We start from the raw sequence: 56,654 nt of genomic DNA, 5'->3' as shown, positions 1-56,654 counted from the left end.
ATGGCGCAGATCCGGTGCTGGTCGGCGAAGGCGAACTGTCCCGGCGCGCCCGGCCGGCGGGCGGGAAGGTTCGGCAAAAGCGGTGCCGCGGCGCGCTCGGCCGTCGTCATGAACGGATTCTCCGCGGCGCYCCGCCAGGCGACGAACCGCAGCCCGGCGTCGTCCCGCGCGGCTCGCCGCAGGTTGGCAAAGGCCCGGACCGCGTCATCGAAGAACATGACGCCGAAGCGCGAAATGATCATGTCGAAGCTTGCCGGCTCGAAGGCGTGGACCTGCGCGTTGGCGCAGATGAAGCTTGCCGGCATGCCTTCCCGTGCGGCGCGGGCCCGCGCGGCGGCGATCATCGGCTGCGAAATGTCGATGCCGGTGCAGCGGGCCGTTGCGCCGCGCAGCCGCGCAACGGCGAGCGTCGTGCTGCCCGTGCCGCAGCCCACGTCGAGCACCCGGCCTGCGGTTCCGGCCGAGGCGGCTTCTTCGACGAGCAGGTCTTCGAACGGCCTGAACATAGCGTCCAGCGATGCCTGCGCCTCGACCCAGGCGCGCCCGGCGTGACCGTTCCAGAGCCTTCCCTGCTCATCATCAGCCTGCTGCATGACTTCCATGATCATCCCCCCTTTGCTTGCCTTCAAGTAGCGGAGGTTGCACTATACAAATTCAAGTCGACTTGAGGTCAAGAGGGTGAAAGATCCGGACATGAACCTGGACATAGCCGAGGTGGCGCAGCGATCCGGCGTGCCGGCCTCGACGCTGCGGTTCTATGAGGAGAAGGGGCTGATCGCCTCGATCGGCAGGCGCGGCCTGCGCCGCCTGTTCGGTCCCGGCGTGCTGGAGCGGCTGGCGCTGATCGCGCTGGGGCGCGCCGCCGGCTTTTCGCTGGACGAGATCGCGCTCATGTTCGCGCCGGACGGGCGCCCGCGCATCGACCGGCAGATGCTCGCGGCCAAGGCGGAGGAACTGGACAAGACGATCCGCAACCTGAGCGCCCTGCGCGACGGCCTGCGGCACGCCGCCGCCTGCCCCGAGCCGAGTCACCTGGAATGCCCTACCTTCCGCCGCATCCTGCGGGCTGCCGCGTCCGGCGCCATCGGAGCCCGGAGAAAGACGACCCCGCGGGCCGGTTCACCGGGCGGTCCGGTACGCCAGGCTAAGCGGCTTGGGCCAGCCTGACCGGCAGCGCCTCGCGCACCGCCTCGGCGACGATGCCCGCCAGCCGTGCGGCCGGCGCATCCAGTTCGTCATCCTTGCGGTAGAGCGCCAGCGCCAGCGCAGGCAGCCGCGGCAGCCCGCCCTCGCCCGCATCCCAGGCCCGGACCGATGACGGCAGGCCCATCGCCGTGCGGATCGTCAGGCCCAGCCCCGCGGCCGTGCCGGCCCACAGGCCGCCCAGGCCCGGGCTGGTGAAGGCCACGCGCCAGGCAATGCCGGCGCGATCGAGCGCGGCGGTGCCGGCCGAGCGAAAACGGCATGGCGGCTCGAACGCGACCAGCGGCAGCGGTTCGCCCTCGTGCCACGGCACGTGCGCGGCGGCGGGGCCAATCCAGCACATCGGCAACTCCGCCACGCGCTCCATATGCGGCATGCGCACGCCATCGTCCCACGCCAGCGCCATGTCCAGCCGGCCGGCGGCAACGCCGTCCAGCAGCTCGGCATTGCGCGCCACGCGCGCTTCGATGCGCACCTTCGGATGCGCGCGTGCAAAGCGGCCCAGCACCTCCGGCAGCAGCATCTCGCCGAAATCCTGCTGCAAGCCGAAGCGCACCCAGCCTTCGAGCGCCACGCCATGCACCGCGGAGGCGGCTTCGTCATTGAGCTCCAGCAGCCTGCGCGCATAGGCCAGCATGGTTTCGCCGGCCTCGGTCAGGGCCAGGCCGCGCCCGGCCTTGCGGAAGATCGCCGTGCCTGCCTGCTCCTCCAGCTTCTTGAGCTGCGCACTGACCGCCGAGGTGGAGCGGCCGAGCCGGTCGGCGGCCCGCGCGAAGCTGCCAAGTTCCATCCCCGCCACGAAGCTGCGCAGCACGTCGAGGTCGAAATTCACCGAAGCCATGTAAATCGTCCTGATATTTGGGATGTTCAGTAAAAAATTATCTGATATTCGGGATTATTTTCGACTGAGAGAATCGGGGCGTCAAGGCCATTCGTGCCGCTTCTTCCCAGGGGATTCCATGTCGCGCGCTTCATCTCCAGCCACTTTGCCCGCCGCCGCCCGGCCTGCGAGCCTGCCAGGTTCCCCACGCCACCAGCCCGGCCACCGCTGGAAAGTGCTGGCCACCGGCGTGGCGGCCAATGCCAGCTTTGCCGCCGCGTTTGCCGGCATCCCGACCACGGCCGTGCTGATGCGCAGCGGCTAYCGGCTGGACGACGGCGAACTGGGCTTCTGCCTCGGCATGATGGGACTCGGCATCGCCCTGAGCGAGGTGCCTTGGGGCCTGCTGACCGACCGCTGGGGCGACCGGCGCGTGCTGCTGACCGGCCTGCTGGCCACCGCGCTGTGGCTGGGGCTGATGGCAGCGTCGATGGCGCCGGCGGCAAGCCATGTGCCGGGCCACGCGCTGCTGGCGCTGGGCTTGCTGGTGCTCGGCCTGCTGGGCGGCAGCGTCAACGGCTCCAGCGGCCGCGCGGTGATGGCATGGTTCCGCGAAGGCGAACGCGGCCTGGCCATGAGCATCCGCCAGACCGCGGTGCCGGCCGGCGGCGGCCTGGGCGCGCTGGCCTTGCCGTTGCTGGCGCAGGCCCTGGGCTTCGCCGCGGTCTACGGTGCGCTCGCCGTGCTTTGCGCGGTGACCGCGGTGTTTGCCTGGTGCTGGGTCCACGAGCCGCCGTCCGCGCAGCCGGCCAGCGGCCCGTCGCTTGTTGCCGGCCCGGGACGCGGCCCGCTGCGCGATGCGCGGGTCTGGCGGCTGGTGGGCGGCATGGGGCTGATGTGCGCGCCGCAGGTGGCCGTGCTGACGTTCGCCACGGTGTTCCTGCACGACTTCGGCCGCATCGGCGTCGCCGCCGCCGGCATGACGGTGGCCGCGGTGCAGACCGGCGCCGCCGTGATGCGTGTGTGGAGCGGCCGCTGGACCGACCGCCGCGGCAATCGGCGCGGCTATATGCGCGGTTGCAGCCTGGTGACCCTGTTCGTCTTTGCCGCGCTGGCCGCCCTGACCTGGCTCAGTGCCGCCGCGCCGGGCTGGCGCGCCCTGCTGCTGCCGGCGCTGATGGCCTGCCTGGTGCTGGGCGGCATCTGCGCCTCGGCCTGGCACGGCGTGGCCTTTACCGAGCTGGCCACCATCGCAGGCGCGGCGCGCGCCGGCACCGCGCTCGGACTGGGCAATACCTTTGCCTTTTCCGGTTTCTTCCTGGTACCGCTGGCGATCCCGGGGATGGCCGCCGGCTTTGGCTGGCCTGGTGTCTGGCTGGCGGCGAGCGCCTGCGCGCTGCTCGCCCGGCCGCTCTTCCCGCGCGCGTAACGCCGCTCAGCGCAGCGACTTGCGCATCTCCACGTGGGGAATGCCGACTTCGTCGAACGGCTCCCCGACCTGCTCGAAGCCCACGCGCGCATAGAACGGCGCCGCGTGGCTCTGGGCGCTGAGCACCAGTTCGGGATAGCCAAGCTCGACAGCCTTGGCCATCAGCGCCTCCAGCACCTTGGCGCCAACGCCGGTGCCGCGCGCCGCCTTGAGCACGGCCATGCGCCCGATATGGCCATCGGGCAGCAGCCGGCCGGTGGCCAGGGCACTGCCGTCCCCGGCCAGCGCCAGCGCATGCCAGCTCACGTCGTCCCATTCATCCCACTCGAGTTCCACCGGCACGCCCTGCTCTTCGACGAACACGGCGTAACGGATGGCGCGCGCGGTTTCGCGCACTTCGGACCAGGGAGCGAGGCGGATGGAAGTGGTCATGGTGTATCTGCTGCAGCAAAGGTGAGAGGCCGGCGGCAGGCAGGCCTGCCCGGGCGGCCGTCATGATACTACCCACGCGCGCAGACGGCTGGCGCGGCCGCCGCGCGGCCATTTCGGCGCACCCGGCGCGCCCGTCACGCAGCCGCGCTAGGGGTAATTCCCGATCGGCATTTCCGCGTCTAAATTTGTATGATGACCATATTACCTAATCACTTGAGACCGCCGTGTTCCAGAAAGTCCCGGCCCGCGCCCTGACCGATACCGTTGCCGAGCAGTTGCTCGAGAAGATCAATGGCGGTGCGTTCGCGCGCGGCGACAAGCTGCCTACCGAGGCCGTGTTGTCCGAGGAATTCGGCGTCAGCCGCACCGTGATCCGCGAGGCCATTGCCCGGCTGCGCCACGAAGGCGTGGTGGAATCGCGCCAGGGCAGCGGCGTATTCGTCACCGAGCAGGCGGGCATCCAGCCCCTGCGCATCGACTACACCGACATCGACACGCTGGAATCCGTGCTGCAGATCGTCGAGCTGCGGCGCGCGATCGAGGCCGAGGTAGCGGCGCAGGCCGCGCGCGGCCGCACCGATGCCAGCATGATGTCCATCGACGCCGCGCTGGCACGCATCGATGCCGAGGAAGCCGCCGGCGGCGACGGCGTGGCTGCGGACGTGGCCTTCCACCGCGCCATTGCCGAGGCCACCGGCAACCCTTATTTCCTCAAGACGCTGGCCTTCCTCAGCCAGTACCTGGAAACCGCCACGCGCGTGACCCGGACCAACGAAGCACGCCGCGCGGACTTCTCGCGGCAGGTGCGCGAGGAGCACCAGTCCATCGTCGCGGCAATCCGCGCCGGCGACGCGCTGGCCGCCCGCAACGCGGCCCAGACCCATATGTACAACGCGGCCCGGCGCCTGTCGCAAGGCAGCCAGCCGGACACCGGGGCCGACCTCGGTGGTGCCGCCCCGCGTGGTCCGTCCAACTGACCGCCGCCCTTTTCGCAGGAGTTCCCTCATGAGTAAATCGATTGGCGTCATCGGCCTTGGCGCGATGGGCAATGGCGTGGCGCATAGCCTGCTGCGCGCCGGCTTCAAGGTGCACGCCTGCGACCTGCGGCCCGAAGTGCTGCAGCGCTTTGCCGACGCCGGTGGCACGCCCTGCGCGAGCCCGCTTGAGCTCGGCCGCCAGTGCGATGTGGTGGTGACGCTGGTGGTCAACGCCGCGCAGACCGAAGCCGTGCTGTTCGGCGAGAACGGCGCGGCGGGCGCGATGCGCCCCGGCACGCTGGTGATCGCCAGCGCCACCGTGCCGCCGAGCTTTGCCGAAGCACTGGGCAAGCGCCTGGGCGAGGCCGGCATCCTGCTGCTGGACGCGCCGGTCTCCGGCGGCGCCGCCCGTGCCGCCAGCGGCGAGATGACCATGATGACCTCCGGCCCCGCCGAAGCCTACGCGCTCGCCGAAGACGTGCTGGCCGCCATGGCCGGCAAGGTCTACCGCCTGGGCAACGCGCACGGCGCGGGGTCCAAGGTCAAGATCATCAACCAGTTGCTGGCCGGCGTGCATATCGCCGCGGCCGCCGAGGCCATGGCGCTGGGCCTGCGCGAAGGCGTGGACGCCGACGCCCTGTACGAAGTCATCACCAACAGCGCGGGCAACTCGTGGATGTTCGAGAACCGCGTGCCGCACATCCTGGCCGGCGACTACACGCCGCTGTCGGCGGTAGACATCTTCGTCAAGGATCTCGGCCTCGTGCTCGACACCGCGCGCGCCAGCAAATTCCCGCTGCCGCTGTCGGCCGCGGCGCACCAGATGTTCATGATGGCCTCCAGTGCCGGGCATGGCGGCGAAGACGATTCCGCCGTGATCAAGGTGTTCCCCGGCATCGAGCTGCCGCCGGCCAAAGCCAGCTGAGGCCAGCTGAGGCCAACTGAGGCCAGCTGAGGCCATCTAAGGCCAGGCCAGACAGGTCCGCGCGCGGCCAGACGAAAGCCCGCGCGAGACGCCATGCAAGAGCGAACGAGACAAACGAGATGACCACGCCCAATCCGCCGCGCGCCCTGCTCGGCTGCATCGCCGACGATTTCACCGGCGCCACCGACCTCGCCAACACGCTGGTGCGCAATGGCATGCGTACCGTGCAGACCATCGGCGTGCCCGCCGGCGGCGCCACGCTGCCCGGCGTGGAACAGGCCGACGCGCTGGTGGTGGCACTGAAGTCGCGCACCATTCCCGCCGCCGACGCCGTCGCGCAATCGCTGGACGCGCTGCGCTGGCTGCAGGCCCAGGGCTGCCGCCAGTTCTTCTTCAAGTACTGCTCCACCTTCGACTCCACCGACGCGGGCAATATCGGCCCGGTGGCGCAGGCGCTGCTGGCCGCGCTGGGCAGCGATTTCACCATCGCCTGCCCGGCCTTCCCGGAAAACGGCCGCACCATCTTCCGCGGCCACCTGTTCGTGGGCGACGCGCTGCTCAATGAATCCGGCATGGAAAACCACCCGCTCACGCCGATGCACGACGCCAGCCTGGTGCGCGTGCTGCAGCGCCAGAGCGAGGGCAAGGTGGGCCTGCTGCGCTACGACACCGTGGCGCGCGGCAGCGACGCCACCGGGCAAGCCATCGCCGCGCTGCGCGGCGATGGCGTGCGCATGGCCATCGCCGATGCGCTCAGCGATGCCGACCTGCATACGCTTGGCGAGGCCTGTGCCGGGCTGCCGCTGCTCACCGGCGGCTCCGGCCTGGCGCTCGGGCTGCCGGCCAACTTCCGCCGCGCCGGCCTGTTGCCCGAACGCGCCGACGCCGACCAGGTCGCGCCGGTCGACGGCCCGGCCCTGGTGCTGGCCGGCAGCGCGTCGAAGGCGACCAACGGCCAGGTGGCGCAGTGGCTGGCGCAGAACCGCCCCGCCCTGCGCCTCGATCCGCTGGCGCTGGCCGAAGGCGCGCCGCTGGTCGACGAGGCGCTGGCACTGATCGCCGCCCACCGCGAGCCGGTACTGGTCTACGCCACCACCACGCCCGAACAGGTCAAGGCCGCGCAGGCGGCGCTGGGCGTGGAACGTGCCGGACACCTGGTCGAGCAGGCCCTGGCCGCCATCGCCGCGCAGGCGAAGGCGCGCGGCACGCGCCGCTTCGTGGTGGCGGGAGGCGAGACCTCCGGCGCCGTGGTGCAGGCACTCGGCGTGCAGGCGTTGCGCATCGGCGCGCAGATCGCGCCGGGCGTGCCGGCCACCGTCACGCTCGAAGCGCAGCCGCTGGCGCTGGCGCTCAAGTCCGGCAACTTCGGCGGCGTGGATTTCTTCGACGAAGCGCTGCGCCAGCTGGGAGGCCAGGCATGAGCAAGGAAGCCGGCCTGCGCGAGGAGATCTGCCGCATCGGCGCAAGCCTCTACCAGCGCGGCTACACGGTGGGCAGCGCCGGCAATATCAGCGCCCGGCTCGACGACGGCTGGCTGATCACGCCGACCGACGCCTGCCTCGGCATGCTGGACCCGGCCGCCATCGCCAAGGTGGACAGCGCCGGGGCCTGGGTGGCGGGCGACAAGCCCTCCAAGACGCTGACCCTGCACCGTGCCATCTACGACAACAACCCGCAGGCCAACGGCGTGGTCCACACGCATTCCACCCACCTGGTGGCGCTGAGCCTGGCGGGCGCCTGGCAGCCGGACGACGTGCTGCCGCCGATCACGCCTTACTACGTGATGAAAGTCGGGCATATCCCGCTGATTCCGTATCACCGCCCGGGCGATCCGGCCGTCGCCGCGCGCGTCGCCGCGCTGGCCGCGGAAGTGCGCGGCGTGCTGCTGGCCCGGCTGGGGCCGGTGGTGTGGGAAACCACGGTTTCGCGCGCGGCTTTCGCGCTGGAGGAACTCGAAGAAACCGCCAGGCTCTGGCTGATGCTCAAGGACAAGCCCGATCCGCTCGACGAGCACGCCCTGGCCGAGCTGCGCGACACCTTCAAGGCGCGCTGGTAGCGCCAGGCCCGCACGGCGCGCGGCCAGGCCGGGCGCCGGCAGGAACCGATCACAAACCAAGCAGGACCGCTGCACCGCACGCCCGCCGCTGACGCCCGGGCCGCGGCAAGGACAGCGTTCGCCCGCGAGCCGCGCAACGGCCCGCGCAACCAGGAGACGACAATGACCACATCCACCGAGGCCTCCCGGGCAGCCATGCCCGGCGCCCCCAAGGGCGCCGCCAGCGCGCTCGACCACGACATCGAGAAGCGCGCCTACAGCAAGGTGTTCTGGCACATCATGCCCTTCCTCATGCTGTGCTACGTGATCGCGTATCTCGACCGCGTCAACGTAGGCTTCGCCAAGCTGCAGATGGCGCAGGACCTGGCCTTCTCGGAGACCGTGTTCGGCCTCGGCGCCGGCCTGTTCTTCATCGGCTATTTTCTCTTCGAGGTGCCCAGCAACCTGCTGATGCACAAGCTCGGCGCGCGCATCTGGATCGCGCGGATCATGATCACCTGGGGCCTGATCTCGGCGCTGTTCGTGTTCGTCAAGACGCCCACCACCTTCTACATCATGCGCTTCCTGCTCGGCCTGGCCGAAGCGGGCTTCTACCCGGGCGTGATCCTCTACCTGACCTACTGGTATCCCGCGCACAGGCGCGCCAAGATGATCGCGCTGTTCATGTCGGGCATTCCGGTGGCCGGCATGTTCGGCAATCCGCTGTCGGGCTTCATCATGGACGCCTTCCACGACTACGGCGGCATGCGCGGCTGGCAATGGATGTTCCTGCTGGAGGCCCTGCCCGCGCTGCTGATCGGCGTGGTCACGGTGTTCGTGCTCAAGAACGGCATCGACCAGGCGCCGTGGCTGGACGCCGACGAAAGACGCGTGCTCAAGCGCAATATCGAGGAAGACGCGCGCCAGGCCGATGCCTCGGGCACGGGCCACTCGCTGCGCGCCGTGTTCTCCGACCGCCGCGTGTGGTGGATGTGCCTGATCTACTTCTGCTTCGYCACCGGGCAATATGCACTGACCTTCTGGATGCCCACGCTGGTCAAGACCAGCGGCGTGCAGGGCAACCTCAATATCGGCCTGCTCAGCGCGATTCCGTTCCTCTGCGCCATCGTGGTGATGAACGTCCTCGGCCACAGCGCCGACGCCCGCCGCGAGCGCCGCTGGCACCTGATCGTGCCCTCGCTGATGGGCGCCGTCGGCTTTGCGATCGCGGCCTCGTTTACCCACAATACGGTGGTGGCCATCGCCGCGCTGTCCCTGGCCGCCGCCGGCGTGCTGACCTGCGCCCCGTTGTTCTGGTCGCTGCCCACCGCCTTCCTGTCCGGCGTGGCCGCCGCTTCCGGCATCGCGGTGGTCAATTCGGTGGGCAACCTGGCGGGCTTTGTGGCACCTTACATGGTGGGCTTCCTGACCGACCTCACGCACAGCACGCAGTCGAGCATGTATGTGCTGTCGGCCATGCTGGTGATCGGCGCCACGCTGGTCTGGCTGACGCCGGCGAAGCTGGTGAACCGCTGAGGCTCGCCACCAAGACAAGCACGACGAGACAACAACGCAATCTCTCCTGGAGTACCGCATGCCGCGCTTTGCCGCCAACCTCTCGATGATGTACACCGAGCACGCCTTCCTGGACCGCTTCGCCGCCGCCGCGGCGGACGGCTTCAAGGCCGTGGAGTACCTGTTCCCGTACGAGCACGCCGCCGCCGAGATCCGCGCGCGCCTGGATGCCAACGGGCTGGCGCAGGCGCTGTTCAACGCGCCGCCGGGCGACTGGAACGCCGGCGAGCGCGGCATGGCCGCCCTGCCCGGGCGCGAGGCCGAGTTCCGCGAGACCGTGGCCCGCGCGCTGCAATACGCTGCCGTGATCGGCAATGACAAGATCCACGTGATGGCCGGGCTGGTGCCCGCCGGCGCGGACCTCGCGCGCCATCGCGCCTGCTACCTGGAGAACCTGGCGTATGCCGCGCGCGCCGCCGCCGCGCAGGGCGTGACCGTGCTGATCGAGCCGATCAACGGGCGCGACATGCCTGGCTATTTCCTCAGCCGCCAGGACGACGGCCAGGCCATCTGCCGCGAAGTCGGCGCGGCCAACCTGAAGGTGCAGTTCGACTGCTATCACTGCCAGATCGTGGAAGGCGACCTCGCCGTCAAGCTCAAGCGCGACTTCGCCGGCATCGGCCATATCCAGATCGCCGGCGTGCCCGAGCGGCACGAACCGGACCTGGGCGAGCTGAACTATCCCTACCTGTTCGAGGTGATCGACAGCCTGGGCTACGACGGCTGGATCGGCTGCGAATACCGCCCGCGCGCCGGCACCTCGGCCGGGCTGGGCTGGCTCAAGCCCTACCTCAAGGGCTGAACGCTTCAAGGCGTCAAGCAAATCAAGCAAATCAAGCAACGCATGCCGCCCCCGGCGGCATAACCGGAAGACAAAGATGCACGTACTGATCACCGGCGGCGCGGGCTTTCTCGGCCTGCAGCTCGCCCGCCTGCTGCTCAAGCGCGGCTCCCTGGACATCGGCGGCAAGCCCGTCGCCATCGAAGGCCTGACGCTGCTCGACGTGGTCGCGCCGCCTCCGCTCGACGACGCGCGCGTGCGCGTGGTCACCGGCGACCTGTCGGACTCCGCCGTGCTGGCGCAGGCCATCGACGCCCGCACCGGCGCCGTGTTCCACCTCGCGGCCGTGGTCAGCGGCCAGGCCGAGGCGGATTTCGAACTCGGCATGCGCGTCAACCTGGATGCCGCCCGCGCGCTGCTGGAAACCTGCCGCGCGCTGCACCAGCAGCACGGCCACCGCCCGCGCGTGGTGTTCACCAGCTCGGTCGCGGTGTACGGCGGCACCCTGCCCGCCGTGGTACAGGACGATACCGCCCTCAACCCGCAATCGTCCTACGGCGCGCAGAAGGCCATCGGCGAACTGCTGCTGTCCGACTACAGCCGGCGCGGCTTTGTCGACGGCCGCGTGCTGCGCCTGCCCACCATCAGCGTGCGTCCGGGCAAGCCCAACGCCGCGGCCTCGTCGTTCGCCAGCGGCATCATCCGCGAGCCGCTCGCCGGCGAAGCCGCCAACTGCCCCGTCGCGCCGGATACGCCGCTGTGGCTGCTGTCCCCGCGCGGCGCCATCGCGGCGCTCGTGCGCGGCATGGAACTCGACGGCGAGGCCTTCGGCGAACGCCGTACCGTCAACCTGCCCGGACTGTCGGTCACGCCCAGGCAGATGGTGGCGGCGCTGCGGGAAGTGGCCGGCGATTTCGTCGCCGACCGCGTGACCTGGGAGCGCGATGCGCGCATCGAGAACATCGTCGGCACCTGGCCGGCGGCCTGGAATACGGCGCGGGCGCTGGCGCTTGGCTTTGTCGGCGACGACAGGTTCGAGTCGGTGATCCGCGGCTATATGGAGGATGCCGGGATCGCGGCGTGACCCCGTGAAACAGTCGGCTTCGCGGCATCAGCTTTGCGGCATCAGGTGCGCCGCGAAGCTGCCTTGCCGCCTTGCCACGGAAGCCGCGCCGGGCGCTGCTCAGCCCTCCGGCGTCACCACCTCGTAGCTCAGGATCTTCTCCCGCACCGCGCCCGGGACGGGTGTCGACTTGCGGCTCTCGGGATCGGCGCACACATAGACGATCTCGCCGGTGATCAGGTGCTCGTCGCCCCTGTACATCTCCACCCGGAACAGCATGCTCGAGCGCCCCATGCGGGCAATCCGGCCGCGGATGTCCAGCACATCGTCGAAGCGCGCCGAAGCGTGGTACTCCAGCGTCGACTTGACCACGAAGATATCCACGCCATGCGCGTGCAGCACGTCCTCGGGATAACGGATGCCCACGTCGCGCCAATACTCGGTCACGCAGATATCGCAGTAAGTCAGGTAGTGGGCATTGAAGACGATCGATTGCGGATCGACCTCGGCCCAGCGCACGCGCAGCGGCATGCTGTGGCGGAATTGTTCCTTGGCCATGCGGCTTGTCTCCTGGCGGCCGCGCAGCGGCCTGGGCCAAAGCGGGGCCTGGATGGTAAAGCGGCGCCGGCCCATGACGGGCCGGCGCCGTGAGGCTGCGGGCGCGGCAGCGCCCCAGTCGTCGATTATTGCGGCTTGTTCAGGCCCAGCTTGTCGATGATGGCCTTTTCCTTCTTCACCGTCTCGGCGGCGAAGCGGGCGTACTGCTCGCTGTTCATGTAGTACGGCTCCATGTCGAACTTGGCCAGCGACTCGCGGTAGTTCGGCATCTCCATGGCCTTCTTGAAGGCGTCATGCAGCTTCTTGACGATAGCCGGGTCGGTGCCCTTGGGCGCCACGATGCCGAACGGCGAAGTCTGCACGATGCCGATGCCCAGTTCCTTGAGCGTCGGTACGTTGGGGAAGCGCGCCGAGCGCTTCTCGCCCCAGGTCGACAGCAGGCGCAGCTTGCCGGACTCCACATACGGCGCCCAGGCCGGGGTATCGGCCACCGACATCACGTGGCCGCCCAGCAGGGCCTGCATCGATTCCGAGTTGCCCTTGTACGGGATATGCGAGAACTGCACGTTCTGCTTCATGGCGAGTTCTTCCATGGTCAGGTGCAGCGTGGTCATCGAGCCCGGCGAGCCGTAGGTGAGCTTGCCCGGATTGGCGCGCGCGTAAGCGATGTATTCCTGCATCGTCTTGATCGGCGAATCCACCGGTACCACCAGGCCGAACGAATAGCCGGCCAGGTTGATCACGTAGCTCAGGTCCTTGACCGGATCCCAGTTGATCTTGGTGGTGTACGGCAGGCGGTAGACGGGCATGGCGACCTGCGCCAGCGTGTAGCCGTCCGGCTGGGTCGATTGCATCAGCTGGGCCGGCAGCACGCCACCCGCGCCAGGCTTGTTCTCGATGATCACCGGCTGGCCGAGGATCTTGGAAGCGTTTTCCGCCAGCACGCGGAACGGCAGGTCGGTCGAGCCGCCGGCGGTATAGCCGATGATCAGGCGCACCGGCCGTTGCGGGAATTTGTCCGCCTGTGCCTGGGCGGGCGCGCTGGCCAGGCCCAGGGATGCCGCGGTGGCGGCGAGCACGCCCGCATGGGCGAGGAATTGGCGGCGTTGCATGAGTCTCTGTCTCCTATTGCTACGGTTGCTACTGTTGCTGTTGCTATTGCTATTGCTTCTTCTGCTTCTGCTTCTGCTTCTGCATCTACTTCTGATTCAAGCGATACGCCTGGGGCCCTGCGGGTGAAGCCGGGCCATCGGGTTTTGCGGCCGCGTCCTGATGGCTGCCAGCGGCAGCCCTGCTCAAGCGTGGCCGAAAGCGGTACGCAAGGCAGCGACGGCATCCGCGTGGGCGCCCGCCACCGCCGGGACGAAACGTCCCAGCTTGAAGAAATCATGGATCATGCCCGGGTAGTCGGCCAGTACCGCCGGCACGCCCGCGGCACGCAGCTTGGCCGCGTAGGCCACGCCTTCATCGTGCAGCGGGTCATAGCCGGCCACGGCGATCCAGGCCGGGCAGCAGCCTTGCACATCGGCGCCGCAGCCGCCGCCATCGAGCGGGGCGAAGCGCCAGTCGTCGCGGCTGGCCTCGTTATCGAGGTACTGCGAGAAAAACCACTGGATCATCGGACCGGTCAGCAAGTAACCCTCGGCCAGCGCACGGTGCGAAGGCGTGTCCTGACGCGCACTGGTGCCGGGGTAGACCAGCATCTGCAGCACGGGCGCCAGGCCAAGGTCGCGCGCGTGCACGGCGCAGGCCGCGGCAAGCGTGCCGCCTGCGCTGTCGCCGCCCAATGCGATGCGGGCGGGGTCGGCGCCAAGGCGGGCGGCTTCGTGGAAAACCCACTGCATGACGTCGAACGCGTCGTTGGCCGCATAGGGAAACTTCCACACCGGACCGAGCCGGTAGTCCACCGACAGCACCATGCAGTCGCCGTGCGCGCAAAGCAGGCGGCACAGCGGGTCGTGCGAATTGACGCTGCCAACCGTAAAGCCACCGCCGTGGAAGTACAGCAGCAGCGGCAGCGGCTCGGCCCAGCTGGCCGCGCGCGGCGCGTACAGGCGCGCGGGGATCTCATAGCCATCGCGCGCCGGCACCGTCAGGTTTTCCACGCTGTGCACCGGCAGCGGCGCGATATCCATGATGGGCGCGCTCTTCTCGTACGCGGTCTTGGCGTCGATCGGGTCCAGCTCATGGATGCTGGGCCGCTTGACTCGCCCGATCAGCTCCAGCAGCGCCGCCACCTGCGGATCGAGCGCAGCCGAAGGCATGCCGGGCATGGCAGGCGCAAGCTGGGCGGACCCGGTTGGCGAGGCAGGAGCAGCGGTCATAGGCGGTCAGTCCAGGGTTGGCAGACTTCCGGCGCGAGCCGGAGGTCGGAATCCGGGCGATGCGACCCGCCCGGGTTCGAATTGTGAACGATCGTTCGATTTTAGTATGATTCCAGATGTTTCGGCAGCAAAGCAATGGAAATTTCCCCGGGGCTGGTCAGCCCGGCACGTTTTGCGCGATCATCGACCATCGTCAAACAATAAGACATCCTCACCGACGGAGACAGCATAGATGGCCTTCATTTATTACCTGACCCACATCCACCTGGACTTCGGCACCATCGGCCAGCTCAAGGCAGAGTGCGAGCGCATCGGCATCCGCCGCCCGCTGCTGGTGACCGACAAGGGCGTGGTTGCCGCCGGCGTGGCGCAACAGGCCATCGATGCGCTGGGCGGCCTGCCCCATGCCGTGTTCGACGAAACGCCTTCCAACCCGACCGAAGCCATGGTCAAGAAGGCCGCGGCCCTTTACCGCGAAGGCGGCTGCGACGGCCTGGTGGCGGTGGGCGGCGGCTCGTCCATCGACCTGGCCAAGGGCATCGCCATCCTGGCCACTCACCCCGGCGAGCTGACCACCTACGCCACCATCGAAGGCGGCAGCGCGAAGATCACCGAGAAGGCCGCGCCGCTGATCGCCGTGCCCACCACCTCCGGCACCGGCAGCGAAGTGGCGCGTGGCGCCATCATCATCCTGGAAGACGGGCGCAAGCTCGGCTTCCACTCCTGGCACCTGTTGCCGAAATCCGCCATCTGCGACCCCGGCCTCACGCTGGGCCTGCCCGCGGGCCTGACCGCGGCCACCGGCATGGACGCCATCGCGCATTGCGTGGAGACCTTCCTCGCCCCCGCCTTCAACCCACCCGCCGACGGCATCGCGCTGGATGGCCTGGAACGCGGCTGGAAGCATATCGAGCGCGCCACGCGCGACGGCCAGGACCGCGACGCGCGCCTGAACATGATGAGCGCCTCGATGCAGGGCGCGATGGCCTTCCAGAAGGGACTGGGCTGCGTGCATTCGCTGTCGCATCCGCTCGGCGGCCTCAAGATCGACGGCAGGACCGGCCTGCACCACGGCACGCTCAACGCCGTGGTGATGCCCGCGGTGCTGCGCTTCAACGCCGACGCGCCCGGCGTGGTGCGCGACAATCGCTACGCCCGCCTGCGCCACGCCATGGGCCTGCCCGAGGGCGCCGACCTGGCCCGGGCCGTGCACGACATGACCGCCCGCCTCGGCCTGCCCACCGGGCTGCGCCAGATGGGCGTCACCGAGGACATGTTCGACAAGGTGATCTCCGGCGCGCTGCTGGATCATTGCCACAAGACCAACCCGAAAGAGGCCAGCGCGGCGGACTACCGGCGTATGCTGGAGGAATCCATGTAAGTAGGGCGGCGGGCCGGCCAGCCAGGCGTGCAGGACCGCCGTGAAGATCCAGTTTCATCCAGGTTCATTCAGCTTCATCCCACCAGCACGGAGAGAAGTTATGACAGGGGAACACCTGCAGGTCTTGCACGGAGACATCACCCGCATGGAGGTTGACGCCATCGTCAACGCCGCCAACAGTGGCCTGCTCGGCGGGGGAGGCGTCGATGGCGCCATCCATGGCGCCGGCGGGCCAGCCATCATGGCTGCCTGCCGCGGCATCCGGGAAACCAAGGGCGGCTGTCCCACCGGACAGGCGGTCATCACCACCGGCGGCCTGTTGCCCGCGCCCTATGTGATCCACGCGGTCGGCCCGGTCTGGGAAGGTGGCGACAACAACGAGGATGCCCTCCTCGCCAGTGCCTACCAGTCCAGCGTGGCGCTGGCCGCCCAGCACAAGCTGCGCACCATCGTCTTTCCCAATATCAGCACCGGCATCTACGGCTTCCCGCGCGAGCGCGCCGTCGACATCGCCATCGACGCGGTGCGCAAGGCGCTGGCCTCTGCGCCCAGCATCGAGCAAGTCAGTTTTGTCTGCTTCGATGATGAGAACTACAGGCTCTACCGGCAGCGCCTGAGCTGAAGCCGGCCGCCCTGCGCGCGCGGCCATGCGCGCGCAGGCGGCTATGCAGCCACCACTCCCTCCAACGCCCGGCTCACCGCCGCCTGCGCATGCAGCGCGGTGGTGTCGAACACCGGCAGCGGCACGTCGTCCTGGCCGATCAGCAGCGCGATCTCGGTACAGCCGAGGATCACGCCGCCAGCGCCCTGCGCGCGCAGGCCGTCGATGACGCGCTTGTWCGCCTCGCGCGAGGCTTCGCGCACCACGCCGTGGCAGAGCTCGTCGTAGATGATGCCGTGCACCAGCGCGCGCTCCTCCCGGCCGGGTACCACCGCCTCGATGCCGTGCTTCTCCAGCATGCGGCCGCGGTAGAAGTCCTGTTCCATGGTGAAGGCGGTGCCGAGCAGGCCCACACGCATGATGCCGGCATCGCGCAGCGCTTGCGCGGTGGGGTCGACGATGTGGAGAAAGGGAATGTCGAGGGCCGCTTCGATGGCGGGTGCAACGCGGTGCATGGTGTTGGTGCAGAGCACCACGAAATCCGCGCCGGCGGCCTGTACCTGCAGCGCAGCTTCCTGCATGCCCTCGGCAAGCTCGTCCCAGCGTTCGGCATGCTGGAGCGCCTTGACCTGCTCGAAACTGACCGTGACCATGACGCTGCGCGCGTTGTGGTGGCCGCCGAGGCGCCGTTTCATGTCCTGGTTGATCAGCCGGTAGTACTCGGCCGAGGACTCCCAGCTCATGCCGCCGATCAGTCCGATGGTTTTCATCTTGCCCTTCCCTGCGCACCCGGCGCTGTCCGAATCGGGCCACTGTAGCAGGCGGCGGCGCCCCGCCCCATGCACAGTGGCCGGCATTGCGGCCGGGCCAGCGCTGCCAGGCCGGCCCGGCCGCCCGGCGCTCAGGGCAAGGCGCTGCGGATCAGCAGGTTGATGCGCTCTGGCTGCTCGTGCACCACCCAGTGGGTGCCGTCGGGGATACGTTCGAGCCGCATGTCCGGCACGAACTGCTCGAGCCCGTCCAGCAGGCTCTTGGGCAGCGCGGTATCGCGCTCGCCCCAGATCACCATCGTGGGCACCCGCACCGTGAAGGCGGCCGGATCCAGCTTGGAGATATCGGGCGGCGTTTCGCCAGGGCCCGGCGGATGCATGGGCGAGGCGCGATAGTAGTTGACGCCGCCGGTCAGCGAGTGCGATCCGGCCGCGCCCGGCTGCGACCAGGCCGCGTGGTATTTTTCGCGGGTTTCGCCGCTGAACCAGGGCGCCGGCTGCTTGCCCTGCCCGTGCAGGAAGCTCTCCAGCCTGGCGAAGCCGTCCGCGGCCAGCGCCTCTTCCGAGCCCGGCTGGCGCAGCCAGTTCATATAGGCCGATGCGGCCTGCTGCTCCGGATTGCCGACCAGCGCCTTGGCGAACAGATAGGGATGCGGCGAATTGATGATGACCAGCCGCTCGACCAGTTGCGGGAACTGGATGGCCAGGTTCCAGCAGATCGCCCCGCCCCAGTCATGCGCCACCACCACGCAACGCGAATAGCCCAGCGCGTTGACCAGTTGCACCAGGTCCTCGACGATGTGGCGTGGCCGGTAAGCCTCCACCTCGGCCGGCTTGCTGGACAGGTTGAAGCCGCGCAGGTCCGGCGCCACCGCGAAATGGGTCTTGCCGAATTCGGCGAGCTGGGCTTCCCACTCGAACCAGAATTCCGGGAAGCCGTGCACGAACAGCACCAGCGGCTTGCCCCGCTCGCCCGCGCTGGCGTAATGCAGGCGCGTGCCGTTGGGCAGGGTGGCGAACTGCAGGTGACGAATGACTGCAGGTTTGGTCATGGATTCCTCCCTTGCCGCGATGGACGATTGTCTGTGACTGCCGCGCCGGAAGCGGATGCCCGCCGCCGGCGCTCCAAAGGATAGCCTCGCTGCGTTGCCGCCCCGGTTACCCGCGCAGCGCCGCCACCAGCCCCGCGCGCACCTCTGGCTTGTCGCTGAACGGGTCGCTGGGGTTGCGCTGGTTGATGATATCTTCGAAACGCTGCTGCACGGGAGCCAGTTGCTGCGGATGCGAGTAGATATAGAAGCCATTGTCGCGGATCGCGTCGAAGGTGATCTGCGCCACTTCCGCAGCCGTCACCTTGCCCGAGCTGACCGCCTTGTCCGACATGGCCTGCGAGACCAGCTGCGAGCGCGTGAGCGGGCCCTCGTTGGCCAGGTCCGCCGGGCGGTTGCGGCCCGACTTGGTGATGCCGGTCGGCACGAAATACGGGCACAGCACCGAGCAATGGACCTGCTCGCTGACCAGGCTCAGGTCCTGGTACAGCGATTCCGACAACGAGACGACCGCGTGCTTGGACACGTTGTACACGCCCATCGCCGGCGGGCTGAGCAGCCCGGCCATCGAGGCGGTATTGACGATATGGCCTTCGAACGAAGGATCCTTCTCTGCCGCGGCCAGCATCAGCGGCGTGAAGATGCGCACGCCGTGGATGACGCCATAGAGATTGACGCCCARCACCCACTCCCAGTCGCGCTCGGAGTTTTCCCACATCAGGCCGCCCGCGCCCACGCCCGCGTTGTTGAACAGCAGGTTGACCTGTCCGAAGGCGGTCATCGCGGCATCGGCCAGCGCCTGCACCTGTTCGGCCTTCGACACATCCACGCGCACGCCGATCACCTGCACGCCCTGGGCCTTGAACTCGGCGACCGTGGCGTCCAGCACGTCCTCCTGCACATCGGCCAGCACCAGCTTCATGCCGAGCCCGGCACCGATCCTGGCGAACTCCTTGCCGAAACCGGATGCGCCGCCAGTGATCACTGCCACTTTGCCCTGGAATTGCTTCATGTTGTCTGCCTCTCGTTGATACGTTGTCGTATTGGCATTGCTGCGATGCCTTCCCTGTGCGCCGCCGGCCTTAGCCGGCCCGCCTGACTTCGTAACCCTGCCGCGGGAAATGCACGTTGACCGCGCCGGCGCGCGGGTCCTGGCGCCGCAGCACGGCACGCTGCGCGTCCAGCGCCACCAGCACGCCCGCCACGGGATCGCGCGCGTAGTCGGTCGGTGTCACGGTGACCGCTTCGCCGGCCTCGAAGCCTGAGCCCGCGGACACGCTGCCGGGCTGCGCCACGGGATCGGCATGCTGCGCCACGTCCAGCGCCGCGCCGCTGTCGATCACGCGCACCTTGCCGTGGCCGAAGGCCTGCATGCGGGCATACCAGGCCTGCACGGCCGGATACGCGTCGAGCAGCCTGGCCAGCTCGCTGGCGCGGCGGATAAACCAGACGTTGTGGTAGAGCGAGAAGTCCGCCACCGACAGCGCCGGCCCCGCCACGTGGGCCACGCCTGCCTTGAACTGCTGCTCGAGGCGGCCGAAGGTCTCGTGCAGCAGCGCGATGGCCTCGGACAGCGGCATGCGCAGGCCGTTGCCGTCGCCGCGCATGGCCTTGCGGTCCGCCGTGAATGCCTGGATCTGCGCGGGCGTGAGATGGCCAAGCATGCTTTGCGCGCCGGCCGGCTGGAACAGGTAGGTGACGGCGACGGTAAACAGCGCCGTGTCGAGCCAGTGCGCGGCGATGCGCGCCGCGGCCGCCTGCCCGGCGGGATAGAGCGCCGGCGCCGGCGCCGGCGCCGCGGCGTCGATCACCTCGCAGATCAGCGCGGAGTCGCAATAGATGTCGGCGCCGACCTGCAGGATCGGCGTGCGGCGGTAACCGCCGGTGAGCGCCACCACATCGGGCTTGGGCAGGATCGGCGGGATTTCCACCGCCTGCCAGTCCAGGCCCTTGGCACCCATCAGCAGGCGTACTTTTTCGGAGAACGGCGAGGTTGCGTACTGGTGGAGGATGAAGTCTGCCATGTTGTCGGTGATCGCCCCGTGTTTGTCTTGCCGTGGTTGCCTGTGATTGCCTGCGCGCAAGGGCGCCGGCGGTTGCCCGTCAGCGCCCTGCCTGCTTCAGCGCCTTGAGCGCCATGTTTTCCACCAGCGCCGGCGCGAGCAGGCGCAGCCAGAGGCCGAAGCGGCCCTTGGCGGTCATCACCAGTTCGCGCTTGCGCGCGGCCATGGCGCGCAGCATCTGGTGCGCGCACTCCTGCGCGCTCATGGCGCCGTCCTCGCGCAGGCGGCTTTCGCCGAGCGCGCGCCCATCGGGGCCGAAGCCGTTGATGCGCGTGTCGGTCGCCACCACGCCGGGGAAGACCACGCATACGTCCACGCCGGTGCCGCGCAGTTCCGCGCGCAGCGCCTCGCAGAAGCCGGCCAGCGCGAACTTGCTGGCCGAATACGCGGTGCGGCCCGGCACGCCGATCTTGCCGGCGAGACTGGACACCGCCACCATCAAGCCACCGCGCGCGCGCAGGTGCGGCAGCGCCTCGCGCGTGCACCACATGGCACCGAAGTAGTTCACGCGCATGACCTGCTCGTAGTACCCGAAATCCGACACCTGCTCGAAATACCCATGGGCGGACACGCCGGCATTGTTGACCAGCACGTCCAGCCCGCCGAAATGCCCGACCACGTCGGCCACCAGGTGCCGGCGGCCGCTTCGTCCGACACATCGACGCGCCAGACCGCCGCCTCGGCGGCCGGGCACTGGCGGCGGATGCGCTCGGCCAGGGCGTCGAGCATGTCCACGCGGCGTGCCGCCAGGGCCAGCCGCGCGCCCTGCCGCGCCAGCAGCATGGCCAGCTCCGCGCCGATGCCGTCCGAGGCGCCGGTAATCAGCACCACCTTTCCCGTGAAGGATGCGAGGGCGGCCATGGTCTCAGTCCAGCAGGTCGGGCTGTTCCTTCACGATGCGGGCGTACAGCGGCTGGAACTGGAACCAGCCAGCCTGCGCCGTGCCGACGATCGAATACGCCTGGCGCGCCGCGGCGTCCGAGATCATCTTCAGCGGCGCATTGGTGCGCGCGGCGGCGGCTTCGGCCAGCAACTGCACCTGGCACGAGCGTTCCATGGTGATGAACCACCACGCGGCCTCGTCCACCGTCTTGCCCACGGTCAGCAGGCCGTGGTTCTGCAGGATGGCCGCCTTGTTGGCGCCGAGCGCATTGGCGATGCGCTGGCCTTCGTCCAGCTCCACCACCACGCCGCCGAATTCGTCGTAGACCGCGTGGTCGCCATAGAAGGCGCACACGTCCTGGGTCAGCGGATCGAGCGGGCGCCCCAGCGTGGACCAGGCGCGGCCGTGCGTGCTGTGCGAATGCGCGGCGGCCACGGCGTCCTCGCGGGTCTGGTGCACGCGCGAATGGATGGCGAAGGCCGCGGCATTGACCGGGTAGTCGCCCTCCACCACATTGCCGTGGTGATCGCAGCGGATCAGGTTGGACACCTTGACCTGGCTGAAATGCACGCCGAAGGGATTGACCCAGAAGGTGTCGGTGAACTCGGGGTCGCGCGCGGTGATATGGCCCGCGACGCCTTCGTCGAAGCCGAACTTCGAGAACAGGCGGAATGCCGCCGCCAGCCGCTGCTTGCGGTGCAGGCGTTCCTCGGCCGGGGTGTCGAACTTCGGCGGGCGCGGGAGCACACGGTACTTGGCCTTGACCTCTTCGGACAGGCCGGCGGCCATGTCGTCCGGGTTGTCTTGCGGCATGGTGTTTTCTGCCGGGGCATTCATGGGGAGTCTCCTTTTTTTGTTTGGCGGCCGGACCGGGCCATGCCCGGGACGGCCGAAGGCACCTTGCCGGCTTACACCAGCTTGACCAGCTGCTTGCCGAAATTCTTGCCCTTGAGCAGGCCCATGAAGGCCTCGGGCGCGCTGGCCAGCCCCTGCGCCACGCTTTCACGGAACTTGAGCTTGCCCTGCGCCACGGCGGCGCCCAGTTCCTGCAATGCCTGCGGCCACACGTCCATGTGCTCGGACACGATAAAGCCTTCCACGGTCAGGCGCGATACCAGGATCAGCTGCGGGTTCTTCAGCGGCATCGGCTGGCCGTCGTAGCCGGCGATCATGCCGCAGACCGCGATGCGGCCGAAGGCGTTCATGCGGGCCAGCACGGTGTCGAGGATCTCGCCGCCCACGTTCTCGAAGTAGCCGTCCACGCCATCCGGCGTGGCTTCCTTGAACATGGTGTACAGCTCCTTGCTGTCCTTGGCGGCTTTGTAGTCGATGCAGGCATCGAAGCCCAGTTCATTCACCACGTAGTCGCACTTGTCCTTGCCGCCGGCGAAGCCCACCACGCGGCAGCCCTTGAGCTTGGCGAGCTGGCCCACCACGCTGCCGACCGCGCCGGACGCGGCGCTGACCGCCACGGTCTGGCCAGCCTTGGGCGCGATGATCTTGTTCAGGCCATACCAGGCCGTCACGCCCGGCATGCCGACCGAACCCAGGTAGGCCGACAGCGGGATATGGGTGGTATCGACCTTCTGGATGCCGGTGCCGTCGCTCACGCCGAGTTCCTGCCAGCCGAGCATGCCGACCACCTTGTCGCCCACGGCGTACCTGGCGTTCTTCGACGCCACGATCTCGCCCACGGTGCCGCCGATCATGACTTCGCCCAGCGGCTGCGGCGTGGCGTAGGACTTGCTGTCGTTCATGCGCCCGCGCATATACGGATCGAGCGACAGGTAGTGGTTGCGCACCAGGACCTGGCCTTCGGCCAGTTCGGGCACCGGCGCTTCTTCCAGCCGGAAATTGTCGGGCGTGACCGCGCCGGTGGGGCGCGAGGCCAGGACGATACGCTTGAAGGTGTTCGACATTTTGGCTTCCTTACGGTGAAATGGACAAGGACACGCGTCCTTTGTCGTTCGTTGTTCTGGTGGACCGTCGCTACGCAGTTGCCGGACGGCTTACTTCATCAATGCCAGCGCCAGGGCCCGGTACGCGCGATGCGTGACAGGATCGTTGGCGCCGTTGGCGGCAATCGGGTGCGAGGCGTAGCGCACGATGGTGAGTTCCGCCCTGGGATCGACATAGATGCGCTGGCCGTGGATGCCGCGCGCCTCGAACACGCCGTGGTCGTCGTTCGAGACCCACCACATCGAGCGGTAGCTCCAGCCTGGCAAGGTGGCATAGCCGGCCTTGGCGAACTTGGCCGGGTCACCGCCGCCGCGGATATCGGCCACGACCTGCGCCGGGATGATCTGCTGGCCGTTGAAGCGGCCGTTGTTGCGCATGGTCTCGCCGAAGCGAGCCAGGTCGCGCAGCGTGGTGTTGAGCCCGCCGCCGCCGGATTCGCTGCCGACGCTGTCGACCATGAAGTAGGCATCGTTCTCGGCGCCCATCTTCTGCCACACCCGCTCGGACAGCAGCCTGGCCAGCGGCTGCCCGGACACGCGCTTGACGATCCACGCCAGGACTTCGGCATTGACGGTCTTGTAGGCGAAGGCCTGGTCGTGCTCGCCTTCCTTCTTCAGCGTGGCGAGGAACTCATAGAACGTCCCGGGGCCGCGATAGCCCGGCTCGCGCGGCATCATGCCGCCGGCGCGGCTGTAGTCCCAGATCTCGGCCTTGGGGTCGGCATAGTTCTCCGAGTACTTCACCCCCACGGTCATGTCCATCACCTCGCGCACGGTGGCGTCGCCGTAGGCGGTGCCCGCCATCTCCGGCAGGTAGCGCGTGACGGGCGCGGCGGGATCGAGCTTGCCGTCGGCCACCAGCATCGCCGCCAGCGTGCCGACGAAGGACTTGGTCACCGACATGGCGATGTGCGGCGTATGGTCGTCTAGCGCACCGAAATACTTCTCGTAGACGACGCGGCCCTTGTGCATCACCAGGATGCCGTCGGTGTAGGTCAGCCCCAGCATGTCGGCGAAGGTGCGCCGCGTGCCGTCGGCATCGGTGAAGGGCGTGCCGCCGATGTCGCGCTCGGCGCGCGGCAGGGCCGACGCGGGACCGCGCCCGTGCCAGACCGCCGCGGTCGGCACCAGCTCGCGAATATGCGAGAAGCTCCAGCGTGTGCGCGGGAAGCCATTGCTGGCGGGAGCGAAGCTGATGACCTTGTCCGGCACCGGCGGAAAGCCCTGCATCCAGCCCGCGGTGACGGGATCGGTGGCGGCGGCATCCGGGAACACCGGCACGGCCTGCGCCACCGGAGCGGCGACCGGCGCGCCGGCCGCGGGAACAGGGGCATTCTGGGCTTGGGCCGGCTGGTACATGGCAAGGGCTCCTGCGCCGCACGCGGCGAGTACGGTCAGTCTCAGGCGCCGCGCGGCGGCGATCCGTTCAAACAGCATCTTGTCTCCGTTTTTTTGGTTTTATAGCTGCTGCGTGCCGGCTTTTCCCACCGGTCTTGACATCCTCTGCTCACCCCTCCGAAGGTTCGGGCATCACAGGCAATGCGGACTCAGCCGTCAGCGCCGCTGTCCGATGCGCCGGCGGACGCGCGCTGCGGCGGCACGCGCTTGACGTACTTGAACGTGCCCGATCCGCGCGATACGGTCTTGCCGTCCTCGTCGACGATCTCCGCCTCGCAGAACGCCATGGTGCTGGTGCGGTGCACGCACACGCCGCGCGCGCGCAGCCTGCCCCGGCCCGGTGCCATGAAGCTGGTCTTCATCTCGATGGTCACCAGGCCACGGCCCTCGGTGTCGGCGCCGCGCCCGGCAATGGCCATCGCCACGTCGAGCAGCGTCATCAGCACGCCGCCGTGGGCCATGTCCCAGCTGTTCTGGTGCCGTTCTTCGAGCGCCAGCTCGATTTCGCTGCCTTCCTTGTCCATGCGGTTGCACAGCACGCCGAGCGAGGCGAGGAAGGGAATCTTGAGGGGAAAGCCGTTGGTGTCGGTCATGGTTCGTTAGTGATGCGTGAAACGATATCGGTCTGCGGGCGGCATGCAAACGCAAGCAGCATGCCCGCCGCTCCGACCGAATTAAAGCATGGCTCAGACCGCGCTCACGCCACCGTCCACGGCCAGTACCTGCCCCGTGATGTGCTTGCCGGCCGCGCTGGCGAACAGCAGCGCGGCGCCCTTCAGGTCTTCGTCGTCGCCCAGGCGGTGCAGCGGCACGCCGGCGCACATGGCGTCCACGCCCATGCGGTCCAGCGAACCCTGCGTCATCTTGGAGGGGAAGAAGCCCGGCGCCAGCGCGTTGACCGTGATGTTGTGCTCGCCCCACTCGGCGGCCAGCGTGCGCGTGAAGTTGATCACCGCGCCCTTGGAGGTGTTGTAGGCKATGGTTTCCATCGATCCCGGCGGGTTGCCCGCCAGCCCGGCGATGGAGGCCACGTTGATGATGCGGCCATAGCGGCGCGGGATCATCGAGAGCTTGCCGATGCGCTGCGAGAGCAGGAACACGCCGCGGATATTGAGGTTCATGACCTTGTCCCAGGCCTCTACCGGGTGATCTTCGGCAGGCGCGCCCCAGGTGGCGCCGGCGTTGTTGACAAGGATGTCCACATGGCCGAGCTTGGCCAGCGCCTCGTCGGCAAGGCGGGCGATATCCGCATCGCGCGCGCCGTCGGCGGCGATCCATTCGGCGTCGATGCCGCGCGCCTTGAGGTGGGCCTGGGCCGATTGCAGCTCGTCGGCCTTGCGCGCCGACAGGACCAGGCGCGCGCCCTGCTCGCCGAGCGCCTCGGCGATCTGCAGGCCGAGCCCGCGCGAGCCGCCGGTGATCAGCGCAGTCTTGCCCTYGAGGTCGAACAGTTGCTGGATGGTGTTCATGGTGTCTCCCGATCTGGAATTGCGCGCGCCCGGGCAGGCGCGCACTGGTGTTGTCGTGTGGGCCGCCGGATCCTCAGAACCAGGCGTCTTGCATATCGAGCGTAGTGCGGTCCAGCGAGGCCAGCAGGTCGAGCTGCGGCCCGATCTTGGGCAGCTCCCAGCGGAAGAAGTATGCCGCCGCTGCCAGCTTGCCGCGATAGAAGTCCTCGTCGTCGCCGGCCGGGGCGCCCTTGAGCGCAGCCTGCGCCAGCAGCGCCTGTTCCAGCCAGATCCATGCCACCACCGCGTGGCCGAAGGCTTCCAGGTAGACCGAGGCGTTGGCCAGGGTCACCTTGGCATCCCCCGCCGCCCACAGCAATTGCGTGACTTCCGCCACGCGCTTGACGGCAGCACCGAGCGCGCGGGCGTGGCTGCCGAGCGCGGCGTCGCCGCTGGCCAGCGCCCGGCCGATGGTGGCCTGGATTTCCTCGCCGAGCGCCTTGAATGCCGCGCCGTCCTTCATCACCACCTTGCGGCCCAGCAGGTCCAGCCCCTGGATACCGTGGGTGCCTTCGTGGATCGGGTTGAGACGGTTGTCGCGGTAGAACTGCTCGACGTTGTACTCGCGCGTGTAGCCATAACCACCGTGCACCTGGATCGCCAGGTTGTTGGCTTCCAGGCACCATTGCGACGGCCAGCTCTTGGCGATCGGGGTGAGGATGTCCAGCAGCAGCGCCAGTCGTTCATGCGCGGCGCCCTCGGCGGCACGCTCCTGGTCCACCAGCTGCGCGCAATACAGGTTGAGCGCCAGCCCGCCTTCCACATAGCTCTTCTGCGCCAGCAGCATGCGGCGGATGTCGGCATGCTCCACCAGCCGCACCTGCGGGCTGGCCGGATCCTTGCCGCCGGGAGCGATGGGCCGGCCCTGCGGGCGGTTGCGCGCATAGTCCACCGCGTGCAGGTAGCCGGTATAGCCCAGCATCACCGCGCCGAGGCCCACGCCGATGCGCGCCTCGTTCATCATGTGGAACATGCAGGCCAGGCCCTTGTGCGGCTCGCCCACCAGGTAGCCGATGGCGCCGGCCTTGCCGCCCGGCTGGTACTTCATGCCCTCGCCGAAGTTCAGCAGGCAGTTGGTGGTGCCGCGGTAGCCCATCTTGTGGTTCAGGCCGGCCAGCACCACGTCGTTGTGCTCGCCCAGGCTGCCGTCGGCGTTGACCAGGTACTTCGGCACGATGAACAGCGAAATGCCCTTCACGCCCGGGATCAGCTTGCCGTCCGGGCCGGGGATCTTGGCCAGCACGAGGTGCACGATATTCTCGGAGAGCTCGTGCTCGCCGGCCGAGATCCACATCTTGTTGCCGCGCAGGCGGTATTGCTGGCCCAGCGGCGATTCGCCTTCATGGTCGGCGCGCGTCGTGATGTCCGACAGCGACGAGCCGGCCTGCGGCTCGGACAGGCACATGGTGCCGAAGAAGCGCCCTTCCATCTCCGGCTTGACGAAGGTTTCCACCTGCGCCGGCGTGCCGTGCGTGAGCAGCAGGTTGGCGTTGCCGATGGTCAGGAACGGGTACGAGCTGGTGCCGACGTTGGCGCCCTTGAAGTAGGCAAAGCCCGCCTTCTCGACCACCACCGGCAGCTGCATGCCGCCGATCTCGTAGTCCTGCCCGGCAGCCATCAGCCCGGCCTCGCAGAATGCCTTCAGCGCGGTCTTGACCTCGGGGATGATGGTGACGGTCTCGCCATCGAAATGCGGCTCGTGCTGGTCGTTCTTCTTGTTGTGCGGCGCGAACAGGTCGGTGGCGATCTTCTCGCAGGTATCGAGCGCGGCGTCGAAGGTCTCGCGGGAATGGTCGGCGTAGCGCGGGATGCGGGCCAGCTCCTCGACCTTGAGCCACTCGTACAGCATGAAATTCAGGTCACGGCGGGAAAGGATCAGCGACATGGCAGGAAATGGCTCCCAGACTGAAAGGGAAAATCAGGAATGCGCGATCCGGCCACTGCGCACCGCATGTTCCGGCGGCCTGGCGGCTGGGATCGTCGCTGTCTCCACGGCGGCACGCTGCATGGCGCGCCGCGAATTCGGTTTCTGTTCTGTCTATGTTGACGGCACGGCGAATGAAAAAGGCGCTCGCGCGCCCTTTCCTGCCCGGCCCTTGCTGCTAGCTACCGTCGCCCAGGCGTGCGATGGTGCCCTGCGCGACCGCGCAGAGCTTCTCCTCGCCGTCCTTGCGCACGAACACATCGCAGCGCACCACCGCTTGCTGGCGGCCGCGGCTGACGCATTCGGCACGGGCGATCAGCAGGTCGCCGATCGCCGGACGCAGGTAGTTGATCTTGTACTCCGAGGTCACGACCGGCACCGCCATGGCCGCGCCGCCCGCATAGGTCAGGGCGTTGTCGGCCAGGTAGCTGACCACGCCGCCGTGCAGGAAGCCATGCTGTTGCTGCAGGTCCTGCCGGATCGGCAGGCGCAGCTCGGCACGCTCCGCGCTCAGCACGGCCAGCTCCGCGCCAACCAGCACCGAGAACGGCTGGCTGGCCAGCACCGCGCGGCCATGCGCGAGCAACGGATCGGCGTGATCGTTCACGGTGCCGTGCCGCCGCTCAGAGGACTTCGAACAGGCCGGCCGCGCCCTGGCCGCCGCCGATGCACATGGTCACCACCACGTACTTGACGCCGCGGCGCTTGCCTTCGATCAGCGCATGGCCGACCAGGCGCGCGCCCGACACGCCGTACGGGTGGCCGACCGCGATGGCGCCACCGTTGACGTTGAGGCGGTCCATCGGGATGCCCAGCGTATCGGCACAGTACAGCACCTGCACGGCGAAGGCTTCGTTCAGTTCCCACAGGCCGATGTCGTCGACCTTCAGGCCGGCCTTCTTGAGCAGCTTGGGCACCGCGAACACCGGGCCGATGCCCATTTCGTCAGGCTCGCAGCCGGCCACGGCGAAGCCGCGGAACACGCCCAGCGGCTGCAGGCCCCTGGCCGCCGCCACCTTCGCATTCATCACCACGGCAGCCGAGGCGCCGTCGGAGAACTGCGACGCGTTGCCTGCCGAGACCACGCCGCCGGGCATGGCGGTGCGGATCTTGGCCACGGCTTCGAGCGTGGTGTCGCCGCGGATGCCTTCGTCGGCCGAGACCGTGACTTCCTTGGTCATCAACTGGCCGGTGGCCTTGTCGGCCACGCCTGCCAGCACCGTGATCGGCACGATCTCGTCGTTGAACTTGCCGGCTTCCAGCGCGGCGAAGGCGCGTTGCTGGCTGCGCACGCCGTACTCGTCCTGGCGCTCGCGCGAGATGTTGTAGCGCTTGGCCACGTTCTCGGCGGTCTGCAGCATGTTCCAGTAGATTTCCGGCTTGTTCTTGGTCAGCCAGCTTTCCTGGATCATGTGGCGGTTCATTTCCTGCTGCACGCAGGAGATGGACTCCACGCCGCCGGCCACGAAGATGTCGCCTTCATCGGCGATCACGCGCTGCGCGGCCATGGCGATGGTCTGCAGGCCGGACGAGCAGAAACGGTTGACGGTGGCGCCGGGCACGGTGACCGGGCAGCCTGCGCGCAGCGCGATCTGGCGCGCGATATTGGCGCCGGTGGCGCCTTCCGGGTTGGCACAGCCCATCAGCACGTCTTCCACYTCGCCGGCKTCGATCTTGGCGCGSGCGATGGCGTGCTGGACCGCGTGGCCGCCCAGGGTGGCGCCGTGGGTCATGTTGAAAGCACCCTTCCAGCTCTTGGCCAGGCCGGTCCGTGCGGTGGATACGATGACTGCCTCGTTCATTTGTTGCTCCTCGGAATCTTGGTGTCTGCGCAAGGTGTTCTTGCGAGTTGTTCGGTTTGTCTAGCGTGAGGGCGGTGAGGGCACGGCGGCAAGCACGTCGGCCGACTGCAGGCGCTGCACGCCGGCGGCGGACAGGTCCTGCCAGGCGCGTTCGAGCGAACCGTCGAGGTCGATGGCGCGACATGCGTCCTCGACCACGGCCGCTTCGAAGCCGGCGGCGCGCGCATCGAGCGCGCTCCAGGCCACGCAGTAGTCGGTCGCCAGGCCCACGCAGAACACGCGGCGCACGCCCTGCTCGCGCAGGTAGCCCGCCAGCCCGGTGCGCGTGGCACGGTCCGCCTCCATGAAGGCGGAGTAGCTGTCCACGTCGCGGTGATGGCCCTTGCGGACCACCAGCCGGGCATGCGGCACGTGCAGCCCCGCATGCAGCGCGGCGCCTGGCGTGTCCTGCACGCAGTGCACGGGCCACAGCACCTGCTGGCCATACGGCAGCGCGATGCTCTGGAACGGCTGCGTGCCGGCATGGCTGGCGGCGAACGACGCGTGTCCGGCTGGATGCCAGTCCTGCGTCACCACCACATGCGCGAACGCCTGCGCCAGCCGGTTGACCACGGGCACGATCTCGTCGCCGCGCGGCACGGCAAGCGCGCCGCCCGGCATGAAATCGTTCTGCACGTCGATCACCAGCAGGCAGTCCTGCGCGCCGTAGCTCATGGTTGCTTTCGCCCTTGCGTCGCCCTCACCTGCGGCTTAGTCGTTGAAGCCCTTGCCTTCGGCCGCCAGCTTCTCCAGCAGCGCGGCCGGCTTCCAGGCTTCGCCGTGATAGCCCTTCGCATAGCGGTTCATCGCCTGCGCCACGTTGAACAGCCCGACCTGGTCCGCGTACAGCATCGGGCCGCCGCGGAACAGCGGGAAGCCGTAGCCGGTCAGGTAGACCATGTCGATATCCGAGGCCTTGGAAGCAATGCCTTCCTCCAGGATCTTGGCGCCTTCGTTGACCAGCGCGAACACCAGGCGCTCGACGATTTCCTCGTCGGAGATCTTGCGGCGCGTGATGCCGAGGTCCTTGGAGTGCTGCACGATCATGTCGTTGACCTGCTGGTTCGGGTACGGCTTGCGGTCGCCCGCCTTGTAGTCGTACCAGCCCGCGCCGGTCTTCTGGCCGTAGCGGCCTTGCTCGCACAGCAGGTCGGCGGTCTTCGAGTACTGGATGTCCGGCTTGTCCACCGCGCGGCGCTTGCGGATGGCCCAGCCGATGTCATTGCCGGCCAGGTCGCCCATGCGGAACGGACCCATGGCGAAGCCGAACTTCTCGATGGCCTTGTCGACCTGCTCCGGCAGCGCGCCTTCGTCCAGCAGGTAGCCTGCCTGGCGGCTGTACTGCTCGATCATGCGGTTGCCGATGAAGCCGTCGCACACGCCCGACACCACGGCGGTCTTCTTGATCTTCTTGGCGATCTGCATGACCGTGGCCAGCACGTCCTTGCCGGTCTTCTCGCCGCGCACCACTTCGAGCAGCTTCATCACGTTGGCCGGGCTGAAGAAATGCATGCCGACCACGTCCTGCGGACGCTTGGTGAACGAGGCGATCTTGTTGACGTCCAGCGTGGAGGTGTTGGAAGCCAGGATCGCGCCCTGCTTCATCACTTCGTCCAGCTTCTTGAAGACGATTTCCTTGACGCCCATTTCCTCGAACACGGCTTCGATCACCATGTCCGCGTCCTTGATCTCGTCATAGGACAGCGTGGTGGTCAGCAGGGCCATGCGCTGCTCGACCTTCTCTTGCGTGAGCTTGCCCTTCTTGGCGCTGTTCTCGTAGTTCTTGCGGATCGTGGCCACGCCGCGGTCCAGCGCTTCCTGCTTGGTTTCCAGCATGATCACCGGCACGCCGGCGTTCAGGAAGTTCATGGTGATGCCGCCACCCATGGTGCCGGCGCCGATCACGGCAACCCGCTCGATCTTGCGCACCGGGGTGTCGCCGGACACGTCGGGGATCTTGCTGGCCGCGCGCTCGCCGAAGAAGGCATGGCGCAGGGCGCGCGATTCCGGCGTGGTCACCAGGGCCATGAAGCCTTCGCGCTCGGCCTTCAGGCCGGCCTCGAACGGCTTGAGCGATGCCGCCACGGCATCCACGCACTTCAGCGGCGCCGGGAAGTTCTTGGCCACGGCGGCCACGGTGTTGCGGGCGAAGGCCAGGAAGCCTTCCGCGTTCTCGTGCTTGACCTTCAGGTCGCGCACCTTCGGGTACGGGCCGGGCGCTGCCGCCACGTTCCTGGCGAAGGTCACGGCCGCGGGCAGCACGTCGCCGTCGACGATCTCGTCGAACAGCTTGGTGCCGGCGAACTTCTCGCTCGGAATGGCGGTGCCCGACACGATCATGTTCAGGGCGGCCTCCAGGCCGATCACGCGCGGCAGGCGCTGCGTGCCGCCGGCGCCGGGCAGCAGGCCCAGCTTGACTTCCGGCAGCGCGATCTGCGCGCCCTTGGCCGCCACGCGGTAGTTACAGCCCAGCGCCAGTTCCAGGCCGCCGCCCATGGCCACGGAGTGGATGGCCGCCACGACCGGCTTGGACGATGCTTCGATCGCACGGATCACCGAATGCAGGGTCGGTTCCTGGGTAGCCTTGGGGGTGTTGAATTCGCGGATGTCGGCGCCGCCCGAGAAAGCCTTGCCGGCGCCGGTGACGACGACGGCCTTGACGGCCGCATCGTCCAGCGCACGGGTCAAGCCTTCGACGATGCCAAGCCGGGTGCTATAGCCCAGGCCATTCACGGGGGGATTGTCGAGCGTGATGACGGCGACGCCGTCCTGAACCTGATACTGCGCTGTCATGCTGGTTCCTTTGTACTAGAAGTTGTCTCGGGATTCGAATTCTCGAATTATGTTTTTCTGCATTGGCCGGACCATGCGCGGCGAACCCATTGTCCGCCTTGCCGCCGCCTCCGGCTACCGGGAAAACCGCCTGCCGGCGCCCTTGCGCCGGTGCCCGCCCTGGTGCGAGCGGATCAAGCATACACAAAATAGCACGGTCGTTCAATTTCAATTTGGCGGTCCGGCAGGCGTGTCATGCGCCGCCTTTATGGCCGGCCTCGCCGGCGTGCATGCCAGTCCCGCCAAGCCGCATGCGAATGTCCCCGCAGGGCAGGCGCAGCGCCCTATGCGGCACTTCCCGCCCGATATGACGATGTCCTCTAATCACAGTCGGCGCGTTCTGTGCCACGCCCCTCGGATTTACCCTGAGAAGCCGGTAAACTCCCGCCCTTTGCCGCGCGCGGCCGCCCCACGAGGGCGCCGCCCTGCCGACACGCCAGCGACCCTGATGTCCTCCCTACCGTCTTCTTTCGCCCAGCCGCACCATCCCGTCATCGAGCACGACGCGCTCCAGCGCAAGCTCAAGGCCCGCCACCTCACCATGATCGCCATCGGCGGCGCCATCGGCACCGGCCTGTTCGTCGCCTCTGGCGCCTCCATCGCCCAGGCCGGCCCTGGCGGCGCGCTGCTGATGTACGGGCTCATCGGCCTGATGGTGTACTGCCTGATGACCAGCCTCGGCGAGATGGCCGTGCACATGCCGGTCGCCGGGTCCTTCGTCACCTACAGCGCGCTCTATGTGGAGGAAGGCTTCGGCTTCGCGCTCGGCTGGAGCTATTGGTTCAACCTTGCGGTGACCATCGCGGTGGAACTGGTGGCGGCGCAGCTGGTGATGCAGTACTGGTTCCCGGGCGTGCCCGGCGTGGCGTGGAGCGCGGCGTTCCTGCTGCTGATGTTCGGCCTCAACGCGATCTCGGTGCGCGGCTTCGGCGAGGCGGAATACTGGTTCGCGCTCATCAAGGTGGTCACCGTGCTGGTATTCCTCGGCGCCGGCCTGCTGATGATCTTCGGCATCCTGCACGGCGGCCCGCAGGCCGGCTGGCACAACTTCACCGTCGGCGACGCGCCCTTCGTGGGCGGCGTCCCCGCGATGTTCGGCGTGGCCATGATCGCCGGGTTCTCGTTCCAGGGCACGGAGACCGTGGGCGTGGCGGCCGGCGAAGCGGCCGACCCGGCGCGCACGATTCCGCGCGCGATCCGCCAGACGTTCTGGCGCATCCTGCTGTTCTACGTGCTGGCCATCCTCATCATCGGCGTGCTGATTCCCTACACCGACCCCAGCCTGCTGCGCAACGACGTGACCGACATCGGCGTGAGCCCGTTCGCGCTGGTGTTCCGCCGCGCCGGCCTGGCCTTCGCCGCCGGGCTGATGAACGCCGTGGTGCTCACCGCCCTGCTCTCGTCGGGCACCTCCAGCATGTACGCCTCTACCCGCATCCTCTATGGACTGGCCGTCAGCGGCCGGGCCCCGCGCGCGCTGGCGCGGCTGTCGGCCGGCGGCGTGCCCTACCTGGCCCTGGCGGCGACAGCCGCGGTGGGCGCGCTGTGCTTCCTGACGTCGCTGTTCGGCGACAAGGCCGTCTATATGTGGCTGCTCAACACCTCCGGCATGACCGGCTTCATCGCGTGGCTGGGCATCGCGGTGAGCCACTACCGCTTCCGCCGCGGCCTGGTTCGCCAGGGCTACAGCGCCGCGGACCTGGCCTACCGCTCGCCGCTCTACCCGTTCGGGCCGATCTTCGCCACCGTGCTGTGCGTGATCATCGTGCTGGGGCAGAACTACCAGGCCTTCGGCGACGTGCGCGGGCGGTGGGTGGAAATCCTCGGGACCTATATCGGGGTGCCGGTGTTCCTGCTGCTGTGGCTGGGGTACCGCCTGGCCAGAAAGACGCGCGTCGTCCGCTACGAGGACATGCCGTTCGACATCCCTGCGCGCCGCGCGCAGGCAGACTGAGAGGCCGGAGGGCGGACAAGCGAGAGGCCAGATCTTCCGACTTGTTGCCCGCCATGTTGCGCGCGAGATACATCACGCACCCTCGCCCGTCGTGGCGTTTGTGACTGCCTTCGAACTGTCATGCGCCCGTCACGATGGCCGTGCATCGTAGTGGTCTTTCGAACAGATCACCCCGCCTACATGCGCCTGCTTCCGTCCGCGACCGTCACCGCAGTCATCGCCATCACCGCTGCCGCCTGGTCCCTGCCCGCCGTCTCGCAGACGGCCGCCGCGCCCGCCTATCCGGCCACGCTCGCCGGCCACGCGGTCATGCCCGCGCAGAGCTTCATCGACGCGCCCAAGGATGCGCCGCAGGACCTGAAGACGAGCGGCAAGTTCACCACGGCCGGGCGCGCGGAGAAGATCGGCAGCGTGGAAGGCAAGTCGAACGGGCGCCCGACCGGTGTCTCCGTGCCATTCAGGGGACAACCGCTGCAAGGCCACTCCGGCATCAAGCACATGGCCGACGGCAGCTTCTGGGTACTGACCGACAACGGCGCCGGCAGCAAGGCCAATTCGCCGGACTTCATGCTCTACCTGAACCACTACAAGGTGGACTTCAAGAGCGGCAAGCTGCAGCGCCTGGGCACCGTGTTCCTGCACGATCCCGACAAGAAGGTGCCGTTCCGCATCGTCCACGAAGGCACGAAGCAACGCTACCTGACCGGCTCCGATTTCGACACCGAAAGCTTCCAGTTCGCCGGCGGCGCGCTGTGGATCGGCGAAGAGTTCGGGCCGTTCCTGATCAAGGCCGACCTGCAAGGCAAGGTGCTGGCCGTGTACGACACGCTGGTAGACGGCAAGCCCGTGCGCTCGCCCGACCACCCGGCCGTGACGACACCCGGCGTGCCCGGTGGCGCGGTCGACTTCCAGATCAAGCGCTCCAAGGGCTTCGAGGGCATGGCCGCGTCGCCCGATGGCAGCAAGCTCTACGCGCTGCTCGAAGGCCCGGTCTGGAACGCCCAGGCAAAGGACTACGAGCGCATCGACGGCAAGGAAGCGCTGCGCGTGCTCGAGTTCGACACGCTCGCCGGCAAATGGACCGGGCGATCGTGGAAGTACCCGCTCGAGGCCAACGGCAACGCCATCGGCGACTTCAACATGATCGACGCCACCACCGGCCTCATCATCGAGCGCGACAACGGCGAAGGCACAGCCGACAAGGCCTGCCCCGAAGGCCAGAAGCGCGACGACTGCTTCGCCGATATCGCCAAATTCAAGCGCATCTACAAGGTCGAACTGACCGAGGCCAACGCCGGCGGCGCCGTGCGCAAGATCGGCTACATCGACCTGCTCAATATCGCCGACCCCGACAAGCTGGCGCGCAAGCCGCTCAACGACGGCGTGCTCAAGTTCCCGTTCTTCACCATCGAGAACGTCGACGTGGTCGATCCCACTCACATCGTGGTGGGCAACGACAACAACCTGCCCTTCTCGAGCAGCCGCGAGCCGAACAAGGCGGACGACAACGAACTGGTGCTGCTGGAGGTGGGGGAGTTCCTGAAAGCGAAGTAGGACGGCAGGTTCGCAGGAAATGACAAGGCGCTTCGGTCCCTGCGCGGGACGAAGCGCCTTTTTCGTGCCCCGCCGGATGGCAGGTCAGTCGGTCAGTCGCGGCAACTGAACGAGGCAATCCCCTGGTAAGCGGCGCCATTGGCGAGCGTGACCCTGTACGGTACGATCACCAGCACGCCATCGGCGGGGCCGCCGCTGCCGATCACAAGATCAGGCCAACAAGGTGTTTGTGGAGGGCCATAAGGGACCCCCATGAAGCCGCGTATGAGAATTGGACAGTGCAGTGCGAGGTATTCCGAGGAATACCTCAGAGTATCAACAGGCTCTGAGCTCAGCACTGGAAAAAATTAAGACAGAAATAGCTACACCGGGCACGAACTTGAATAACCTGGTGACCAAGAAATGAGGGACGAGATGAATTTCTATAAGATCGGCCTTGATTTCAATTTCCCAGATCAGTGGCATCTGGAGCAGCCTGTTGATAATACCGGGCAAGAGGTGGTTGCGGGCGGATTTGGCCTTGGTAAGCCATGGGACACGAAAATCCCGCTCCGAAGCAGAATTTACCATCCAGGGCATGCGGTGTCCTTTTCGCTCAGTGGGCTCGGCGACTATTTTGTCAAAAAGACATTGATGGATACGCTATTGGCAGCCCTGCCTGAGGGTACTGTGCAAGCGGTGCCTGTGGAGATAGAAGGCGTCGGCGAGCCATACGAAATCCTCAACGTGCTGGACATTGTTGATTGCGTGGACGAGACGAGGACGGGTTTTTCCATGTTTCCGCGTTGGACCGAGGATGATGGGCGCCCGGACAAGATTGGCGACTATCGCATCGACATTTTGCGGATCGATCCTGCAAGGGCTGCAGGGCACGGGCTCTTCCGAACCAAAGGCTGGTTGGTTGGGCTCGTATGCTCAGAGCGAATTCGGGACCTTTTGATGGCGCAGGGCGCAACGGGGATTCGCTTTACGCTTGTTAGCTAAAACGCTGGTGCGTCAGCGTGCCCGACGCCATGTCCTGCTCGGGCACCAGCACGCGCGTAGTGACGTACCCCTTCGACAGGATCGTCTGGGAAAGACCCTTCACCAGCGTCTCGACACCCTGCTTGCCGATGCATTCGTCCTGGTAGTGGTCGAGCCACCGTTGTGCGAAGGCAAAGGGATCCATCGGCAGGGCCGACGCACCGCGTGCCTGCAACGCGGCCGGCAAGTCCCTGGGAACACCCAGGACGAAGCGGCTGATACGGAAGCATGGGTCTTCCTTCGGCAGGGCCGGAAACTCGGCGTGGGCGACAACTTCGGCGCGAACGGCGGGAGCATTGACAATGCCGGCGCGCTCGCGGGCCTCCTGCTGCTGGCGGGTTCGCTGTTCCTGTTCAGTGGCGGTGGTCAAGGCCGGGCCCGGTATTGCTTGTGCGAATGTTGCACGACATGCCAGCAAGAGACTGGCAGCAAACGGCCACAGACTTATGGCTGAAATATGTAGGTGTGAGACAGAAATAAGTCAGCTAATAGAAAGAAACAGCAAGAACGAGGGCTGCTACTGCCGGCATTCGATATAGCCTATCTATCCGTAAACGGATGTAAAGAATCCGCCGACAAGTTGTCTAAATTCCTCGCTTGCTGCGCCTCCTCCGATATCTATCCCGACATGGAATAATGTGTGACACCGAAAGAATCGGCAACTGCGAGCGCGCCTCACCAAATGCAAATCCCCCCAACAAAGTGGGGGGACCCGGTACCAACGTCTACGCCATCAGAAAGTGCGGCAGTGCTTTCCTACACCTCCAGCCACTCCTTCCGGATGGCCGCGTTCGCCTTCAGGTCCAGCGGCGTGCCCTCGAACACGATGTGCCCGTGCCCCATCACGTAGACCCGCTGCGAGATGTCCAGCGCGATGGCCAGCTTCTGCTCGATCAGCAGCACGGACACGCCGCGCTCCTTGAGCGTCTTGAGGTAATCGCCGACCAGCGTGACGATCATCGGCGCCAGGCCTTCGGTGGGCTCGTCGATCAGCACGAGATCGGGGTCGCCCATCAGGGTGCGGCACAGCGTGAGCATCTGCTGCTCGCCCCCGGAGAGCACGCCGGCGGCGGTGTTCTCGCGCTCCTTCAGGCGCGGGAACATGTTGTACATGTCCTGCACCGTCCAGCGCGGCTTGGCCTGGCGCGGATTGCGCTTTTCGCCGAGCAGCAGGTTCTGGCGCACCGTGAGCGTGGGGAAGATGTCGCGGTTCTCGGGCACGTAGCCCACGCCCAGGTGGGCGATCTCGAAGGTGCGGCGGCCGAGGATCTCTTCGTCGCGAAAGCGCACCGAGCCTTCGGCCTTGACCATGCCGAGGATGGCCTTGGCCATGGTGGAGCGCCCCACGCCGTTGCGCCCGAGCAGCGCGACGATCTCGCCTTCGTCGATATGGGCGTCCACGCCGTGGAGGATGTGGCTCTTGCCGTAGTAGGCGTGCAGGCCTTGCACGTCCAGCATGCGCTTGCCCATCAGTGCGCTCCTTCGGTGGCGGGTTCGTCGAGGGTGGTGCCGAGGTAGGCTTCCTTGACCTTGCGGTTGGCGCGGATAGCCTCCGGCGTGTCGGTGGCGATCACCTCGCCGTAGACCAGCACGGAGATCCGGTCGGCCAGGCCGAACACCACGCTCATGTCGTGCTCGACCATCACCAGGGTCTTGCCCACCGTGACGCGACGGATCAGTTCGACTGCATGGTCGGACTCGGAGCGGCTCATGCCGGCGGTGGGCTCGTCGAGCAGGATGACTTCGGCGCCGCCGGCAATGGTGATGCCGATCTCCAGCGCGCGCTGCTCGGCATATGTGAGCAGGCTGGCCTGGGTATTGCGGCGATGGTGCAGGCCGATCAGTTCCAGTACTTCCTCGGCGCGCTCGCGCGCGTCGCGCAGCTCGGACAGGCGGTGCCAGAACGAGTACTTGTAGCCGAGCGACCACAACACGGCGCAGCGCAGGTTCTCGAATACCGAGAGCCGGTGAAAGATATTGGTGATCTGGAAGCTGCGCGACAGCCCCATGCGGTTGATCACGAAGGGCTGCAGGCCGCCGATCTCCTGCCCGTTGAGCTTGACCGTGCCCGAGCTGGGCGCGAAGCGGCCGGAGATCAGGTTGAAGGTGGTCGACTTGCCGGCGCCGTTGGGGCCGATCAGTGCGTGGCGCTCGCCCTTGGGGATGGTCAGGTTGACGCCCCGGATGATTTCGGTCTGRCCGAATTTCTTGCGTACATCGTTCAGTTCCAGTGCCGCGCTCATGCCTTGCCTCCTGCTGCTGCCATTTCGGCCTGTACCTTGTCCCAGGTGGCGCGCACGCGTGCGCGCGCCGCACGGCAGGCCAGCAGCCCGCCCACCCACAGCGCGGCCGCCACCAGCCAGGGCACCGCGGTGCCGGCGTCGAAACCGATGCCGAACAGCGACATGGCGGTGCCGTTGGCACTGTCCACCTGCACCTTGTAGACCAGCTCCACGGTGAGGATCACCGCGGCCAGCAGCACCAGCCCGGCACCCGCGGCGCGGCCGTAGTCGGGCAGCATGGCGCGCAGCTTGCCGCGCGCCAGCAGCGGCACCTGCATCATCAGCAGGCTGGCGATGCCGCCCGGCACGAACATGACCATCAGCACGAAGAACAGGCCCAGGTACAGCAGCCACGCCTTGGTCAGGTCCGACAGYGCCACCGCGAACAGGATGAACACCACGGCGCCGATCACCGGGCCGAAGAACACGCCGGCGCCGCCGATGAAGGCCGCCAGCAGCACGCCGCCGGAGCGCACCGCGCTGACGTTCTCGGCCGAGACGATCTCGAAGTTGATGGCGGACAGCGCACCGGAGATGCCTGCGAAGAAGGCCGACAGGATCAGCACCAGGTAGCGCACGCGCTGGGTGTTGTAGCCGATGAATTCCACGCGCTCCGGATTGTCGCGCACGGCGTTGGCGATGCGGCCCAGCGGCGTCTGCGTCCACGCGTACATGGCCGCCATCGACAGCAGGCACCACACCGCGATCAGGTAATACACCTGCCGGCCCGCGCCGAAGGTGATGCCGAGCACCGATTCGCCCACCACGCGGTTGGTGGAAATGCCGCCCTCGCCGCCGAAGAAATCCGGGAACATGAGCGAGCTGGCGAACACCATCTCGCCGATGCCCATGGTGATCATGGCGAAGGTGGTGCCGGATTTCTTGGTGGTGACGTAGCCGAACAGCACGCCGAAGAAGGCGCCGGCCAGGCCGCCCACCACCGGCAGCAGCGACACGGGCAGCCACACCTTGCCCGCGCCCACCATATTGAGCACGTGGATGGCGATGAACGCGCCCAGGCCCGCATAGACCGCGTGGCCGAACGACAGCATGCCCGTCTGGCCAAGCAGCATGTTGTAGGACAGCGCGAAAATGATCATGATGCCCATCTGCGACATCAGCGTGATGGCGAACCCGCCCGTGAAGAACAGCGGCAGCACCAGCATCAGGAGCGCGGTGCTGCCCCAGATCAGCCAGCGCGCCAGGTTCAGCGGGCGGTAGCGCATGGTGCGGCCGGTCACGACCGCCTCGCGGCGTTGTTGCATTGTCGTCTCCATGCTGTCAGCCCTCCCGGGTACCCATCAGACCACGCGGGCGGAAGATCAGCATCACCACCAGCAGCAAATATGGCAGCACCGGGGCGACCTGCGCCACCGTGAGCTTCCACAACGAGGACAGCGGCGTGCTGTCGGTCACCTGCAATCCGATCGTGCCCAGCAGGCCAGCCACCGAGGCATCCAGCGTGACGGCGAAGGTCTGCAGCACGCCGATCAGCAGCGAGGCGATAAACGCGCCCACCAGTGATCCCATGCCGCCCACCACCGCCACCACGAACACGATCGACCCCACCGCGGCCGCCATCGATGGCTCGGTGACGAAGGCATTGCCGCCGATCACGCCGGCCAGCCCGGCCAGCGCGGCGCCGCCGCCGAACACCATCATGAACACGCGCGGCACGTTGTGGCCGAGCGCCTCGACCATCTCCGGATGCGTGAGCGCGGCCTGGATCACCAGCCCGATGCGCGTGCGGGTGAGCACCAGGTAGATCGCCACCAGCATGGCCAGCGACACCAGCATCATGAATGCACGGTATTTGGGGAAGGACGAGGTGAAGACCGTGAACAGCGGGCCATCGAGCTCGGCCGGGATGCGGTAAGGCACGGCGGCCAGGCCCCACACCAGCTTGACGCCTTCCTCGATCAGGTAGGCCAGGCCGAAGGTAAACAGCAGTTCCGCCACGTGGCCGTACTTGTGCACGGTGCGCAGGCCGAAACGCTCGACCAGCGCGCCGGCACCTGCCACCAGCAGCGGCGCGAAGATCAGCGCCGGCCAGAAGCCGATCTTGCTGGCGATGGTATAGGCAAAATACGCGCCCAGCATGTAGAAACTGGCATGCGCGAAGTTCAGCACACCCATCATGCTGAAGATCAGCGTAAGCCCGGAAGAGAGCATGAAGAGCAACAGCCCGTAGCTGATGCCGTTCAGGAGGGAAATGACGAAGAATTCCACAACAAGTCCTTCATTCTGACGCCGGCCAGCCGGGCGGCCGCCGGCGGTCGGCCGGTCACAAAAGACTGCTCCAGGGGTGAACACAGCCCGCCCGGCGCGACCGCTGCCACCCGGGCCGGCCGGCGTATGCAGGATCGGATGGCGCGCCGGGATCCGCCGCGCCTCCGCCGGACGCAGGCTTAGCTCGGGCGCTTCATCTGGCAGGAAGTCGGCTGCGCCGCCACGTACTCGTCCATCAGCGCATTGGTCTTCCAGCCATAGCCGGTGTTTTCCTGGTCGTACTTGACTTCCTTGCCGTCGACCTTGGTCCAGGTGGCCACCACCAGCRACTGCTGGACCTGGTGGTCGGAGCCACGCATTTCCACGATGCCGTTCATGCTGTCGACCTTCATGCCCTCGAGCACCTTGGCCACCTTGACCGGATCGGTCGACTTGGCTTCCTTGAACGCCTTGCCCAGCATGGCGACGCCGGTGTACGCGGCCATCACGTAGAAGTCATCGTTGTACTTCTTCTTGAAGCCTTCGATGACCTCGGAACCCTTGAAGCCCTTGTTGTTGGCGTTGTAGTAACCCACGTACTTGACATGCTCGGCGCCGGACGCGCCCATGGCGGTCGGCACGCCGGTGGTGGCACCGTAGTAGGTGTAGTAGTTGGTGGTCAGGCCGGCATCCTTGCCCGCCTTGATCAGCAGGGCCAGGTCGCTGCCCCAGTTGCCGGTGATCACGGTGTCGGCGCCGGAGGCCTTGATCTTCGCCGCGTAGGGCGCGAAGTCCTTGACCTGGGCCAGCGGGTGCAGGTCTTCGCCGACGATCTGGATGTCAGGACGCTTGCGCTTGAGGTAATCCTTGGCGGCGCGCGTCACCTGATGCCCGAACGAATAGTTCTGGTTGATCAGGTAGACCTTCTTGACGTTGGCATCCTTGGCCAGGAAGGTGGTCAGCGCCTCCATCTTCATGTCGGAGTTGGCGTCGAGCCGGAAATGCCAGTAATTGCACTTGCTGTTGGTCATGTCCGGGTCTACCGCGGCGTAGTTCAGGTAGACGATTTCCTTGCCCGGATTGCGCTCGTTGTGCTTGGCCACCGCGTCTTCCAGCGCCAGGCCAACCGAGGAGCCGTTGCCCTGCACGATATAGCGGATGCCCTGGTCCACGGCCTGCTTGAGGATGGTCAGGCTTTCCTGCGGTGACAGCTTGTTGTCGAAACCGACCACCTCGAACTTGTTGCCGCCGCCCCAGTCCTTCTGGTTGGCGATGTCGGCGACGAACTGCCAGCTCTTGAGCTGGTTCTGGCCGACCGGCGCCATCAGCCCGGACAACGGATCGATAAAGGCGATCTTTACCGTTTCAGCAGCCGCGACCCCGGAACCCATTGCCGCAAACAGTGCCGTGGCGGCCACGAGCGGACGCAATCTGATCATGCTTGTCTCCTTCGGTTTTTTTGTTGGCTTTCGTTGATCCCGGTTCGCGCAGCGCCCTCTGCCGAAACCTCGGCGCGGCGCGGACCTGTCCTGCGGGCGCCGGCCGCATGGGCCGGCAAGCATCGGCGGCTCTGTGGCCGCCTTGGAATCAGGCCGACGGCAGTCGGTAGTCCTTGAACTGCTCGCGCAACCTGAGCTTTTGCATCTTGCCGGTGGCCGTGAGCGGAATCTCGGTGACGAAGGCGACGTCGTCGGGGATCCACCATTTGGCGACCTTGCCTTCGAAGAACGCCAGCAGCTCTTCGCGCGTCACCTCGGTGCCGGGCCGCTTGACCACCACCAGCAGCGGGCGTTCGTCCCACTTCGGGTGGTAGCAGGAGATGCAGGCCGCCATATGGACCGCGGGGTGGGCCGAGGCCACGTTCTCGATGTCGATGGAGGAGATCCACTCGCCGCCGGACTTGATCACGTCCTTGCTGCGGTCGGTGATCTGCATGTAGCCATCGGCGTCGATGGTGGCCACGTCGCCGGTGGGGAACCAGCCATCGACCAGCGGCGAAGCGTCGTTGCGGTAATAGTGCTCGATCACCCACGGGCCGCGCACATGCAGGTCGCCGAAGGCCTTGCCGTCCCACGGCAGTTCGTTGCCATCGCCGTCGACGATCTTCATGTGTCCAGCTTGGCCCCCGGGAAGACCAGCTTGGCGCCGACCAGCGGCACCGAGTACGGCAGGCCCCASGCATTGACGTGGAACATCGGSACGACCGGCAGGATCACATCCTGCGCGGAGCAGCCCAGCGCGTCAGGCAGCGCCGACGCGTACGAATGCAGCACGGTGGAGCGATGCGAGTACAGCGCGCCCTTGGGGTTGCCCGTGGTGCCGGAGGTGTAGCAAAGGCTCGACGCGGTGTTCTCGTCGAACTGCGGCCAGGTGTAGTTGCCGTCTTGCGCGTCGATCAGGTCTTCGTAGCACAGCAGCGGCACCTTGGGGTTGGCCGGCATGTGCGAGCGGTCGCTCATCATCACCCAGCCCTTCACACCGGGGCAATGGGCCGCCACGCCTTCCACCAGCGGCAGGAAGGTGGCGTCGAAGAACACGTACTGGTCTTCGGCGTGGTTGATGATATAGGCCACCTGCTCCGGGAACAGGCGTGGATTGACGGTATGGCATACCGCGCCCGAGCCGGACACGGCGTAGTAGATTTCGAGGTGGCGGTAGCCATTCCAGGCCAGTGTGCCGACCCGCTCGCCCTGGCGCACGCCGAGCGCGGCGATGGCCTGGGCCAGCTTGCGGGCGCGCAGCTCGCAGTCGCGGTAGGTGTAGCGGTGCAGGTCGCCTTCGGTCCGTCGCGAGACGATTTCCGTGCTGCCGTAGTGGCGTGCGGCGTGCTTGATGATGGAGGAAATGAGCAGGGGCTCGCTCATCATTTGACCCATCAATGCCATGGAATAGTCTCCTGTGGTTTTTTAGATCCGCCAAAAAACGAACAACCGTTCTATTTTTTGGCCGATTGTTCCCATCCTTTGATGAAACGTCAACGGAATTCCGTTGTGCGCCGCCGTACCCGGAACGCTGGCAAGCCGCGCTCGCGCCCTGTGTCGGTGCATGCACGGCAGGGCTGATCGAGGGACATGCGGAAATAATGCGGCGGCAACGGCAGTCACAGATGGAGATRACGGCGTGGAAGTACAATAACGCCTGCCATGTTGCACCTCAACATGTCGTTTTCCCTAGCCTGCAAGCGCACTTGCGGGAAATTCGGCCAGCCGGCGCTGCACCGCCCAGCCACTCACAACGAAGCCCCCGTGAACTCTCCCGAGCCAAACGCCGCCCCCCCCTCCCTGTCCGAAACGATGCCGGACGGAACCAGCGCCGCGCCAGCCGACGCGGCCGTCCCGCAGGTGCCATTCACGACGGCGACGGGCTTCGCGGAGCTGGGCCCGCGCTTCTTCACCCGGCTCGCGCCCACGCCGCTGCCCTCGCCTTACCTGGTAAGCGTATCGCCGTCCTCGGCGGCGCTGCTGGGCTGGGACGCGCATGCCGCAACGCAGCGTAACTTCATCGAAACTTTTGCGGGAAATCAGGTCCCGGACTGGGCCGATCCCCTCGCCAGCGTCTATTCGGGGCACCAGTTCGGGGTCTGGGCCGGCCAGCTCGGCGACGGCCGGGCGATCCGCCTGGCCGAGGCGCGCACCGCCACCGGCCCGATGGAAATCCAGCTCAAGGGCGCCGGCATGACGCCGTATTCGCGCATGGCCGACGGCCGCGCGGTGCTGCGCTCGTCCATCCGCGAATACCTGTGCTCCGAGGCCATGGCCGCGCTCGGCATTCCGACCACGCGCGCCATGTGCATCGTCGGCTCGGACGCCCCGGTACGGCGCGAAACCATGGAGACCTCAGCCGTAGTGACACGCCTGGCGCCAACCTTTGTCCGTTTTGGCCATTTCGAGCATTTCGCTGCGCGCGAGGACACCAGCGCGCTGCGCCAGCTGGCGGATTTCGTCATCGACCGATTCATGCCCGAATGCCGCGAGGACAAGCAGCCCTACCAGGCGCTGCTGCGCGAGGTGTCGCTGCGCACCGCCGAGCTGATGGYGCAATGGCAGGCGGTCGGCTTCTGCCACGGCGTGATGAATACCGACAATATGTCGATCCTCGGCCTGACCATCGACTACGGCCCCTTCGGCTTCCTCGACGCCTTCGACGCCAACCATATCTGCAACCACACGGACACGCAGGGCCGCTACGCCTACAGCCAGCAGCCGCAGGTGGCGTTCTGGAACCTGCATTGCCTGGCCCAGGCGCTGCTGCCGCTGTGGCGCGAGGGCGACGGCAAGGGCGAAGAAGGCAAGGCAGCGAGCGAGGCCGCGGTCGAAGCCGCGCGCGCCGCGCTCGATCCCTTCCGTGAGCGCTATGCCACCGCCTTCTTCCAGCGCTACCGCGACAAGCTCGGCCTGCGGCCCACGGGCGGGCGCGACGAGGAGGACGAGCCGCTGCTGAGCGAGCTGTTCCAGCTGCTGCATGCGCAACGCGTGGACTACACCTTGTTCTGGCGCAACCTCGCCCGCATATCGTCTGCGGACGGCAGCCGCGATGCACCGGTACGCGACCTGTTCCTGGACCGCGCGGCATGGGATGCCTGGGCCGGCACGTACCGCGCCCGGCTGCGCGCCGAACAGTCCGACGATGCGGCGCGCGCCGCGGGCATGCTGGCGGTGAACCCGAAGTACGTGCTGCGCAACCACCTGGCGGAAACCGCCATCCAGCGCGCGCGGGAGAAGGATTTCACCGAGGTGGACCGCCTGCTGGACGTGCTCTCGCGACCCTTTGACGAGCAGCCGGAGGCCGAAGGCTACGCCGCGCTGCCGCCGGACTGGGCCGCGGGACTGGAAGTGAGCTGTTCGTCGTGAGCCCCCCCGGCAGGCAGGTACGCGGCGCGCCGCGATCACCCCGCCCGCAGGCACGACTGTAAGGATCGCGTGCCGGAAACGACCAAGTAGACCCAATGCTCCGGGCGGCGCACGCCAGGCAATGCAGCCTCTCGCGCCACCCGGCCAACCAGAAAGGAAGCCGAGCATGACCACGCAGAAAACCGACGCCGAGTGGCGCGCGCAACTCTCCGACATCGAATACCGCGTCGCCCGCGAAGCGGCCACCGAGCGGCCCTTCACCGGCCGCTACTGGGACCACTGGGACCGCGGCACCTACCGCTGCATCGGCTGCGGCACGCCGCTGTTCGAGGCCAGCACCAAGTTCGACGCCGGCTGTGGCTGGCCCAGCTACTTCCGTCCGATCAACGGCGAGGTGATCGACGAGCACACCGACCGCTCGCATGGCATGCTGCGCGTGGAGGTCCGCTGCAAGGAATGCGGCAGCCATCTGGGCCATGTCTTCGAAGATGGCCCCGCGCCCACCGGTTTGCGCTACTGCATCAACTCGGCTGCGCTAAAATTCGACGAGCGCGACCCTGCCGATTTCGAGGCGGGTGACGCCGCGCCGACATCGCCCGACACGCCGCGCTAAGGCCGAACCGCCCGCGCGGCGGTTCGCCGCCAACCCAGCCCCGACCTTTGCGTCGATCTATCCTGTCCGCATGAAATTCCTGTTCGACCTGTTTCCGGTCATCCTGTTCTTCGTCGCCTTCAAGTTCGCGGGCATCTATACCGCCACCGGGGTGGCCATCGTCGCCACGGTGGTGCAGATCGGCTGGGTCTGGCTGCGCCACCGCAAGGTCGAGCCGATGCAATGGATCAGCCTGGCGATCATCTCGGTGTTCGGCGGCGCCACGCTGCTGCTGCACAACGAGACTTTCATCAAGTGGAAGCCCACCGTGCTGTACTGGCTCTTCGCCGCCACGCTGACGTTGTCGGCGCTGCTGTGGCGCAAGAACCTGATCCGCGCCATGCTGGGCAAGCAGGTCAGCATGCCGGACAACGCCTGGGGCAAGCTCAACGCCGCCTGGGCCGCTTTCTTCGCCGTGATGGGCGTGGTCAACCTCTATGTGGCCTACCAGTTCTCCACCGACGCCTGGGTCAACTTCAAGCTGTTCGGCAGCATGGGCCTGATGCTGGTGTTCATCCTGGCGCAAAGCGTCTGGCTGTCGCGCCACATGCAGGAAACCCCCTCCGAATAAGGCGCCGGGCTCACCGGATTCACCGACTACACCGCGGGTGCGCTGCAAGCGCAGTGCGCCCGCCGGGCTCCATCCTCCGGCCCTGCGCCGGGGCCGATCCCACCACAGAGACCCCAAGATGGCCGCCGATCCCGCACATATCGAGGCGCTGCTGCGCGCAGCCCTTTCCCCCACCAGCGTCGCCGTGCGCGACGACAGCGCGCTGCATGCCGGCCACGCCGGCGCCGCATCCGGCGGCGGTCACTACCATGTGACCATCGTCAGCTCCCGGTTTGCCGGCAGCACACGCGTAGCGCGTCACCGCATGGTGTATGATGCGCTGCGCGAACTGTTCCCCACGCAAATTCACGCGCTGGCTGTCACCGCGCTGACCGAACAAGAACTTGAATCCCGCGAATCGTCCCGCGATTCCTCGAGCAACTCTCAGACCTGATTCCATGAAGACCACCGTCCTCTCGTTCAGCCTGGCGGCTGTGCTTGCCGCTGGCAGCTTGCCCGCCCTGGCCCAGAACGCCGCCGTCGTGAATGGCAAGGCGATCCCCTCGGCGAAGCTGGACAAGCTCATCGCCGGCACCGGCCAGCCGCCCAATGCCGAGTTGCGCGACCGCGCCCGCAACATGCTGATCGACCGTGAGCTGCTGCTGCAGGAAGCCAACAAGCGCGGCCTGACCCAGCGCGACGACCTGCAGGAACAACTGGAGCAGGCCAAGCTGAACGTGCTGGCCGGCGCGGTGTTCGAGGACTACGTCAAGACCCACGGCGCCAGCGACGAAGAGCTGCGCAAGCAGTACGACAAGATCAAGTCCCAGTTCGGCAGCGGCAAGGAATACCACGCCCGCCACATCCTGGTGGAAAAGGAAGCCGACGCGCGCGCCATCATCGCCAAGATCAAGGCCGGCGCCAAGTTCGAAGACCTGGCCAAGGCCTCGTCCAAGGACCCGGGCTCCGCGGCCAATGGCGGCGATCTCGACTGGGCCAACAGCAGCAGCTACGTGCCGGAATTCTCGGCCGCGATGACCGCGCTGAAGAAGGGCCAGATGACCGACACCCCGGTCAAGACCCAGTTTGGCTGGCACATCATCCAGCTCGACGACGTGCGCGACGCCAAGGTCCCCACGTTCGAGGAAGTCAAGCCGCAGCTCACGCAGATGCTGATGGGCGACCAGAACTGGCAGCGCGAGCAGTTCCAGGCCATGATGAAGGCGCTGAAGGAAAAGGCGAAGATCCAGTAAGCGGATCCGGCCTCGATGCAGCAGGGAAACCGGTGCCGATGGCACCGGTTTTCATTTAGGCGACGGGTTGCCGTTGGACCTGCCGTGGCCGGCTTCCCTCTCCCGTGCGCGGAAGGGGCGCGGCGCGAAGGGCGTGACAGCCGCCGTCATTGCGAATGGCCTCGGCGCACCGGGCCGGCTTCGTCCGGTTCGAACGGCGCCTCGCCCAAGGTAGCCAGGTACCCCTGCGCCGCGCCGCGCAGGCGCCGCGTCAGCCGCGGGAAATCGATTTCCTCCCCTTCCTCGATGCATGCATGCGCGATAAGGCCGTAGACGATGGCCTGCAGCGTCACCGAGGCTTCCTCGACCACCGCCGCCGGCGGCGCGTCGGCCGCGCCCAGCAGCGCCCTGCTCCACAGCGCAACGAAGCGCCGGTACATCTTCCGGTACGCCGCGCGCCCCGAATGATGCCGCTCCAGCAGGTAGATCGGCCCCCAGCGCTCGGGCGTCTCGCGGTGATGCGCCACGTTGACGGCAATCAGCGCATCCACCAGGGCTGCCATCGGTTCGCCGCGGCGCTGCGCCAGGCAGGCGTCCATGGCCAGCACGATGCGCTTGGCGCGCAGGTGCAGGCAGACCTGCGCCAGTTCCTCCTTGCTGCCGAAGTATTCGTAGAACGTGCCCAGGCCCACGCCAGCCAGGTCGACGATGGCGCGGATGGTCACCTGCGCGTAGTCGTGCGCCGCCAAAAGCCGAACAAAGGCTTCCTGGATGGCCAGCGAGGTCTGCCATGAGCGTGACTGCACCGGCCTGCGGCGGGGCTTCGCCGGGTCTTTGCGCTGCGGGTTCATGCTGCTCCGAAAGCCGAACATGCTGGCTGGGCATTGTATCTAGAATGRCCTTTCCAACGTAGCCCGGCGCGCCGGCATGCCTGGCCGCGCAACGCGAGACAGCAAGGAGACGCCACGATGAACTGGACCACCCACACCATCACCAACCAGGTGCCGGAGCTCAAGGACTACAACCTGTACACCAGCGACGCCGGCATCCGCCGCGCCGTGGAACGCGCCGGCGCCGGCTGGAGCGGCGCCGAGCTTGCGCGCCAGGGCGCGCTGCTCGGCGCGCAGGAAACCCTGCGCCATGCCGAGGACGCCAACCGCCACCATCCCGAGCTGCACACGCATTCGCGCGCCGGCGAGCGGATCGACCAGGTGCGTTTCCACCCCGCGTGGCACGCCATGATGGCCATCGCGCGCGCCAGCGGCCTGGCCAACCTGCCCTTCGCCGACGCGCGTCCGTCGGCATGGACGTCGTATGGCGCGGCGCTCTACATGCACAGCCAGATCGAATCCGGCTCGCTCTGCCCCACCAACATGACACAGGCCTGCATCCCCGTGCTGCGCAAGGAGCCGGGCCTGTTCGCCGAGCTCGGGGACAAGCTGCTGACCCAGGCCTACGACCCGCGCGACGTGCCGATCGCGCACAAGCCATCGATCAACGTGGGCATGGGAATGACCGAGAAGCAAGGCGGCTCCGACGTGCGTGCCAACACCACGCGCGCGATCGCGGTGCGCGGCGAGGGCCGCGGCGCCGAATACCGCATCACCGGCCACAAGTGGTTTTTCTCGTCGCCGATGTCGGATGCGCACCTGGTGCTGGCCAACACCGAGGCCGGCTCGTCGTGCTTCTTCGTGCCGCGCTGGCTTCCGGACGGCAGCAAGAACGCCATCGAGATCCAGCGTCTCAAGGACAAGGTCGGCAACCGCTCCAATTCGAGCAGCGAGGTGGAGTTCCGCGACGCCTGGGGCGTGATGGTGGGCGACGAAGGCCGCGGCATCCCGACCATCCTGGAGATGGCCACCTACAGCCGGCTGAACTGCGCGCTGTCGAGCGCGGGCTTCCTGCGCCAGGCGCTGGTGCAGTCGCTGCACTACGCGCGGCACCGCAGCGCGTTCGGCAAGCCGCTGGTGCGCCAGCCGCTGATGGCGCGCGTGCTGGCCGACATGGCGCTCGAAGCCGAAGCCGCGATGCTGCTCGCAATGGACCTGGCCACCGCGTTCGAGGCCACCGACGACGCCGACCGGCTGGCCTGGCGCCGCATCCTCACGCCCGCCGCCAAGTTCTGGATCTGCAAGCGCGCGGTGGAGGTTACCGGCGAAGCGATGGAGGTCTTCGGCGGCAACGGCTACGTGGAGGACGGCCCGATGGGCCGGCTGTTCCGCGACGCGCCGGTCAATTCGATCTGGGAAGGCTCGGGCAACGTGATGTGCCTTGACGTCCTGCGCGCCATCGGCCGCAATCCCGACGACTATCTGCGCGTGCTGGCGCGCCTGGAGGCCGTGGGTGCCGGCGAGCCCCGCATCCTGGCCTGCGTGGCCGGCCTGCGCGAGGCACTGCGCCTGCCGGAGCAGGCGCAGCAGGCGGAGGCGCGGCGCACCACCACGCGCCTGGTGCTGGCCGCGCAGGCCTGCCTGATGCTCGAGCACGCCGACGCGGCCTGCGCGCGCGCCTTCCTCGACAGCCGCTTCGATCCCGAATGGGGCGCGGTGATGGGCATCAGCGCGGGCGGCGATGCCGCGCGGATCCTGGAGATGGCCTGGGCGGGCTGACGGCCCGCGGCCATGGCGGCGCCGCTCGGACCGCTGCTCAGGCCGCCGCGCAGAGCTCCAGCAGCTGCTCGTCGCGCAGGCCCCACCGGGCAGGGTCCTCGAAGCCGACGATGGCGTCCTCCGTCTCGCGCAGGTCCAGCGTCTGCGGCGCGAGGTGCGCGGCGTCGGTGACCGAGTAGAAGACCTTCACGCGCGGGCGCAGCGGCTCGTTGTCGTGCTGCGCGAACACCACCGCCAGCCGCCCGGAGCGCAGGCGCAGCACGGTGCCCAGCGGGTAGATGCCGATCGAGCGCGTGAAAGCCTGGAACACGGTGCGGTCGAACAAGGTGTCCACCCGCACTGCCATGTACTCCAGCGCCCGCGCCGGTGACCACGCCTCGTGGCCGGGCCGGTCCGAGGTCAGCGAGTCATAGGTGTCGCATACCCCGGCGATCTTGGCATGCACGCTGATCTCGCTGGCGCGCAGGCCGAAGGGATAGCCGCGCCCGTCGATCCGCTCGTGATGGTGGATGCAGACGTCGAGCGGGATATTGCTGTAGAGCCTGGCCTCGTTGAGGATGCGATAGCCGACGGAGGGATGGCGCTGCACCACCTCCATCTCGGCCGCGCTCAGCGGGCCGTTCCGGTGCAGGACCTTGGCCGGAATCGCGACCTTGCCGATATCGTGCACCAGCCCCGCCAGGCCGAGTTGCTGCACGGTGCCGTTGTCCAGCCCGAGCGTGCGCCCGAGCGCGATCATCAGGACGCAGACCGCGAAGGAATGCAGGTAGGTGTAGTCGTCGCGCACCTTCAGGCGTGCCAGTGYGATCAGCGCCTGCGAATGGCGGGTCAGCGAGTTGGAGACCGAGTCGACCAGCAGCAAGGCACCTTCGACCTCCAGCGCGCGGCCCATGCGCGCGTCGGTAAACATCGACCCGACCACCGCCTTGCCGTTGCGCATCACGTCACGCGCCAGCCCCAGCTCCACCTCCAGCGGCACGCCCGAATGGGGCACCGCGCCCTGCGGCTCGTCGGCCACGGGATTCACGGTCAGCGAACCGGTCGCCGCCTGCGGCACCGGCGGCGCCGGCGGCGCGATGCCCTTGCCCTTGAGCAGGTCGATCCACACCTCCTCGACCGTCGAGGCGACCATCTGGTCGATCTGTTCCTGGCTGGTCACCGGGAAGCGCGAACGCCAGAACGGGTGCTCGATCCATGGCCCGCCCACCCTGGCCACGAACATGCCGACTTGAAGCTGTTTGGTCTTGATGCGTTTCAGCATGCCAGCTCTCCGGGTGCAGAGTGAATGGGGCGTGGCAGCTTAACGGCGGAACGCGGGAGAACTTTAGGGCGGTTCAGGGCGGTTCAGGGCGGAATATGCCGCTCGGGACGCGTGGCCTCGCCGCTCGGGCGACCGTGGCTTCACCGCCCCGGAACCGTGTGCCTCCGAAGGCCCGTCTCCATTCCAGGTTCGCGCGCAGAGCGGGCGCGCGGTTGCCGGATCGCCAGAACCACAACCGCACCCTCTGTCAACCACCGGGGAAATATCCGGCCCCGCCCCTCAGGCTTTCCGTCCGGGCAGCACGCGCAAAGCTACAATACGCCGCTACCCGCTTCGCCCGTCACACCATGCCCAGAACGTACACGCTCGTCGGTATCGCTCGCGCCAAGTCCCAGCACCGTGAGGTCCTGGGCGCCAAGCTCGACGCACTGCGCACGCGCGGTGCCATGGAGCCGGGATGCCTGCGATACCACGTGGGCGAGGACGCCGAGGACACCGAAGTGTTCGTGCTCTATATGGAGTGGAATTCCCGGCACGCGCTGGAATCCCACCTCAACAGCGAATATGTTCGTGACTTCCACGCCACACGACAGGATTTCCTCGAAGGCGACATCCAGCTTCGCTGGCTGAACGCCGCCTAGCCGCGGCGCGCCCCTCAAGCGGCCACCGGCCTACTTTCCGTCGTCCTTCAGGCGCCGCCACAAAGTGGTGGCGCTGATCCCCAGGGCATGGCACGCCGCGGCACGGTTGCCGCCGCACTGCGCCAGCACGCGCCGGATATGCTCGGCCTGGCTGGCGCGCGCCACGCCCGCCAGGGACTGGCCATTCTCCCCATCTTTGGCGCTACCCCAGGCCACCGGCGCGCTTTCGCCCTGCGGCGGCGGCCCGGCCTCGGGCGCCGCACCGAACAATTCCGGCGCGGCGGCCTGCAATTCGGCCAGCAAGTCGCGTGGCGCCAGCCTGCGGCCCACCACCAGCACCGCAATGCGCTCGGTCACGTTCTCCAGCTCGCGGATATTGCCCGGCCAGCCGTAGCCCGACAGCCTTTCCCGTACCGCCTGTGGCAGAGGCTGGGGCTGCGCATGGCCCAGACGCTCCTGGGCGCGCCGGTACAGCAGTTCGGCCAGCTCCGGCAGGTCGCCGGCGCGCTCGCGCAGCGGTGGCATCTCGATGCGAAGGATATTGAGGCGGTAGTACAGGTCCTGGCGGAAGCTGCCTTGCCGCACCAGCGCGCCCAGGTCGCGGTGCGTCGCGGCGATGACCCGCACATTGACCGGCACCGAGTCGAGCCCGCCGATCGGCAACACCTGCTTTTCCTGCAGTACGCGCAGCAGCCGGGTCTGCAGTGCCGGCGGCATGTCGCCGACCTCATCGAGGAACAGCGTGCCATTGTGGGCAGACTCGAACAGGCCGGCCTTGCCGCCGCGGCGCGCGCCGGTGAAGGCACCTTCCTCGTAGCCGAACAGTTCACTTTCCAGCAGGGCTTCCGGAAATGCCGCGCAATTGACGGCCACGAAAGGAAAGACCCGGCGCGGGCTGGCGTCGTGCATGCCCTGCGCCAGCACTTCCTTGCCGGTGCCGCTTTCGCCACCCACCAGGACGGTGGAATCCACTGCCGCGTAGCGCCGCGCCAGTTCCCGCAGGTGATGCATGGCAGGCGAAGCGCCGGCGAGGTCGTCGAGGCTGTAGCGCACGCCCGCCGGCCGGGCGCGGCTGCGCGAACGCAGGTTGCGGTCGACCCGGTGGATGGCATTGGCATCCTGCAGCGTCAGAACCGCGCCGGCGGTGCCGGCGTCGGTGACGATGGGTATGCGGTTGACCACCACCATCTTGTCGCCGAGCTTGTGGATCGCCTCGAGTTCCTTGTTGCCGCTCTGCATGACATTGTCCAGCGACAGCGCGGGCGCCAGCGTCTGCAGCTTGCGGCCCAGCGCGGCCGGCGGGGCAATGCCGAGAAAGCGCTCCATGGCCGGGTTGTAGGTCTGGATGCGCCCTTCCGCATCGACCGCCGCCACGCCCTCGTTGAGGTGCGCCAGGATGGTGTTGACGTAGTCGCGCCGGCTGGACTCGATGCGCCGCAGCCGGGCTGCCTCGATGGCATCCTCCAGCGCGCCGCGCACCGAGACGCCGGAATAGAGGAACACGCCGATCAGGCCGATGCGGTCGGCCAGGTCGGTCACCATCCCGGGCCCCACCACCACCTGCACCCCTTCCTGCTTGAGCGCCTTCACGCGGGCCGCGGCGTCGTCCTCGGTCAGGTAGGTGTAGGCCGGGATCGACAGCGAGAAGGTCCGCACGAACTCGTCCACCTCGGGATAGGTCGCGGCGTGGGTCACCAGCGCCACACGGGGGGAAATGCGGCGCGCGGTCGAGAGCGCGCTCATCACGTCGAACCCCGTCACCTTGACCAGCACCACCGGCACGTCCACGTGCTGGCGCAGGTAGGCGCCGTTCGAGCCAGCCGCCACCACGGCATCGAGCCGCCCCTCGCGCGCCTCCCGCGCAATCGCGCTGGCAGCCGCGGCGTAGCCCTTGCCGAGGATGCGGAATTCCGCCTGGGCGGCGTAGCCCGGGATCAGGTCGGCAAAGGCGCGCGACAGGCGGCTGATGCCGATCGCCCAGATGCGCGGGCGTCCGGTGCCGGCGGCAGGCAGGTTGACGGGAGTGGTCAGGGCGTTACTCATATCGGCGCGATTGAGGGAAACTTGGGCGAGGATGGGTCAGGCGGACTAATCTTTGAATTGTGCGCGCCGACGGATTGCATTTCAATATTGAAATGCAATCTTTCATTTCAGAAATAGAAATGACATGCCGATAGCGCCTCAATCCTTGGGCGCGAAATGCCATGGACGGCGCCATCCCAGGCGAATCAAGGGCTTGCCGGCGCCAGCCGAGGCCGCCCGGCGGCTTGCGCGGGACCGCCGGGCCCGCTGGCACACCCCTTGCGCTATACAGCCCGTCCACCTCACAAGCCAAGATCATGACCTTCTCGACATCCGACCTCGCCCGCTCCGCCGGCGCCCGTTTCCGCCAGGCCCTGGCCGATGAGCATCCCCTGCAGGTCATTGGCACCATCAACGCCAACCATGCGCTGCTGGCCAAGCGCGCCGGCTACCGCGCGATCTACCTGTCGGGCGGCGGCGTGGCCGCGGGCTCGCTGGGCCTGCCCGATCTGGGCATCTCCAACCTGGATGATGTCCTGACCGATGTCCGCCGCATCACCGACGTGTGTGACGTGCCGCTGCTGGTGGACGTGGACACCGGCTTCGGCGCCTCGGCCTTCAATGTGGCGCGCACCACCAAGTCGCTGATCAAGTTCGGCGCCGGCGCGATGCATATCGAAGACCAGGTCGGCGCCAAGCGCTGCGGCCACCGCCCAGGCAAGGAAATCGTCTCGCAGGACGAGATGGCCGACCGCATCAAGGCGGCCGTGGATGCGCGCACCGACGAGAACTTCGTCATCATGGCGCGCACCGACGCGCTCGCCGTGGAAGGCCTGGACAAGGCCATCGAACGCGCCGTGGCCTGCGTGGAAGCCGGCGCCGACGCGATCTTCCCGGAAGCCATGACCGACCTCGACATGTACCGCAAGTTCGTCGACGCGGTGAAGGTGCCGGTGCTGGCCAACATCACTGAATTCGGCGCCACGCCGCTCTTCACCACCGACGAACTGGGCAGCGCCGGCGTGTCGATGGTGTTGTACCCGCTGTCGGCCTTCCGCGCCATGAACAAGGCCGCCGAGAACGTCTACACGTCGATCCGCCGCGACGGCACGCAGAAGAACGTGGTCGATACCATGCAGACACGCGCCGAACTGTATGAGAGCATCGGCTACCACGCCTTCGAGCAGAAGCTCGACGCCCTGTTCGCCCAGGGCAAGTCCAAGTAAGGACGCGGCAGCCACGCGGCTGCCGCCGCCATCACAAGCCAAGTCAATACAAGTCAGACAGCACAGCATTCCAAAGGAGACCCCACATGTCCGAAGCGCAACCGCTCGCCACCCCGAAGCCGAAGAAATCCGTCGCCCTGTCGGGCGTTGCCGCCGGCAATACCGCGCTCTGCACGGTCGGCCGCACCGGCAACGACCTGCACTACCGCGGCTACGACATCCTCGACATCGCCGAGACCTGCGAATTCGAGGAGATCGCC

General features: G+C 67.4%; 51 protein-coding genes and 3 pseudogenes (1 of these 54 running past the window's edge). 23 read left to right on the top strand and 31 right to left on the bottom strand.

The features are described 5' to 3' along the window. Positions 1-602: the 5' portion of a class I SAM-dependent methyltransferase gene (locus AC1DK4_RS31100; protein ID WP_477131992.1), read on the bottom strand. Its footprint begins 274 nt before the window's first position; only the first 602 of its 876 coding nucleotides appear in the window; it begins with the start codon at positions 600-602; its stop codon lies off the left edge, out of view. Between the two features lie 91 nt (positions 603-693). Here AC1DK4_RS31100 and AC1DK4_RS31095 point away from each other — a divergent pair, with 91 nt between their 5' ends. Next, positions 694-1,167 carry a helix-turn-helix domain-containing protein gene (locus tag AC1DK4_RS31095; RefSeq protein ID WP_441615736.1) on the top strand — a complete coding sequence of 158 codons (474 nt, stop codon included), beginning with the start codon at positions 694-696 and terminating at the stop codon, positions 1,165-1,167. Here AC1DK4_RS31095 and AC1DK4_RS31090 read toward each other — a convergent pair. Beyond that, a complete protein-coding gene (locus AC1DK4_RS31090) occupies positions 1,145-2,044 on the bottom strand; it encodes a LysR substrate-binding domain-containing protein (RefSeq protein WP_441615535.1) in 900 nt (299 codons plus the stop codon). The genes AC1DK4_RS31095 and AC1DK4_RS31090 overlap by 23 nt on opposite strands. 118 nt (positions 2,045-2,162) lie before the next feature. Here AC1DK4_RS31090 and AC1DK4_RS31085 point away from each other — a divergent pair, with 118 nt between their 5' ends. Further along, positions 2,163-3,452, top strand: coding sequence for an MFS transporter (locus AC1DK4_RS31085; protein ID WP_441615533.1), 1,290 nt, complete (start codon positions 2,163-2,165; stop codon positions 3,450-3,452). 6 nt (positions 3,453-3,458) lie between these two features. On the opposite strand, the gene AC1DK4_RS31080 is transcribed toward AC1DK4_RS31085, so the two are convergent. Next, complete coding sequence (locus AC1DK4_RS31080; protein ID WP_441615531.1) at positions 3,459-3,884, bottom strand: GNAT family N-acetyltransferase; 426 nt, start codon at positions 3,882-3,884, stop codon at positions 3,459-3,461. Positions 3,885-4,108: 224 nt separating this feature from the next. On the opposite strand from AC1DK4_RS31080, the gene AC1DK4_RS31075 reads away from it, so the two are divergent. From AC1DK4_RS31075 to denD, 7 genes are all read left to right on the top strand, one after another. Next, complete coding sequence (locus AC1DK4_RS31075) at positions 4,109-4,861, top strand: FadR/GntR family transcriptional regulator (RefSeq protein WP_441615529.1); 753 nt, start codon at positions 4,109-4,111, stop codon at positions 4,859-4,861. After that, the gene (gene ltnD, locus AC1DK4_RS31070) at positions 4,845-5,786 is read left to right on the top strand and encodes an L-threonate dehydrogenase (protein ID WP_441615527.1); all 942 of its coding nucleotides are present in this window, start codon (positions 4,845-4,847) and stop codon (positions 5,784-5,786) included. The genes AC1DK4_RS31075 and ltnD overlap by 17 nt, the downstream gene beginning before the upstream one ends. 119 nt (positions 5,787-5,905) lie before the next feature. Continuing rightward, positions 5,906-7,207, top strand: coding sequence for a 3-oxo-tetronate kinase (gene otnK / locus AC1DK4_RS31065; protein WP_441615525.1), 1,302 nt, complete (start codon positions 5,906-5,908; stop codon positions 7,205-7,207). After that, positions 7,204-7,842 carry a 3-oxo-tetronate 4-phosphate decarboxylase gene (gene otnC / locus AC1DK4_RS31060; protein ID WP_441615523.1) on the top strand — a complete coding sequence of 213 codons (639 nt, stop codon included), beginning with the start codon at positions 7,204-7,206 and terminating at the stop codon, positions 7,840-7,842. Before otnK ends, otnC begins: the two co-directional genes overlap by 4 nt. Positions 7,843-8,004: 162 nt before the next feature. Beyond that, positions 8,005-9,357, top strand: coding sequence for an MFS transporter (locus AC1DK4_RS31055; RefSeq protein WP_477131989.1), 1,353 nt, complete (start codon positions 8,005-8,007; stop codon positions 9,355-9,357). A 58-nt stretch (positions 9,358-9,415) separates the two neighbouring features. After that, the gene (gene otnI, locus AC1DK4_RS31050; RefSeq protein ID WP_441615519.1) at positions 9,416-10,198 is read left to right on the top strand and encodes a 2-oxo-tetronate isomerase; all 783 of its coding nucleotides are present in this window, start codon (positions 9,416-9,418) and stop codon (positions 10,196-10,198) included. A 76-nt stretch (positions 10,199-10,274) separates the two neighbouring features. Then, positions 10,275-11,261 (top strand): D-erythronate dehydrogenase, encoded by a 987-nt coding sequence (denD, locus tag AC1DK4_RS31045; protein ID WP_441615517.1) that lies wholly within the window; start codon positions 10,275-10,277, stop codon positions 11,259-11,261. A 99-nt stretch (positions 11,262-11,360) separates the two neighbouring features. Here denD and AC1DK4_RS31040 read toward each other — a convergent pair whose 3' ends face one another. From AC1DK4_RS31040 to AC1DK4_RS31030, 3 genes are all read right to left on the bottom strand, one after another. Beyond that, complete coding sequence (locus AC1DK4_RS31040; RefSeq protein ID WP_441615515.1) at positions 11,361-11,798, bottom strand: YbgC/FadM family acyl-CoA thioesterase; 438 nt, start codon at positions 11,796-11,798, stop codon at positions 11,361-11,363. Positions 11,799-11,923: 125 nt separating this feature from the next. Continuing rightward, entirely contained in the window at positions 11,924-12,910 is a 987-nt protein-coding gene (locus AC1DK4_RS31035; protein ID WP_441615513.1) for a tripartite tricarboxylate transporter substrate binding protein, read from the bottom strand. 183 nt (positions 12,911-13,093) lie between these two features. Continuing rightward, positions 13,094-14,122, bottom strand: coding sequence for an alpha/beta hydrolase (locus AC1DK4_RS31030; protein ID WP_441615511.1), 1,029 nt, complete (start codon positions 14,120-14,122; stop codon positions 13,094-13,096). A gap of 232 nt (positions 14,123-14,354) precedes the next feature. On the opposite strand from AC1DK4_RS31030, the gene AC1DK4_RS31025 reads away from it, so the two are divergent. Together AC1DK4_RS31025 and AC1DK4_RS31020 are read left to right on the top strand one after the other, a co-directional pair. Beyond that, positions 14,355-15,503: an iron-containing alcohol dehydrogenase gene (locus AC1DK4_RS31025; protein ID WP_441615510.1), complete on the top strand. Its 1,149-nt coding sequence runs from the start codon at positions 14,355-14,357 to the stop codon at positions 15,501-15,503. 100 nt (positions 15,504-15,603) lie between these two features. Next, positions 15,604-16,125 carry an O-acetyl-ADP-ribose deacetylase gene (locus AC1DK4_RS31020; protein WP_477131988.1) on the top strand — a complete coding sequence of 174 codons (522 nt, stop codon included), beginning with the start codon at positions 15,604-15,606 and terminating at the stop codon, positions 16,123-16,125. A 41-nt stretch (positions 16,126-16,166) separates the two neighbouring features. Here AC1DK4_RS31020 and AC1DK4_RS31015 read toward each other — a convergent pair whose 3' ends face one another. The 15 genes and pseudogenes from AC1DK4_RS31015 to AC1DK4_RS30945 all read right to left on the bottom strand — a co-directional run bounded on the left by AC1DK4_RS31015 (position 16,167) and on the right by AC1DK4_RS30945 (position 32,291). Further along, the gene (locus AC1DK4_RS31015; protein WP_477131987.1) at positions 16,167-16,874 is read right to left on the bottom strand and encodes an aspartate/glutamate racemase family protein; all 708 of its coding nucleotides are present in this window, start codon (positions 16,872-16,874) and stop codon (positions 16,167-16,169) included. A gap of 131 nt (positions 16,875-17,005) precedes the next feature. Beyond that, a complete protein-coding gene (locus tag AC1DK4_RS31010; protein ID WP_441615504.1) occupies positions 17,006-17,926 on the bottom strand; it encodes an alpha/beta fold hydrolase in 921 nt (306 codons plus the stop codon). 106 nt (positions 17,927-18,032) lie between these two features. After that, a complete protein-coding gene (locus AC1DK4_RS31005) occupies positions 18,033-18,935 on the bottom strand; it encodes an SDR family oxidoreductase (RefSeq protein ID WP_441615502.1) in 903 nt (300 codons plus the stop codon). Between the two features lie 70 nt (positions 18,936-19,005). Continuing rightward, positions 19,006-19,947, bottom strand: coding sequence for a glutathione S-transferase family protein (locus AC1DK4_RS31000; RefSeq protein ID WP_441615500.1), 942 nt, complete (start codon positions 19,945-19,947; stop codon positions 19,006-19,008). Between the two features lie 79 nt (positions 19,948-20,026). Next, positions 20,027-20,847: pseudogene (locus AC1DK4_RS30995) on the bottom strand (SDR family oxidoreductase). 4 nt (positions 20,848-20,851) lie between these two features. Then, positions 20,852-21,706: a class II aldolase/adducin family protein gene (locus tag AC1DK4_RS30990; RefSeq protein ID WP_441615498.1), complete on the bottom strand. Its 855-nt coding sequence runs from the start codon at positions 21,704-21,706 to the stop codon at positions 20,852-20,854. 71 nt (positions 21,707-21,777) lie between these two features. Then, positions 21,778-22,788 carry an NADP-dependent oxidoreductase gene (locus AC1DK4_RS30985; RefSeq protein ID WP_441615496.1) on the bottom strand — a complete coding sequence of 337 codons (1,011 nt, stop codon included), beginning with the start codon at positions 22,786-22,788 and terminating at the stop codon, positions 21,778-21,780. Between the two features lie 90 nt (positions 22,789-22,878). After that, positions 22,879-24,186: a serine hydrolase domain-containing protein gene (locus AC1DK4_RS30980; RefSeq protein ID WP_441615734.1), complete on the bottom strand. Its 1,308-nt coding sequence runs from the start codon at positions 24,184-24,186 to the stop codon at positions 22,879-22,881. A gap of 188 nt (positions 24,187-24,374) precedes the next feature. After that, positions 24,375-24,818 carry a PaaI family thioesterase gene (locus AC1DK4_RS30975; RefSeq protein WP_441615494.1) on the bottom strand — a complete coding sequence of 148 codons (444 nt, stop codon included), beginning with the start codon at positions 24,816-24,818 and terminating at the stop codon, positions 24,375-24,377. A 93-nt stretch (positions 24,819-24,911) separates the two neighbouring features. Beyond that, a complete protein-coding gene (locus AC1DK4_RS30970) occupies positions 24,912-25,694 on the bottom strand; it encodes an SDR family oxidoreductase (protein WP_477131986.1) in 783 nt (260 codons plus the stop codon). Positions 25,695-25,767: 73 nt separating this feature from the next. Continuing rightward, positions 25,768-27,618: an acyl-CoA dehydrogenase gene (locus tag AC1DK4_RS30965; RefSeq protein ID WP_477117208.1), complete on the bottom strand. Its 1,851-nt coding sequence runs from the start codon at positions 27,616-27,618 to the stop codon at positions 25,768-25,770. A 217-nt stretch (positions 27,619-27,835) separates the two neighbouring features. Then, a complete protein-coding gene (locus AC1DK4_RS30960) occupies positions 27,836-28,264 on the bottom strand; it encodes a PaaI family thioesterase (RefSeq protein ID WP_441615489.1) in 429 nt (142 codons plus the stop codon). 16 nt (positions 28,265-28,280) lie between these two features. After that, entirely contained in the window at positions 28,281-29,459 is a 1,179-nt protein-coding gene (locus AC1DK4_RS30955) for an acetyl-CoA C-acyltransferase (RefSeq protein WP_477131985.1), read from the bottom strand. Between the two features lie 60 nt (positions 29,460-29,519). Beyond that, positions 29,520-30,173 (bottom strand): bifunctional nicotinamidase/pyrazinamidase, encoded by a 654-nt coding sequence (gene pncA / locus AC1DK4_RS30950; RefSeq protein ID WP_441615485.1) that lies wholly within the window; start codon positions 30,171-30,173, stop codon positions 29,520-29,522. Between the two features lie 36 nt (positions 30,174-30,209). After that, a complete protein-coding gene (locus AC1DK4_RS30945) occupies positions 30,210-32,291 on the bottom strand; it encodes a 3-hydroxyacyl-CoA dehydrogenase NAD-binding domain-containing protein (protein ID WP_441615483.1) in 2,082 nt (693 codons plus the stop codon). Positions 32,292-32,778: 487 nt separating this feature from the next. Between AC1DK4_RS30945 and AC1DK4_RS30940 the strand changes: the two genes are divergently transcribed. From AC1DK4_RS30940 to AC1DK4_RS30930, 3 genes are all read left to right on the top strand, one after another. Then, positions 32,779-34,284 (top strand): amino acid permease, encoded by a 1,506-nt coding sequence (locus tag AC1DK4_RS30940; protein ID WP_441615481.1) that lies wholly within the window; start codon positions 32,779-32,781, stop codon positions 34,282-34,284. Positions 34,285-34,464: 180 nt separating this feature from the next. Beyond that, positions 34,465-35,838, top strand: coding sequence for an esterase-like activity of phytase family protein (locus AC1DK4_RS30935; RefSeq protein ID WP_441615479.1), 1,374 nt, complete (start codon positions 34,465-34,467; stop codon positions 35,836-35,838). 414 nt (positions 35,839-36,252) lie between these two features. Then, a complete protein-coding gene (locus AC1DK4_RS30930) occupies positions 36,253-36,822 on the top strand; it encodes an imm11 family protein (protein WP_441615477.1) in 570 nt (189 codons plus the stop codon). Between the two features lie 13 nt (positions 36,823-36,835). Here AC1DK4_RS30930 and AC1DK4_RS30925 read toward each other — a convergent pair. From AC1DK4_RS30925 to AC1DK4_RS30895, 7 genes and pseudogenes are all read right to left on the bottom strand, one after another. Further along, a pseudogene (locus tag AC1DK4_RS30925) lies at positions 36,836-37,309 on the bottom strand (POTRA domain-containing protein); the annotation flags it as partial. A gap of 308 nt (positions 37,310-37,617) precedes the next feature. Further along, on the bottom strand, positions 37,618-38,331 hold the full coding sequence (locus tag AC1DK4_RS30920) for an ABC transporter ATP-binding protein (protein WP_441615475.1): 714 nt from the start codon (positions 38,329-38,331) through the stop codon (positions 37,618-37,620). After that, complete coding sequence (locus AC1DK4_RS30915; RefSeq protein WP_441615473.1) at positions 38,331-39,104, bottom strand: ABC transporter ATP-binding protein; 774 nt, start codon at positions 39,102-39,104, stop codon at positions 38,331-38,333. Before AC1DK4_RS30915 ends, AC1DK4_RS30920 begins: the two co-directional genes overlap by 1 nt. Then, on the bottom strand, positions 39,101-40,420 hold the full coding sequence (locus AC1DK4_RS30910) for a branched-chain amino acid ABC transporter permease (protein ID WP_441615471.1): 1,320 nt from the start codon (positions 40,418-40,420) through the stop codon (positions 39,101-39,103). Before AC1DK4_RS30910 ends, AC1DK4_RS30915 begins: the two co-directional genes overlap by 4 nt. A gap of 4 nt (positions 40,421-40,424) precedes the next feature. After that, the gene (locus AC1DK4_RS30905) at positions 40,425-41,372 is read right to left on the bottom strand and encodes a branched-chain amino acid ABC transporter permease (protein ID WP_441615469.1); all 948 of its coding nucleotides are present in this window, start codon (positions 41,370-41,372) and stop codon (positions 40,425-40,427) included. A 179-nt stretch (positions 41,373-41,551) separates the two neighbouring features. After that, positions 41,552-42,790, bottom strand: coding sequence for a branched-chain amino acid ABC transporter substrate-binding protein (locus tag AC1DK4_RS30900; RefSeq protein ID WP_477131984.1), 1,239 nt, complete (start codon positions 42,788-42,790; stop codon positions 41,552-41,554). 148 nt (positions 42,791-42,938) lie between these two features. Further along, positions 42,939-44,236 (bottom strand): annotated as a pseudogene (locus AC1DK4_RS30895) (AMP-binding protein). 408 nt (positions 44,237-44,644) lie between these two features. Between AC1DK4_RS30895 and AC1DK4_RS30890 the strand changes: the two are divergent. The 5 genes from AC1DK4_RS30890 to AC1DK4_RS30870 all read left to right on the top strand — a co-directional run bounded on the left by AC1DK4_RS30890 (position 44,645) and on the right by AC1DK4_RS30870 (position 48,656). Continuing rightward, complete coding sequence (locus AC1DK4_RS30890) at positions 44,645-46,201, top strand: protein adenylyltransferase SelO (protein WP_477131983.1); 1,557 nt, start codon at positions 44,645-44,647, stop codon at positions 46,199-46,201. A 166-nt stretch (positions 46,202-46,367) separates the two neighbouring features. After that, a complete protein-coding gene (msrB, locus tag AC1DK4_RS30885; protein WP_441615462.1) occupies positions 46,368-46,814 on the top strand; it encodes a peptide-methionine (R)-S-oxide reductase MsrB in 447 nt (148 codons plus the stop codon). Positions 46,815-46,884: 70 nt separating this feature from the next. Next, complete coding sequence (locus AC1DK4_RS30880; RefSeq protein ID WP_441615460.1) at positions 46,885-47,424, top strand: septation protein A; 540 nt, start codon at positions 46,885-46,887, stop codon at positions 47,422-47,424. 118 nt (positions 47,425-47,542) lie between these two features. Next, positions 47,543-47,857, top strand: a complete 315-nt coding sequence (locus AC1DK4_RS30875; protein WP_441615459.1) for a BolA family protein — start codon at positions 47,543-47,545, stop codon at positions 47,855-47,857. A gap of 4 nt (positions 47,858-47,861) precedes the next feature. Next, positions 47,862-48,656, top strand: a complete 795-nt coding sequence (locus AC1DK4_RS30870) for a peptidylprolyl isomerase (RefSeq protein ID WP_441615457.1) — start codon at positions 47,862-47,864, stop codon at positions 48,654-48,656. Positions 48,657-48,802: 146 nt separating this feature from the next. On the opposite strand, the gene AC1DK4_RS30865 is transcribed toward AC1DK4_RS30870, so the two are convergent. Further along, positions 48,803-49,486, bottom strand: coding sequence for a TetR/AcrR family transcriptional regulator (locus AC1DK4_RS30865; protein WP_441615455.1), 684 nt, complete (start codon positions 49,484-49,486; stop codon positions 48,803-48,805). A gap of 117 nt (positions 49,487-49,603) precedes the next feature. Here AC1DK4_RS30865 and AC1DK4_RS30860 point away from each other — a divergent pair, with 117 nt between their 5' ends. Further along, a complete protein-coding gene (locus AC1DK4_RS30860) occupies positions 49,604-51,244 on the top strand; it encodes an isovaleryl-CoA dehydrogenase (protein ID WP_441615454.1) in 1,641 nt (546 codons plus the stop codon). A gap of 37 nt (positions 51,245-51,281) precedes the next feature. On the opposite strand, the gene AC1DK4_RS30855 is transcribed toward AC1DK4_RS30860, so the two are convergent. Further along, a complete protein-coding gene (locus tag AC1DK4_RS30855) occupies positions 51,282-52,505 on the bottom strand; it encodes an HD-GYP domain-containing protein (RefSeq protein WP_477131982.1) in 1,224 nt (407 codons plus the stop codon). A 347-nt stretch (positions 52,506-52,852) separates the two neighbouring features. Between AC1DK4_RS30855 and AC1DK4_RS30850 the strand changes: the two genes are divergently transcribed. Beyond that, positions 52,853-53,146, top strand: a complete 294-nt coding sequence (locus AC1DK4_RS30850; RefSeq protein WP_441615450.1) for a putative quinol monooxygenase — start codon at positions 52,853-52,855, stop codon at positions 53,144-53,146. Positions 53,147-53,176: 30 nt separating this feature from the next. Here the strand turns inward: AC1DK4_RS30850 and prpR are convergent, their stop codons facing one another. Beyond that, complete coding sequence (prpR, locus tag AC1DK4_RS30845; protein ID WP_441615448.1) at positions 53,177-55,189, bottom strand: propionate catabolism operon regulatory protein PrpR; 2,013 nt, start codon at positions 55,187-55,189, stop codon at positions 53,177-53,179. Between the two features lie 296 nt (positions 55,190-55,485). Here prpR and prpB point away from each other — a divergent pair, with 296 nt between their 5' ends. Then, positions 55,486-56,394, top strand: coding sequence for a methylisocitrate lyase (gene prpB, locus AC1DK4_RS30840; protein ID WP_441615446.1), 909 nt, complete (start codon positions 55,486-55,488; stop codon positions 56,392-56,394). Between the two features lie 86 nt (positions 56,395-56,480). Then, on the top strand, positions 56,481-56,654 hold a 174-nt coding region (locus AC1DK4_RS30835), incomplete at its 3' end, for a citrate/2-methylcitrate synthase (protein ID WP_477131991.1).

Source organism: Cupriavidus sp. 05N38 (assembly GCF_056397345.1).
The sequence above is the reverse complement of the archived record's forward strand: the minus strand, read 5'-3'. Positions and strand labels throughout refer to the sequence as shown.

Excerpts from the sequence above, each read along its gene's own strand:
- AC1DK4_RS31095 (WP_441615736.1), top strand. The coding sequence starts at position 694 with ATGAACCTGGACATAGCCGAGGTGGCGCAGCGATCCGGCGTGCCGGCC.
- AC1DK4_RS31090 (WP_441615535.1), bottom strand. The coding sequence starts at position 2,044 with ATGGCTTCGGTGAATTTCGACCTCGACGTGCTGCGCAGCTTCGTGGCG.
- AC1DK4_RS31080 (WP_441615531.1), bottom strand. The coding sequence starts at position 3,884 with ATGACCACTTCCATCCGCCTCGCTCCCTGGTCCGAAGTGCGCGAAACC.
- otnK (WP_441615525.1), top strand. The coding sequence starts at position 5,906 with ATGACCACGCCCAATCCGCCGCGCGCCCTGCTCGGCTGCATCGCCGAC.
- otnC (WP_441615523.1), top strand. The coding sequence starts at position 7,204 with ATGAGCAAGGAAGCCGGCCTGCGCGAGGAGATCTGCCGCATCGGCGCA.
- otnI (WP_441615519.1), top strand. The coding sequence starts at position 9,416 with ATGCCGCGCTTTGCCGCCAACCTCTCGATGATGTACACCGAGCACGCC.
- denD (WP_441615517.1), top strand. The coding sequence starts at position 10,275 with ATGCACGTACTGATCACCGGCGGCGCGGGCTTTCTCGGCCTGCAGCTC.
- AC1DK4_RS31040 (WP_441615515.1), bottom strand. The coding sequence starts at position 11,798 with ATGGCCAAGGAACAATTCCGCCACAGCATGCCGCTGCGCGTGCGCTGG.
- AC1DK4_RS31035 (WP_441615513.1), bottom strand. The coding sequence starts at position 12,910 with ATGCAACGCCGCCAATTCCTCGCCCATGCGGGCGTGCTCGCCGCCACC.
- AC1DK4_RS31030 (WP_441615511.1), bottom strand. The coding sequence starts at position 14,122 with ATGACCGCTGCTCCTGCCTCGCCAACCGGGTCCGCCCAGCTTGCGCCT.
- AC1DK4_RS31025 (WP_441615510.1), top strand. The coding sequence starts at position 14,355 with ATGGCCTTCATTTATTACCTGACCCACATCCACCTGGACTTCGGCACC.
- AC1DK4_RS31020 (WP_477131988.1), top strand. The coding sequence starts at position 15,604 with ATGACAGGGGAACACCTGCAGGTCTTGCACGGAGACATCACCCGCATG.
- AC1DK4_RS31010 (WP_441615504.1), bottom strand. The coding sequence starts at position 17,926 with ATGACCAAACCTGCAGTCATTCGTCACCTGCAGTTCGCCACCCTGCCC.
- AC1DK4_RS31000 (WP_441615500.1), bottom strand. The coding sequence starts at position 19,947 with ATGGCAGACTTCATCCTCCACCAGTACGCAACCTCGCCGTTCTCCGAA.
- AC1DK4_RS30990 (WP_441615498.1), bottom strand. The coding sequence starts at position 21,706 with ATGAATGCCCCGGCAGAAAACACCATGCCGCAAGACAACCCGGACGAC.
- AC1DK4_RS30985 (WP_441615496.1), bottom strand. The coding sequence starts at position 22,788 with ATGTCGAACACCTTCAAGCGTATCGTCCTGGCCTCGCGCCCCACCGGC.
- AC1DK4_RS30980 (WP_441615734.1), bottom strand. The coding sequence starts at position 24,186 with ATGTACCAGCCGGCCCAAGCCCAGAATGCCCCTGTTCCCGCGGCCGGC.
- AC1DK4_RS30975 (WP_441615494.1), bottom strand. The coding sequence starts at position 24,818 with ATGACCGACACCAACGGCTTTCCCCTCAAGATTCCCTTCCTCGCCTCG.
- AC1DK4_RS30965 (WP_477117208.1), bottom strand. The coding sequence starts at position 27,618 with ATGTCGCTGATCCTTTCCCGCCGTGACCTGAATTTCATGCTGTACGAG.
- pncA (WP_441615485.1), bottom strand. The coding sequence starts at position 30,173 with ATGAGCTACGGCGCGCAGGACTGCCTGCTGGTGATCGACGTGCAGAAC.
- AC1DK4_RS30945 (WP_441615483.1), bottom strand. The coding sequence starts at position 32,291 with ATGACAGCGCAGTATCAGGTTCAGGACGGCGTCGCCGTCATCACGCTC.
- AC1DK4_RS30940 (WP_441615481.1), top strand. The coding sequence starts at position 32,779 with ATGTCCTCCCTACCGTCTTCTTTCGCCCAGCCGCACCATCCCGTCATC.
- AC1DK4_RS30935 (WP_441615479.1), top strand. The coding sequence starts at position 34,465 with ATGCGCCTGCTTCCGTCCGCGACCGTCACCGCAGTCATCGCCATCACC.
- AC1DK4_RS30930 (WP_441615477.1), top strand. The coding sequence starts at position 36,253 with ATGAATTTCTATAAGATCGGCCTTGATTTCAATTTCCCAGATCAGTGG.
- AC1DK4_RS30920 (WP_441615475.1), bottom strand. The coding sequence starts at position 38,331 with ATGGGCAAGCGCATGCTGGACGTGCAAGGCCTGCACGCCTACTACGGC.
- msrB (WP_441615462.1), top strand. The coding sequence starts at position 46,368 with ATGACCACGCAGAAAACCGACGCCGAGTGGCGCGCGCAACTCTCCGAC.
- AC1DK4_RS30880 (WP_441615460.1), top strand. The coding sequence starts at position 46,885 with ATGAAATTCCTGTTCGACCTGTTTCCGGTCATCCTGTTCTTCGTCGCC.
- AC1DK4_RS30875 (WP_441615459.1), top strand. The coding sequence starts at position 47,543 with ATGGCCGCCGATCCCGCACATATCGAGGCGCTGCTGCGCGCAGCCCTT.
- AC1DK4_RS30870 (WP_441615457.1), top strand. The coding sequence starts at position 47,862 with ATGAAGACCACCGTCCTCTCGTTCAGCCTGGCGGCTGTGCTTGCCGCT.
- AC1DK4_RS30865 (WP_441615455.1), bottom strand. The coding sequence starts at position 49,486 with ATGAACCCGCAGCGCAAAGACCCGGCGAAGCCCCGCCGCAGGCCGGTG.
- AC1DK4_RS30860 (WP_441615454.1), top strand. The coding sequence starts at position 49,604 with ATGAACTGGACCACCCACACCATCACCAACCAGGTGCCGGAGCTCAAG.
- AC1DK4_RS30850 (WP_441615450.1), top strand. The coding sequence starts at position 52,853 with ATGCCCAGAACGTACACGCTCGTCGGTATCGCTCGCGCCAAGTCCCAG.
- prpR (WP_441615448.1), bottom strand. The coding sequence starts at position 55,189 with ATGAGTAACGCCCTGACCACTCCCGTCAACCTGCCTGCCGCCGGCACC.
- prpB (WP_441615446.1), top strand. The coding sequence starts at position 55,486 with ATGACCTTCTCGACATCCGACCTCGCCCGCTCCGCCGGCGCCCGTTTC.